The organism is Bradyrhizobium sp. HKCCYLRH1030 (assembly GCF_051168395.1).
Classification (GTDB): Bacteria; Pseudomonadota; Alphaproteobacteria; order Rhizobiales; family Xanthobacteraceae; genus Bradyrhizobium.
In genome coordinates, this window is the sequence record NZ_JBNPUY010000003.1 from 453,184 (window position 1) to 508,547 (window position 55,364).

Consider the following 55,364-nt stretch of genomic DNA (forward strand, 5'->3'; position numbering starts at 1 on the left):
GGCATGGCCAAGAAAGGCGGCGGGCCGGAGAGCAGCTCCTATGTGATCCTGAAGGCGCTGGACTACGCGGTTCTGCACGGCGCGCAGATCGTCAACATGAGCTTCGCCGGCCCGAAGGATGCGGTGATCGAGCGCGCGATCGCGGCCGTCGCTTCCAAGGGCGTCGTGATGGTCGCCGCGGCCGGCAATGCCGGGGCCAAGTCGCCGCCGCTGTATCCTGCGGGCAATCCGAACGTCATCGCCGTCAGTGCGACCGATGACAGCGACCAGTTGCTGCCGGCGTCGAACCGCGGCAATTACATCGCGCTGGCCGCGCCCGGCGCCGAGATCTTCCTGCCGGCGCCGGACGGAAAATATCAGATCATCTCGGGCACCTCGTTTTCCGCGGCCTATGTCAGCGGGCTTGCGGCGCTGGTGCTGGAGCGCAATCCGGCGCTGAAGCCGGAAACGGTGCGGACCGTGCTGACCGGGACCGCGCGCGATCTCGGGACCCCCGGACGCGACGATCTGTTCGGGGCAGGGCAGGCGGATGCCTTGGCGGCGGTCCAGGCCGTGGTCTCGCCGCAGGATGCGCCCGCTGCTGCTGTGCCTTCCGCGGGGCTGCAAACGGAGCCCGCGGCGGCCCGCGAGTTGCGCCCGGCGCCGGCCGCGGTGACCGCGGCGTCTCCAGCCGGCGACGCGCTTCGGCCCGCGCAGCAATGACGCCAACGTTTTCGTGAACGTTCCGAAAATCTCCCGCTCGCCTTGAACGTGCAGCGGGGCGATCACGACAGAAAGCATGTGGGAGCGGTGATCCCCTCCCCAAGGCTATATACGGCGCGAGCGCCCATCCACCCCAAGCGCCCATATGGCTCGACCCGTCCGGTTGTCCCCCCGGACGGGTCTTTCATTTTAGGCGAGGTCGAAGCCCGGCAACGTCGATATCCGGCAGTGTCTCGCGCACCCCGAGTCGAACATCCTTGGGTTGTCTAGGGATCCCGTTGGTCGCGTTCGCGCTCCGCGCCTGGCCAAAGCCCGAAAAAACACGGACAAAATTTCCGCACGACTACGGTTTGGCCGCCAAACAACATGGCATTAGCTAGACTTTGTTAACCTTTTCCACAAAATATTCACGTCACGTTGCGTTGATTCGTGCCGAGTGCGTCCGTCCCCTTATCTCACGGGCTCCCCCATGACACATCGACCGGACGTGGCTTGCAGCCGCGAACTGGCTGCACGCTGGTGCGCGCTTGCCGAAAGGCGCCTGGACCATCTCACCGAGCTGTTCCAGAGCGGCCGCTGGCGCCGCTACTACACCGAGCAGTCTCTCCTGGACGACATCCGCCAGGCCAAGGCCGCGGTGCAGACCTGGCAGGCGCTATCCCGCGCCGAGCCCGAGCAGGTGAGCATCGTGCCCAGCCAGACGCCGGCTGCCGTTGTGGCTGCGCCACCGGCGCCCGCGCGCCCCGCCGAGCCTGAGCCGATCAAACTCCGTCTCCATGAAAATCATCCCATCGAGCGGCGCCCCATTGCGCTGCCGCCTTCGCTCGAAACCATCCTTGCGGAGTCCAAGATCATCGTCGAGCCCGAGATCGAGCTGGCCGCGGATGATCTGGAACCGGACGACGTCATCGAACCCGACTATGTGGCCGAAGACGACATCGCGCCGGAGCCGACCGTCGCGCCGTCCCGCATCGACATGTTCGCCCTGGAGCAGGCCTTGAGCATCGGCATTCAATCCGACGCCGAGTATGACGAGCCGGTGGTCGATCTCGATGCCATCGAGCGCCGCTATCCAGCGCTGGCGGTCGCTTATTAGTCTGTTACCGGCTGACGGCGTTGCCGTTGACAGTCAGATGGGCAAATCGCTGCGCACCGTCCTGCGTCAGGTCCGATGTCACCGGCTTGATGTGATCGAGCCCGATGACCGCGCCACGGGGCGTGCCGGAGATGATGTTGTTGCTGACGAGCGCCGTGCCCGCGCCCGGCACGACCGAGAGGCCGACGCCGGCCAGAGCGTTGCGGACGACGTTGCCGGAGATCACCACGTCGCGCAGATATCGACCCCAGCCGGCGACGATGCCGTAGGACGGGGCATTCTCGACCACGTTCCCGGTCACCGCGGAGTCCGCCTCGACATAGATGCCGATGCCGGCATCGTCGTCGGGTGCTGTGCCGATCGGCCGCTTCGGGATCAGATTGCGGATGATGTTGCCCTGGACCACCGCGATGCGGCCGCCTTCGTTGAAGTTGCAGACGGAGACGCCGAAGGCGGCACCATCCACCGTATTGCCTGAGATGACGGCGCCCTCGAATGCGAACTCAGAGTAGAGCGCGACCTCGCGCACGTCGCTGACGCTGTTGCCGACGATCTGGATGTTCGAGGCCGAGTTGCCCCGCACTGCCGAGTAGTCGCAGTTCCTGATGCGGTTGCCGCGCACGATCACGTTGCCGGCGCGAAAGGCGTTGATGGCGTTGCCGTACTGGCCCGAGCCGCCGGGGCCGGCCTTGATGTCCGTGATGCTGTTGTCGAGCACCATCGTGCCGTCGTCGCCGATCGCGGTGCGCAGGATCTCGATGCCGTTGTCGCGCGTCCCCTTGATGGTATTGCGCGACACGATCAGCCCGAGGGCATCGAACGACACGATCGCGGTGACCGCGATGTCGGTGAGGACGTTGCCGCTGACGTCGCCGGAAACCTGCTCGAGCCAGATGCCGCTGCCGCCGGAGCGGGTGATCTCGCAATCATGGATCCTGACATCGTTGCCGGCTGCAACGTGAAGCAGGCCGCGCCGCTGGGGCAGGGCAATGCCGCCGCCGTCGAGCGCGACGCCGCTGATGCCGAGGCCGTCAGCGCCTTCTGCTGACAGCATCGACGGGCCGCCACCGGTGAACACGAGCTTGGTGGCACCCCGGACGCCGACCATCTGGCTGCCCCTGGCAAGCCGCAGCATCGAGGTCCTGTAGGTGCCCGGCGGCAGCGCCAGCGGCACCTGGGCGCGCGCGGCCTCGTCGATCGCACGCTGCAGCGCGCGGGTCTGGTCGTCGGGACTGTTGGGCTTGACGCCATATTGCGTGGCGTCGCGGCCGAGTGCGGAGATCAGGGGGGCGGCCTGCGCGGCATCCGCCGGCAGGGCCAATGCCCCGGCGGCGCCGGCAGCCGATCCAGCCAGAATGCGGCGGCGATTGACATCCATGGTCAGTGTCTCGCGCAAAAGATAAAAGATGATGTGCGGCCACGACTTAAGCCGAAAGCCTCAATGCTGATGCTGAGGATGAGCGCCTGCGCCCGGGATTGTTGGCGGTAGGGTTAAATCTTCACGTCAGATCGCCCGCCGGCGTGGGTTGCCCGTCGAACCGGTGAGCCTCTCCCGAGGGAACCAATGGGACTCGCGGACATTGTTCCCGCAATGGATCGGCGAGGAGAGGGTCATGCATCTGTCAAATGAGAGTCTACTGGTTATTCTGTTCGTGGGCATTGTCGCGGGCTGGCTCGCGGGCCGCGTCATGGAAGGCGGCGGCTTCGGCCTGATCGGCGACCTGATCGTCGGCCTCCTCGGCGCCTTCATCGGCAATTGGCTGTTGCCGCAGCTCGGCATTCATCTGGGTGTCGGACTGGTCGCCGCGATCATCAACGCCTTCATCGGCGCCGTGGTCCTGTTGCTCCTGCTGCGCTTGATCGGTGGGGGATTTGGCGGTCGGCGCCGCTGGAGCATCTGATATCCCGCGCTGACCGTCAGCGGTCATACCACCATCGGCGTCAGCTCGTGCGACAGGACGCCTGTCGCACGACCTTGACCAGCTCCGTCAGCATCGCTTCGCCGGCATCGACGAGCCCCTCCAGCGTGATGCGCGAACTGCCGTGCGGCAACGCCGTGCCGGCACGCGGCAAGGGAGGAATGTGGATGAAGGCGGCGAGCCGCGGCCCTTCGGCGGCCTTGGTCGCCTCGATCGCGCGCCAGCTCAGATAGTTGCAGAGATAGCTGCCGGCATCGCGCGAGGCCCGGGCATCGATGCCGGTGGCGCGCGCCGCGCGCAGCAGCCGCGCCATGTGCGGGCCGAACGGCATCGGATGTGCACCCGGGACGATCACGCCCTTGCGCGCGACGTGGCGGTCGGCATCCGGGAAGGTCGTGGTGATCGCGTTGCGTGCGCGCGTCTCGATCCGCAGATAGGACGTTCGCCCGGCGAGGCCGAACATCATGAGCGCATGCGGGCGCCGCTCGGCGATCAGCGCGGGCAGCTCGCGATCCACGGTCGCATAGGTCACGTGAAAAATGTGGCTGCTGATGGCGACGTCATCCAGCGCTGGCCGCCGCAGCTCTGACAACCGCTTCACCAGCGGCATGGTCGGATTGGACGGCGCGCCGGGAAACGGGCCGAATCCGGTGATCAGGACGCGCGGCCGCTCGCTCATGTCAGCATCTCCGCGAGCTGCTCGGCGGCGAGCGCCGGCGCGACGCGGCCCTCGGCGACGTCGCTCTCCAGCTTCTTCACCTTCGCGCGGATGGATGGATCGGTGCGCAGCCGCGCCATCAGGCGCTGCTCCAGCATGGTCCACATCCATTTCACCTGCTGGTCGCGCCGCCGCGCGGCGAACTCGCCGGAGGCGATCATCGCCTTGCGATGATCCAGGACCTTCTGCCACAGCTCGGCGATGCCCGTGCCTGATATCGCCGAATAGGTCACGACCGGCGGATGCCAGTGCTCGGAGCGGGGGCTGAGCAGATGCAGCGCGCCGCGATAGTCGGCCGCGGTGATGTTGGCGCGCTTGACGTTGTCGCCATCGGCCTTGTTGATCGCGATCATGTCGGCGAGCTCGACCAGGCCCTTCTTGATGCCCTGCAGCTCGTCGCCGCCGCCGGGCAGCATCAGCGCGAGGAAGAAATCGGTCATGTCGCAGACCGCGGTTTCGGACTGGCCGATGCCGACCGTCTCGACCAGGATCACGTCGAAGCCTGCGGCCTCGCACAGCAGCATCGCCTCGCGCGTCTTGGCGGCGACGCCGCCGAGCGTGCCCGACGAGGGCGAGGGGCGGATGAAGGCGTGCTCGTGATGGGACAATCGCGCCATCCGCGTCTTGTCGCCGAGGATCGAACCGCCGGTGCGCGCCGAGGACGGATCGACCGCGAGCACCGCGACCTTGTGGCCCTGTCCGATCAGGAACATGCCGAGCGCATCGATCGTGGTGGACTTGCCGACGCCGGGCGAGCCGGTGATGCCGACGCGGATCGCGTGCCCCGTCCGTGGCAGCAGCGCCTGCACCAGTTCGCGCGCGGCGGCCTGATGGTCGGCGCGGCGGCTCTCGACCAGCGTGATCGCGCGCGCCAGCGCCGCGCGGCTGCCGGCGCTGATATCGTCGGCCAAGGTCGTGGTATTTGGCGAAGGAGAACGAGAGGACATGCGCCCGTTATAGCGGATGCGAGCGGCCCGGCCAGCTAGTTCTCCTCCGCATCCCCCTTCGGCCTCGCGCCGCCGAAGATCGCCTGCCCCTCCGCGCTGAGATAGGGCTTCAGCGTTTCCCAGGGCACGAAGGCGACATAGTCGCCTTCCGCGTAGGCGCCAACGGCGTAGGGCGGATAGTGGAAGGTGAGGCCCGAGCTCTTGCCGGCCAGCGTCGAGGGCGCGAGCGTGACGGCGCCAATGCCGAGCAGCTTCGGCTCGACGCTCTTCAACCACCACTCGTCAGTGTCGCCGGCGTCGCGCGCCTTCTTCTCTGCTCGCAGCGAGGCGATGATCGCCTTGCTGATCGCGGTCATGGTCGGACCGTTGTCGGCGGTCTCGTTGAAGAACGGGCGGATCGAGATGCGCTTGGCGGCGGCCTTGTCCCAGAGGATGGTGTCGACCGTCCGGTTGGGATGGGCGCCATGCGTGTCCATGTAGTCGTTGCGCAGCACGCTGACATAGCGATCGGCGACCATCGAACGCACCGAATAGTCGCGGCCATAGGTGTAAGGGCCGTCGCGGAACAGTTCCTTGTCCGCCTTGTAGTCCTTGGCGGCGTCCGCGGCCTGCTTGTCCATCCACTTGCGGCCTTCGGCGAGGCAATTCGCGGCGAGCGCCGGATCGGCCTTGATGTCGGCACTCAGCGTGACGCTGGCCTCGGCGGCCTTGGTCTTGATCGACGCATCGGGCTTGGCTTCGGCGGCGATCGCCGGCGAGAGGGTGAGCAGGCCGAACAGGGCGGCGACAAGCAGTTTGGTAGAATACATGAGGCTTGTGATCCGGGTTTGGTTGTCTGTGCGCGCACGTACCGCAAAGGTTCGATCGTGCCCAGATCGAACGCGCGGCGATGGATTACAGCGCGTCAATAGCTCGACGCTCTCGGGAATGGACGCAAGACAATGTCGAGATTCCGGGTTCAAGGCCTTTGGCCTTGCCCCGGAATGACGGTGGGGTGTGACGCAGTCGGACTACTCCGCCGCCTCGCTGTGCCCCAGCCGCGCATTGAGCTTTTGGATCAGCTCCTCGGCGGCGTCGGCGATGACGGTGCCCGGCGGGAAGATCGCCTCGGCACCGGCCTTGTACAGCGCATCGTAATCCTGCGGCGGCACGACACCGCCGACGATGATCATGATGTCCTCGCGGCCCTGCTTCTTGAGCGCGGCCTTCAGCTCCGGCACCGCGGTGAGATGCGCGGCCGCCAGCGATGAGACGCCGAGAATGTGGACGTCGTTCTCCACCGCCTGCCGCGCCGCCTCGTCGGCGGTGGCGAACAAAGGTCCGATGTCGACGTCGAAACCGATGTCGGCGAAGGCCGACGCGATCACCTTCTGGCCGCGGTCGTGGCCGTCCTGGCCGATCTTGGCGACCAGGATGCGTGGCCGGCGGCCCTCGGCCTCCTCGAACGCCTCGATCAGCGCCTGCAGCTTCTCGGCTTTGCCGGACATGGCGGCAATCTCCCGCTTGTAGACGCCGGTGATGGACTTGATCTCGGCGCGATGGCGGCCGAACACCTTCTCCAGCGCGTCGGAGATCTCGCCGACGGTGGCCTTGGCGCGCGCCGCGTCGATCGCGAGCGCCAGCAGGTTGCCGTTGCCGTCACCGGCCGAGCGCGTGAGCGCCGCCAGCGCCGCATCGACCTCGGCCTGCTTGCGCTCGGATTTGAGCCGCGACAGCTTGTCGATCTGCAGCCGGCGCACGGTGGAATTGTCGACCTTGAGCACGTCGAGCGGCGGCTCGTCGGTCGGCTTGTACTTGTTGACGCCGATCACCGACTGGCGGCCCGTGTCGATCCGCGCCTGGGTCTTGGCCGAGGCCTCCTCGATGCGCAGCTTCGGCACGCCGGCCTCGATCGCCTTGGCCATGCCGCCGAGTTCCTCGATCTCCTGGATGTGGCCCCAGGCCTTGGCGGCGAGGTCTCGGGTGAGGCGCTCGACATAATACGAGCCGCCCCAGGGATCGATGATCCGGGTGGTGCCGCTCTCCTGCTGCAGGAACAGTTGGGTGTTGCGGGCAATGCGCGCGGAGAAGTCGGTCGGCAGCGCCAGCGCCTCGTCGAGCGCGTTGGTGTGCAGCGACTGGGTATGGCCTTGCGTGGCTGCCATCGCCTCGACGGCGGTGCGCACCACGTTGTTGTAGACGTCCTGCGCGGTCAGCGACCAGCCCGAGGTCTGGCTGTGGGTGCGCAAGGACAGCGAGCGCGGATCCTTCGGGTTGAACGGCTTCAGCAGCTTCGCCCACAGCAGCCGCGCGGCGCGCAGCTTGGCGACCTCCATGAAGAAGTTCATGCCGATCGCCCAGAAGAACGACAGCCGCGGCGCGAAGCGGTCGACGTCGAGTCCTGCCGCGATGCCGGCGCGCAGATATTCGACGCCGTCGGCGAGCGTATAGGCGAGCTCGAGATCCTGCGTCGCGCCGGCCTCCTGCATGTGATAGCCGGAGATGGAAATGGAATTGAACTTCGGCATCTTCTGCGAGGTGAAGGCGAAAATGTCGGAGATGATCCGCATCGAGGGCGAGGGCGGATAGATGTAGGTGTTGCGCACCATGAACTCTTTCAGAATGTCGTTCTGAATGGTGCCCGACAATTTCTCCGGCGGCACGCCCTGCTCTTCGGCGGCGACGACGAACAGCGCCAGGATCGGCAGCACGGCGCCGTTCATGGTCATCGACACGCTCATCTGGTCGAGCGGAATGCCGGCGAACAAGGTGCGCATGTCGTAGATCGAGTCGATTGCGACGCCGGCCATGCCGACGTCGCCGCCGACGCGCGGATGATCGGAATCATAGCCGCGATGGGTGGCGAGATCGAAGGCGACCGAGAGGCCCTTCTGGCCGGCGGCGAGGTTGCGGCGGTAGAACGCGTTGGAATCCTCCGCCGTGGAGAAGCCGGCATATTGCCGGACCGTCCAAGGCTGGTTGACATACATGGTCGGGTACGGACCGCGCATAAACGGCGCGATGCCCGGCCAGGTGTCGAGGAAGTCAATGCCGGCGAGATCGGCCTCGCCATAGGCGGGCTTCACCGGAATGCCTTCGGGCGTGAGCCACGGCTCGGCTGGGCCTGCGGGAGCCGGCGTGGCCGTGGGCTCGAACGCGATCGCGGTGAAATCGGGAATGCGGCTCATGGCCCGGCGTCCTCGTCTCAATCGTGGTCCGGATGCTGATGGCTGACGATGGTCGCCATCTTCTCCGGTCCATAGTTCTGTTGTGTCGTCTGGCTCGGCAGATTGGCGATCGCGACCACCCAGCCAAGTCGCGACTCCGAGCCATATTGTCGCGTCGGCACCACCCGGTCCGGCCGGTCGAAGCTGCCGGTCATGATCTCGATCCGCGGCCCATCAATACGCCCGAAGCCGAGCGGCGTGCCGCAGGCGGGACAGAAGAAGCGCTCGGCGATCGTGGATGAACGGAACGCGGCGGGCTGACCGCGCGTCCAGGCGAAGTGCTCGCGGTCGATCTCAGCGAACGAGGCGAACGGCGCGCCGGAGGCTTTCTGGCACATCCGGCAATGACAGATGCTGACCTTGTTCGGCGTGGTCTTGAACGCGAAGCGGACGGCACCGCATTGGCAGCCGCCGGTCAGGAGAGGCTTGGTGTCGTCGGTCATGCTCACTCCAGATGCGTATAGGCGTCCTCGAGCGTCTTCAGCGCGTCGCCGCCGGCGAACACGAAGCTGCCGATGCCCGCTTCGCGCAACGCAGCTTCCCGCTCGCCGCCGCGGCCTGCCAGATAGATATGTCGTGCGCCCGCGGCCTGAAGGGCCTTGGCCGCCGGAACCGCGGCCTCGGCATAGACCTTGTCGGACGAGCAGAGGCAGGCGATCGCGGCGCCGGAGGCGCGGTATGCATCTGCGAGCGCGGCCGGATCCGCGCCGCCCTGGCCGTCGATCGCGGCGATGCCGCCGGCCTCGAAGAAGCTGCGGACGAAGGTCGCGCGGGCGGTGAAGTCGGCGGCGGTGCCGATATTGGCGAGGAAGACCGAGGGGCGCTGTCCCTGGCTCTTCAGCAGGCTGTCGGAGCGGTCACGCAGCCGCTCAAATCCTTCAGCGAGGCGGATCGGCGTGAGCGGTGCGAAGCTGAGCGCAGCCTTGGCCGCCAGCGGCGCGGCCAGAGGGGCGACCGCTTCCACGGCGACTTCGGCCTCGTTGAGATTCGGAAACTCACTGGCGCCGGTCAGCACGTCGCGCCGCTTGGCGATGTTCGCATCGCGCGCCTGCTTCACTGCGGCGACCTTGGTCTGGATGAGGCCCGCCTGCAACGCCGCAACGACGCCGCCGGCCTTCTCGATCTCCTGGAACAGTGCCCAGGCGGCGCTGCACAACTCGCTGGTCAGCGCCTCGATGCCGCCGGCACCGGCGGCGGGATCGGCGACGCGGGCGAGATTGCTTTCCTCCAGCAGCACCAATTGCGTGTTGCGGGCGACACGGCGCGCGAACGCGTCGGGCAGGCCGAGTGCGGCTGTGTGCGGCAGCACCGTCACGGCATTGGCGCCGCCCAATCCGGCCGTGAACGTCGCGATGGTGGCGCGCAGCATGTTCACGTAAGGATCGCGCCGGGTGAGCATGCGCCACGCCGTCTCGCCCGAGATGAAGAGCGGCCTTGGCGCCAGGCCGCAGGCCTCCTCGATGCGCGCCCACAGCCGCCGCAGGCTGCGGAATTTCGCCAGCGTGAGAAACTGATCGGTGTCGGCGGCGAGCCGGCCGTAGATCATGCCGCGCGCGGTCTCGAGCGCGATGCCTTCGGCTTCGAGCGCCCGCAGATAGGCGACGGCGGAGGCGAGCACGAAAGCGAGCTCCTGCGCCTCCGATCCGCCGGCGTCGTGCACGACCCGGCCGTCCGCGGCGAAGAACGGGCCCTTGAAGCCGGCCTCGTGCAGTTGCTTGACCAGCGCGCCCGAGTTGCCGCCGAGCGTCGGTGCGTCATGCGAGCTTGCGCCGCGAGCGGCCGCATGCCCGGTCGGATCGAGGCCGAACCGGATGTCGCAGGCCGCGGCCTTGATGCCGCGCTGCTTGACGATGTCGGCGAGAAGCGAGGCGGGCGAGAGCGAGTCGCCGAGGTGCAATTCGATTGCAATCGCAGCATCGAGATGCACGCCGTCGAGCGCGCGCGCCACTGCGTCGGGGCTGGCGGCGAGGCCGAAGCCATGCGCGGCGTTCGAGCCGGCAAACACCAGCGACAACCCGGTCGCGCCATTCTCGAGGTCGATCAGCGCCTGTGCGTTGGCCTTGGCCGGATCGGGATGATCGACGCGCTGCATGACCTGCCATGGCGCCGATGGCGCGCGGCCGGCGACCGGCGCGGCATGCTTGGCGCGCGGATAGATCGGCTGGATTTCTAGCCCGTCATAGGTCTTGCCGACCAGCTTCTCGAAGGCCGCGCCCTTCAGCACGCCATCGACCAGCTTGCGCCAGTCCGCCTCGCCGGCCGGCGCAAAATCGGCGGCCAGTCGCAGATCGTCGGTCTCGGTCGTCATGCGGATCGCGTCTCCCGGGGCGTCTGTTATCGCGATTGTTGTGGCGCAAAATGCCACGTCAGGGCGGCCAAGCCAAACGGTTGTTTGGCCGGAGATGTCAGCTATTCGGCTGACGGCAACGGCCGGATTCCGTCGCGCGAAACGGCGAGCACGGCCTCATCGACGCGGCGGCCGGCAATCCGTCGCGCCGGCACGATCTCGGCCAGCGGTACCAGCACGAAGCCGCGTTCGAACAGCCGAGGGTGCGGCAGCGTGAGATCGGGGGTGTCGATCGCGAAATCGTCATAGGCGATCAGATCGAGGTCGAGCGTCCGCGGACCCCACCGCGTCTCCTGCGCGCGATTGCGGCCGAACATGCGCTCGACCGCGTGCAGAACGCCGAGCAGCGGCCGTGGAGGCATCGCGGTCGCGATCTCGATGCAGGCATTGATGAAGGGCGGCTGCTGCTCCTCGCCCCATGGCGGCGTGATGTAGTCGGACGAGCGCGCGATAAGCGCCGCCGACGCGCGCGCACAGATCTCCGGAATGGCGCGCCGGAACGTCGCCCTGACGTCGCCGACATTGCCGCCGAGAGCAACCAGCGCGCTCGCCATCGCCGTCATGGATGCCGCGAGCGCGTCAGCACCACGCCGACATCCTCGAAGATGGCGGCGATCGGCGCATGCGGCTTGTGCACCGTGACCTTGACGGCGCGAATGCGGGCGAAGGTTGACAGGATCGCATCGGCCACCGCGCCGGCCGCGCGTTCGAGCAGGCGGTAGTTGGAGTCCTTGAACGCCGCCGTCGCCGTCTCCACCACGTCGGAATAGGACACGGTGTCGGCGAGGCGGTCGCTGCGCGAGGAGTCCGAAAGGTCGGTGTAGAGCTCGAGGTCGATCACGAAGCGCTGGCCGACCTCGCTCTCATGCTCCATCACGCCATGACGCGCGTGGATGAGAACGCCCTTGATGAAGATCGTATCGGTCATCGCAGTGCCTCGATTGCCGCGGCCACGCCTACGGCCTGAACCGTTTCGGCGACGTCATGCGCCCGGATGATTGCAGCACCGCGCCGAGCCGCAATCAGATGCGCCGCGATCGAGCCGCCGAGCCGCTCCTGCGGCTCCGACGCCACCACGGTGCTGATGAAACGTTTTCGCGATGCGCCGACCAGCAGCGGCAGCCCGAAGCATGCGAATGCATCGAGCCGGGCCAGCGCAATCATGCTCTGCTCCGCCGTCTTGCCGAAGCCGATGCCTGGATCGAGCACGATGTTCCCACGGGGAATGCCGGCCTTGGCCGCGATGTCGAGCGAGCGCGTGAAGAAGCCGATCATGTCGGCGACGATGTCGATCTCCGGATCGACGGCAGCACGGTTGTGCATCACCACGATCGGCGCGCCATGCGCGGCGACGACATCGGCCATCGCGGGATCGCGCTGCAGACCCCACACATCATTGGCGATCGCAGCACCATGGTCCAGCGCGTAGCCTGCAACTTGAGATTTCATGCTGTCGATCGACACGGGCACGCCGAGTGCGACGACCGCGGGCAGGATCGGCTGCAGGCGCGCCAGTTCCTCCTCGGCCGTGACCGGCACCGCGCCCTTGTAGGGCCGGGTGGACTCGGCACCGATGTCGATGATGTCGGCGCCGGCCGCGATCAAGCGCTCGGCCTGCGCAATGGCGCGTTCCGGTGCATCGAAACGGCCGCCGTCCGAGAACGAATCCGGTGTGACGTTGAGAATGCCCATCACCGCCGGGAATGGACGCGAAAGCCAGCTCCGCAGCAGCGGGTGGCTCGACGCGAGGTCCGGGGCGGAGTGCGGCGAAATGGCGCTCATAGGCGCCGCTTTGCGCGGTTGCCACCCTCAAGTCAAGGTGTCGCACCGCACAAGCACGGTCAATCTAGAGGCTGGTCAATAGCTGATCTTCGGCTCCAGCCGGCGCGCCCTTTCGATGAGCTGGCCGACCGACTTCTCCGACGGCAGGATCCGAACCAGTTTTCGCCGGGTGTTCACTTCCTTGATGTTCTGCGCCAGCCGGGCGGGATTGCGGTGCGCCAGCTCGCGCACGGTGGTCACCCCGGCTGCGCGGACGAGGCAGACCTTGGCCTTGCCCATGCCGGGAATGCGCATGTAATCGGCGGCGTTTGCCCAATCGAGCAGTTGCTGCTCGCTGATGCCGGTCTTGGCGGCGAGCGCCTTACGCCCTTTCACGGTCCGGGCGGCTTCGAGAAATGTGTCGGTGGTCCGGATGCCCAAAGCTTTCAGCTTGGCGGCATAGAAGGTCGTCATGCCTTCGAGTTCGGTGATCGGATATGTCATGATACTCGGCGCGCGCGAAGGTGCTTCAGGTGATATGGCCCGGGCGGTCGGGCTTGGGGCAACCGGGCTCAGGCCGGGTGTGCCTGTCGCGATCGTGCCAACTGATCGGCTTCGATTTGGTCGCGGCCGAACGCAAAAAGTTCACCGGCTGACGGCTGCGGCGCCTGCCATTGCCGTCCATTGCCGCTGAGGAAGTCAGGCCCGATGCCGATGATTTCAGCCACGACTTTACTGATGCCGGCCGTTCTGGCCAGCGGCTCAATCAACTCGTTCATGTGAACCCCGTCTCATCCGGTCCCCCACGACCGGATGTCCTCTCGCTGAATTCATCTTGATCGGACGATCCGTGAATTACAAGCGAGGAGCCGGCTCGGTGCGCGAATCGATTCGCGATCGACGATGAACTGTTGCAGCGATGCAAGACCGGATGTTGAATCCACGGATCAAACGTGCGCATCGCGCAGCACCAATGCTAAGAAGAGTGCGTGCCGTGCGAAGAGGTGAGCACCCTGACGCTGGTTCCAATTCGCGAAACTCAACTATGTTATCGCGCGCGATGCTCCGCACCACGTGTGATGCGAAACATTCTCTCTCGAAAGATGGATCATCATGGCACCATCCGGAAAACCCGTGGCTGATACCGACGACAAGATCTTCGTGGGTGCCGGCGAGCAGCCGGCCTGGTTGACGCTTGCGCTTGCCAATCGCCATGGACTGGTCACCGGCGCGACCGGCACCGGCAAGACAGTCTCGCTACAGGTGATGGCCGAGGGTTTTGCCCGTGCCGGTGTTCCGGTCTTCGCCTCCGACATCAAGGGTGATCTCTCGGGCATCTCGCAGACCGGCGAAGCGAAGGACTTCATCCTCAAGCGCGCCACCGAGCTCGGCCTCACCTATCAGCCCGATCAGTTCTCGACGGTATTTTGGGATGTGTTCGGGGAGCAGGGCCATCCGGTGCGCGCCACCGTTACCGAGATGGGACCGCTGCTGCTGGCGCGGATGCTCGACCTCAACGATGTCCAGGAAGGCGTGCTCAACGTCGCGTTTCGCGTGGCCGACGAGAACGGCCTCGCCCTGATCGACATGAAGGATCTGCGCGCGCTGCTCGACGCGATCATTCCGGAGGCCGGCAAGAAGGGGGCGGATGCGGAGGCCGATCCGCTGGCGCCGATCCGGAAGGCGGCGCAGTCGTTCGGCAATGTCACGCGCGCGACCGTTGGCACGATCCAGCGGCAGTTGCTCGTGCTCGAGAACCAGGGCGGCACGAAGTTCTTCGGCGAGCCGGCGCTGATGCTCACCGACTTCATGAAGACCGACCGCGACGGCCGCGGCATGATCAACATCCTCGTCGCCGACAGGTTGCTGGAGAGCCCGCGACTCTACGCGACGTTCCTGCTGTGGATGCTGTCCGAGCTGTTCGAGGAGCTGCCGGAGGTCGGCGATCTCGCCAAACCCAAGCTGGTGTTCTTCTTCGACGAGGCGCATCTGTTGTTCAACGATGCGCCGAAGGCGCTGATGGACAAGATCGAGCAGGTGGTGCGGCTGATCCGGTCGAAGGGTGTCGGCGTCTATTTCGTCACGCAGAATCCGCTCGATGTTCCGGACCGGGTGCTCGGGCAATTGGGCAATCGCGTGCAGCACGCGCTGCGCGCCTTCACGCCGCGCGATCAGAAGGCGGTGGCCGCGGCCGCCGACACCTTCCGCCCCAATCCTAAGCTGGACACCGCCAAGGTGATCACCGAACTCGGCAAGGGCGAGGCGCTGGTGTCGTTCCTGGAGGGCAACGGCACGCCGGCGATGGTGGAGCGCGTCCTGATCCGGCCGCCGTCGGCGCGCATCGGACCCGTCACGCCGGAGGAGCGCAAGGCGATCATCGCCGCGAGCCCGGTCAAGGGCAAATACGACACCGCGATCGACGCCGAGTCCGCCTACGAGCTGCTGCAGAAGCGGATCAGCGGAACCGCCGCGACGACGGAAGCCTCCTCCGGCAGCGTGCTCGGCAAGATCGGCGACATCGCCGCGACGATCTTCGGCACCAACGTCAAGCGCGGCCAGCTCTCGACCACGCAGGTGATCGCGCGCAACGTCGCCCGCTCGGTCTCCGACAAGGTGGTGGGCGGGATCGCGGCCGATCTCGGCAAGCAGGTCGGCGGCTCCTTGGGCAGTTCGATCGGCCGCTCCCTCGTGCGTGGCGCGCTAGGTGGACTGCTGCGGCGTTGATATGGTGTCGTGTTCCCGGTCGGCGTGATGGCCTTGTCATGTCATCTGCGCCGATTGGGGGGCAGGCGGCATTTGCTGCCTTTGCATGAGGCTGGCCCGGACCGCGCAACGGAGCTACAAGCGGGCCGATAGCCGTTACATGCGAAGGATCCGGTGGCCATGGCCAATGCGCAGCTTCAATCCGTTCTCGACCACATCGACGCCGACTTCGACAACAGCCTGGAGCGGCTGTTTGCGCTGATCCGGATCAAGTCGATCTCGGCCGATCCGGCCTTCGCTGGGGATTGCAAGGCAGCAGCCGACCATCTTGCCAAGGATCTTGCGACGCTCGGTTTCGCCGCCGAAGTGCGGCCGACCGCCGGCCATCCGGCCGTGGTCGGCAAGAGCAACGGCCATGGTGGCAAAGGAGATGGCGCGGCCAAGCCACATGTGCTGTTCTACGGCCATTACGACGTGCAGCCGGTCGATCCGCTCGAGCTGTGGCATCGGCCGCCGTTCGAGCCCGTGGTCGCCGACCATGCCGACGGCCGCAAGATCATCGTCGCGCGCGGCGCCGAGGACGACAAGGGCCAGCTGATGACCTTCGTCGAGGCCTGCCGCGCCTGGAAGAAGGTCACGGGATCGCTGCCGCTCGACATCACGGTGCTGATCGAGGGCGAGGAGGAGGTCGGCTCGAAGAACTTCGTGCCATTCCTCGAAGCGAACAAGGACGAGTTCAAGGCCGACTTCGCGCTGGTCTGCGACACCGGCATGTGGGATCCGAACACGCCGGCGATCACGACCTCGCTGCGCGGTCTCCTCTATGAAGAGGTGAAGATCAAGGCCGCCAATCGCGATCTGCATTCCGGCGTGTTCGGCGGCGGCGCGCGCAATCCGATCCGCGTGCTGACCGAGATCCTCGGCGGCCTGTTCGACGCCGACGGGCGCATCACCATCCCCGGCTTCTATGACGGCGTGAAGGATGTGCCGCCGGAGGTCCTGGAGCAGTGGAAGAAGCTCAACCTGACGCCCGAGAGCTTCCTCAAGCCGATCGGCCTGTCGATCCCCGCCGGCGAGAAGGATCGTCTGCTGATCGAGCAAATCTCGTCGCGGCCGACCTGCGATATCAACGGCATCTGGGGCGGCTATATCGGCGAGGGTTCCAAGACCGTGATTCCGTCGCTGGCGCATGCGAAGGTCTCGTTCCGCCTCGTCGAGGGCCAGGACCCGCTGAAGATCCGCAAGGCCTTCCGCGACTACGTGTCGGCGCGCATCCCCGGCGACTGCTCGGTCGAGTTCGGCGATCATTCGGCGGGCGCTGCGATCGCGCTCGACTGGACCATGAAGCCGTTGGCGGCTGCCAGGCAGGCGTTGACCGAGGAGTGGGGCAAGGAGACCGTCCTGATGGGCTCGGGCGCCTCGATCCCGATCGTCACGGACTTCAAGAAGACGCTCGGTCTCGATTCACTGCTGGTCGGCTTCGGTCTCGACGACGACAACATCCATTCGCCGAATGAGAAATACGACCTCAAGAGCTATCACAAGGGCATCCGCTCCTGGGCCCGCATCCTCGCCGCGCTCGCGGAGATGCCACGGTAGTGCAGGCGCTCGTCCGGGCTACGACCGCGACGGCGCTGATTGTTTGCACGAGGCTGAACTCACGCCGCGCTGGCGACCGACTTCGCCGCAAGATCGCCGCCGGCGATCTTGCGCAGCGCTGCGAGATTGGCTTCGGCCGAAGCCAATCGCCAGCAGGATTTCCCGCTCGACTTGGCTTCATACAATGCGGCGTCCGCCGCGAACAGCAGGGCTTCCGGATCGGTGCCGTGCTCGGGCGCGACGGCGATGCCGATGCTGATGCCGATCTGGACATGCGCGCCGCCCGGCAGGGCCATCGGCGAGGTCATCACCTCGATGATGCGCTCGCCGAGCGCCAGCGCGTGGTCGAGCGCAGGATCGCCGGCGAGCACCACGAACTCGTCGCCGCCGATCCGGGCGATGACGTCGCCGCGAGAGGCGGTCTGCCGCAGCGTCCGGCCGACGATCTTCAGCAGCTCGTCGCCTGCGGCGTGACCGAAGGTGTCGTTGACCGGCTTGAAGCCATCGAGATCGAGATACAGGACGGCGAAGCTGCGATCGCCGCCGGCGTCGAGCCTGCTCTGCAGCGCATCGATCAGGCCGGCGCGGTTGCGCAAGCCCGTGAGTGGATCGAGCCGCGCCCGCTCGTCGCTCTCGCGCTTGGCCTGCATGACCGCCACCAGCATCTTGTTGAGCCGGAACGCCGCGCCGGTCATGGCGAGGAAGTAGACCGGCATCTGCAGATACATCGCGAACAACAACGGCTCATGCGACGTCGCGACGCCGGGGATGACGGGGCCGATGCTGAACAGGATCATCGTGCCGACCAGGCGCGGCGCGCTGAAATTGCGAAAGCAGATGCCGCCCACCATGGCGGCCGAGGAGATGCAGGTCAGTGACGCGGCCACCCAGTCGCCGGACGCGAGGCTGATGCCGACGCCGAAGCCGACGCTGGCGCTCCAGGCCACCGACAGCAGGATGTGGATGTCGGTCGGCGTCGCCAGCCGCTCGCGGGCGCGGCGGTAGGCAATCATCATCACGATCAGCCGCGACAGGCAGATCGCGACTTCGAGCACGAACCAGGTGATGAAGAGCGGGCTCGGCGTACGCAGTGCGAGCGCTGCGGCGACAGCAACGGTGTTGATGGCGCCGCCGGCGAACACCGACCAGCAGCCGTAGAGCTCACGCGTCAACGCGCGGCGGATATCTGATGACACCGGATATCCCGGGTCGGCCAGCCAGCGCGTCACGCGCCAGCGTGGCAAACTGAACGCCAAACCATCACCCCGCATTTCAATACCTCCGCGGGGTTGCAATAAGCGCGATAGCACTTAACAGGCGTTTAGAGAGGTATCGGCGTCTCGCTGCATGCTTGATGCACGGTAAAAATTTACTCCACGTGGTACGCGCAGCTAACAACGAACTGAAGTTGAATTCTCAGCCCGAGGTTCTCGCGCGCGCACGTTCTTCGGTGACCGGCGCGACCTCCACCGTCGCATTGCCGAGCGCGCGGTCGCGCTCGAACACGAGACGGACGCGCTGCCCGACCGGTGTGAGGCCGATCAGGTTGCGCACCTGCGTGGCGCTGCGCACCGGCATGTCGTTCGCCTTCACGATGATGTCGCCCTTGCGCAGTCCCGCGCGTTCGGCCGGCGAGCCCACGGTGACGTCGGCGACGCGCGCGCCCTGAATCCGGCCATCGGCCGGTGCATCCAGGTCGAGCAGGGTCACGCCGATGCGGCCGCGATCGACGCGGCCGTTGGCGACGAGCTGCTCCATCACCCGCCGCGCCATGTTGATCGGGACGGCGAAGCCGATGCCGACATTGCCGCCGCCGGGCGAGATGATCGCGGTGTTGATGCCGACCAGCTCGCCGCGCAGATTGATCAGCGCGCCGCCGGAATTTCCGGGATTGATCGCCGCGTCGGTCTGGATGAAGTCCTCGTAGCCCTGCTTGCCGAGGCCGGTTCGCCCGAGCGCGCTCACGAGACCCGAGGTGACGGTCTGGCCAAGACCGAACGGGTTGCCGACGGCGATCACGAAGTCGCCGACCTCGAGCGCATCACTGTCGCCAAGCGCGATGGCCTTGAGGTCGATGGGGTCCCTGATCTGCAGCAGCGCGATATCAGTGGCGGGATCGCGCCCGACCAGGCGGGCGGCGAATTTGCGGCCATCCTTGGTGCGGATCTGCGCTGTCGTGACGTGCTCGACGACGTGATTGGCGGTCATGACGTAGCCGCGCTGCGCATCGACGATGACGCCCGAGCCGGTGGCGCTGATCTGCTTCTCGACCTGCTTGGGGACGTCGAAAAACTCGCGAAACAGCGGGTCCTGGTAGAGCGGATTGTCCTGGCGGACCTTGCCTTCGACCGAGATGTTGACGACGGCGGGCGTCACTTCCTTGACCAGCGGGGCCAGCGTCGGCACCCGGCCTAGCTTGAGATCGGGAATCTGGGCCAAGGCAGGCCCGGTCATCAGGCAAAGCAGAATGGCAGGCGCCAGGACGGCCCGGAGAAAAGGCGGAAGCTGCATCGTGATCCCCAACAAGCGCGATCAGGATTTTTTGGCGACGACAGAACTGGGAAAGCGGCCGGCCCGGTTCAAGAGCCGCACTGGCAATCGTTCCCCGAGAGTGCCAAAAAATTTACGTGACCCTCTTGAACGAAAAGTTCGGCTTTCCTAGGTCGTTGCTCGCTCGGGGGCCTGATGGGACCCGAGGCTTATGACATCGCTGATCTGTAAAGGAGGATGTGCATGCATTTCCGTCCATTGCACGACCGCGTGCTCGTGCGCCGTATCGATGCCGAGGAGAAGACCAAGGGCGGCATCATCATTCCCGACACCGCCAAGGAGAAGCCGCAGGAGGGCGAGATCGTTGCCGCGGGTCCTGGCGCGCGGAATGAGCAGGGGCAATTGGTGCCGCTCGAGGTCAAGCCCGGCGACCGCGTGCTGTTCGGGAAATGGTCGGGCACCGAGGTCAAGATCGACGGCAAGGATCTCCTGATCGTGAAGGAGAGCGATCTGCTCGGCATCATCGACACGCCCGTCGCGGCCAAGAAGGCTGCGTGATTCCCTCAACTGACAGTCATCGAGAGAAAGGAGACGACGAACATGGCTGCCAAGGACGTGAAGTTTTCGACCGACGCGCGCGATCGCATGCTGCGCGGCGTCGACATCCTCGCCAATGCCGTGAAGGTCACGCTCGGTCCCAAGGGCCGCAACGTCGTGATCGAGAAATCGTTCGGCGCGCCGCGCATCACCAAGGACGGCGTGACGGTCGCCAAGGAGATCGAGCTGGAGGACAAGTTCGAGAACATGGGCGCGCAGATGGTGCGCGAGGTGGCCTCGAAGACCGCCGATCTCGCCGGCGACGGCACCACCACCGCCACCGTGCTCGCCCAGGCCATCGTCAAGGAAGGCGCGAAGTCGGTCGCCGCCGGCATGAACCCGATGGATCTGAAGCGCGGCATTGATCTCGCCGTCGACGCGATCGTCAAGGATCTCAAGTCGCACGCCAAGAAGATCACCAGCAATGACGAGATCGCGCAGGTCGGCACCATCTCGGCCAATGGCGACAACGAGATCGGCCGCTTCCTCGCCGAGGCCATGCAGAAGGTCGGCAATGACGGCGTGATCACGGTCGAGGAGGCCAAGAGCCTCGACACCGAGCTCGAGGTGGTCGAAGGCATGCAGTTCGACCGCGGCTACGTCTCGCCGTACTTCGTCACCAATTCCGAGAAGATGCGGGTCGAGCTCGAGGATCCCTACATCCTGATCCACGAGAAGAAACTGTCGGGTCTGCAGACCATGCTGCCGCTGCTCGAAGCCGTGGTGCAGTCCGGCAAGCCGCTGCTGATCGTCGCCGAGGATGTCGAAGGCGAGGCGCTGGCCACCCTGGTCGTCAACAAGCTGCGCGGCGGCCTGAAGATCGCCGCCGTCAAGGCGCCGGGCTTCGGCGATCGCCGCAAGGCCATGCTGGAGGACATCGCGATCCTCACCGGCGGCACGACCATCTCCGAGGATCTCGGCATCAAGCTGGAGAACGTCACCTTGTCGATGCTCGGCCGCGCCAAGAAGGTCGTGGTCGACAAGGAGAACACCACGATCGTCGACGGCGCCGGCGCCAGGAAGGACATCGAGGCGCGCACCCAGCAGATCAGGCTGCAGATCGAGGAGACCACCTCCGACTACGACCGCGAGAAGCTGCAGGAGCGGCTCGCCAAGCTCGCCGGCGGCGTCGCGGTGATCCGGGTCGGCGGCGCCACCGAGGTCGAGGTCAAGGAGCGCAAGGACCGCGTCGACGATGCGCTGCACGCCACCCGCGCCGCGGTGGAGGAGGGCATCCTGCCCGGCGGCGGCGTCGCGCTGCTGCGCGCCACCAAGGTGCTCGACGGCGTCAAGACTGTTAACGCCGACCAGAAGGCCGGCGTCGACATCGTCCGGCGCGCCATCCAGGTGCCGGTGCGGCAGATCGTGCAGAACGCCGGCGAGGACGGCTCGCTGGTGGTCGGCAAGCTCCTGGAAAAGGATGCCTATGGCTGGGGCTTCAACGCCGCGACCGGCGAGTACCAGGATCTGGTGCAGGCCGGCGTGATCGACCCCGCCAAGGTGGTCCGTACCGCGCTGCAGGATGCGGCCTCGGTCGCCTCGCTGCTGATCACCACCGAGGCGCTGGTGGCCGACAAGCCGAAGAAGGCGGACGCCGCCGCGGCCGCGCCGTCGATGGACTTCTGATCTGGTGAAGCCGGGGCTGGCCGCAGCCAGCCCCGGCTGCCTGAAGGAAATATCTACAAACAACTGATCGCTGCCCTGTGCGGTCGTGGATCGGCCACAACGGGCAGCTATCAATCAGGTTGACGATCGCAGTTCGTCCAGAACCGGCCACAATTGCGTTCAGTGAGCCGGCTGTGATCGGGCCGACGGTCGACGGGAGGTGTGGTTGAGCGCTGTCGCGCCGCCCGGTCTCATCAGCAGCGCGAGCTCGCAGGCCCGATCATGCCAGCCTGGCAATACGATCATCCGCCGCCCAACCCGACCTCCGTCATGAGCATGGGCGATCCCCGTCGCTTGACGCGGTTTTTGATCGAGAGCGAGCAACGCGTGGTGGCGCACTGCCAGGCCGTGTTGTCGCGTGGCGACATCGATCAGCGCGAGCGCGACCGGCTGGTCAGCGTGCTCCGGGAGGCGACGATGCGGCTGCAGCGGCTGTCCGCCGTGGCCGCCTGACGGGTGTTGCGCTGCGAAAAAAAGGCTGCGACAAAAAAATCGATCCGTTCCTCTTGAAATGGATGCCGGCTTTTCTAATTCGTCTGCTGCCGCTTCGGCGGCGCCGGGTGCCATCAGGGCCCGGTCGAAATCTGGGCGCTGACCGGTTGTCTGGTACTCAGAAGTCTCTTGGTACTCGGACATCTCCGGGACTTTGAAGTCCGCATCGGCTCGGCGCTCCTTCGTATCCATCTTGCTCCTAGGAGGACTTGGCTATGAGGACCTACGACTTCTCTCCGCTGTGGCGTTCGACCATCGGCTTCGACCGTCTGTTCGACCTGCTCGACGAGACCCAGCGCGCGGTCGAGGACCACTATCCCCCGTACAACATCGAGCGGATCGGCGACGACCGCTACCAGATTTCGCTGGCGCTGGCGGGCTTCGCTCCGGACGAACTGTCCATCACCGCCGAGCACAACGTGCTCACGGTGGAAGGACGCAAGGGCGACAAGGAGACCCGCGAATACCTCTATCAGGGCATCTCGTCGCGGCCGTTCAAGCGGCAGTTCAATCTCGCCGACTATGTGCAGGTGACCAACGCGGCGTTCGACAACGGCCTGCTGCGGATCGAGCTCGTGCGCGAGATTCCCGAGGCGATGAAGCCGCGCCGCATCGCCATCGGCACGGCGCCGGTCGAGAAGATCGCGCAGCAGAAGGCGGCCTGACGCCTTGTTCGAGCTACGGCGCGGGCGGCGTGTCGCCCGCGCCGTTGCAGCATCTGTCTCTGGTGAAAGGAGTGGAAGAGGAGAGACGCCATGAGCGAGCACCGTTTTTCGATCACCGCGGGCAGTGCCGGATTCCATTCGGTCTCGCACTACGAGTCGCCGGCGGACCTGCTGAATGACCGCAAGCTGTCACTGGCCGAGAAGCGGCTGATCCTATCGTCCTGGGCGTCGGACATGTATGCTGTCGAGTCGCAGCCGGGCCTGCGCAAGATCCCGGGCATCGCCAGGCCGCTTTATCTGGCCGACGTGCTCGGCGCGCTGCGTCAGCTCGACCGCGAGGATCAGCCGCCGCGCCCACGCGGCGGGGCAGCCATGCGCATCGTTCCGCGCGTCGATGTCGAAGCCGATGGCGCCGCGATGGAGAGCGCCGCGAGCGGCAGGATGCGGCCCGCCGCCCGCCTGCGGTTCTCGCGCGAGGCCAATGTGCGGCGCTATCGCAAGCTGCTCGCCACCCGCCTTGCCGAGCACGAGCGGCGCTTCGTCGAGCGGCGGCTGGCCGAGGAATTGCAGCAACTGCACGGCCCGTCCGAGCGGCAGGGCATGGCTCGGGCAGGATGCTGCTGACGGGGCACGTCATCGCACGAATAAAAACGCCGCCCGGAATTGGGCGGCGTTTCATTCCGAAAAGCGTAGAGGGTGATGGGTTCAGACTAACCGATCAGCGGGCGACAATCAATTCCGGTAGCCCGGATTGAGGCGATCGAGCCGGCGCAGCAGCGGCGGCCAGACCAGCTGGGTGGAGCGCAGCTCGACGCGATCCTCGTTGTCGAACAGCTTCGCATTCTTGTCGATGACCTCGTCGCGCACGGGATAGGCCGAGGGACCGAGCGTGCGCGTGCGGACCTGGATCGAGCAGGCACGCTCCAAGTGATACATGCGCTCGAAGGCGGAGGCGACCGAGCGGCCGACCGTCAGGGTGCCGTGATTGCGCAAAAGCATGTTGTTCTTGCTGCCGAGGTCGCGCTGCAGCCGCGGCCGCTCGTCATGGTCCAGCGCCACGCCCTCGTAGTCGTGATAGGCGAGGTCGTGGGTCACGTATTGCGCAATCTGGTTCAGTGGCAGCAGGCCGTCGGCGCAGCTCGACACCGCGACGCCGTCGAGCGTGTGCAGATGGATCACGCAGCCGGCATCCTCGCGGACCTCATGGATCGCGGAATGGATGGTGAAGCCGGCGGGATTGATGCTGTACTCGCTCTCGGACAACTGATTGCCGTAGAGGTCGACCTTGATCAGGCTGGAGGCGGTGATCTCCTCGAACAGCAGGCCGTAGGGGTTGATCAGGAAGTGATGCTCGGGGCCGGGCACGCGGGCCGAGATATGAGTGTCCACCAGGTCGTCCCAGCCGAACAGCGCCACCAGGCGGTAGGCGGCGGCGAGATTGACCCGCTGCGACCATTCGGCCTCGGTCATGTTCGACGGCACTTCCTTGAGGCGCGCTTCGGCGGGCGACATGGCATTCTCCGATTTCCAGGGCTGACCCGAGCCTAGGCGGCCCGCCGCCGCGCGACAAGGCGCGGGGCAGGGGGAGCAGTCATGTCGCGCGGCTGAGCAGGCCGCTCACGGCGCCGGGATCGACAGCAGGCTGGAGATGCTGCGGCCGCGGATGTCGTAGACCCGGGCGAACACGACGTCGTCGCGCTTGATCTCGACCATGACAGGGGCAGTCAGTCCCTTGCAGTAGAACTCGCCGAGCGTCATGGCGAAGTCGGCCGCGTGGCTGTCCCAGCCGATGGTGAAATCGGGGCCGAGCGCGACCTGGGCCGGCCGCTGCGGGCCGCAGACCGCGACCTTCCATTTGTGCCCGATCGGCGGCACCTCCTGGCGCTCGTCGAGCTGCTCCTTCAGCCCGTCGGAGGCCTGCTTCAGCGCCAGCCCCCAATAGTCGAGCATGAATCGGGTGTCGGCCTCGCGCACGGTGCCGGCGATGAAGTTGAAGTGGGTGTACTGATAGGGATGCAGCCGGATCATCTCCGCCAGCGGCAGCAGCAGGCCGAAGCAGAACGCGGCGATTGCCACCGGCTGCCAGCTGCGGCGTTCGTCGGCGTTGAGCCACGACAGCAGCCAGGAGAAGGCGATGCCGCCGAGCAGCGCCATCGGCGGGATCACGAACACGAAGTGGCGGATGCCGTTGTAGAGCGCCGGGCGTTTGACGATCGCGATCAGGATCGGCAGCGTCGCCGCCAGCGTCAGCATCAGCAGGATGCTCTTCCGGCGCGCCGGCACGTCGGGCCGCGACAGCGACATGATCGAGGCCACGACGCCGGCGACGAACAGCGCGATCATCAGTTCGGGCAGTTGCAGCGCGAACAGCGTCGGCAAATACGACCAGGGCATGTCCGGCACCGAGACCAGCGCCCCGTCGAACATCTCCTTCCACGGCTTCTCGAAGAAGTGCGAGAAATAGGTCAGGGCCCGGAACGGGTTGGCCGGTTCGATGATCGACCAGGGCCAGATCAGCCCCATGATCAGGTAGCCCAGGATCAGGCCGGGGATCAGCACATAGAGCACGTGGGCGAAGCGGCGGATCGTCTCGCGCGGCCCTTGCGTGCGGTACTCCTCCAAGAACAGCGGCATGAAGCCGACCATCGCATAGACGACAGCCATGCCGCCCAGGATGCGGGAGCCGATCGAAAAGCCGGAGCCGAGGCCGAGGATCAGGATGGTGCGCGGCGAGGGGTAGGGGTACTCCTCGGCAAGGCGCACGAGACCCATCAGCAGCACCACCATGGCGACCGCGAAGGGGGCGTCCTTCGGGTTCATGAACATGTGGCCGTAGAAGATCGGGCACAGCGCCAGCAGCAGCAGCGCGGCGAGGCCGGCCACCGGACCGCCGATGCGACGCGCCAGGCGCCAGGTCACGCCAAGGCCGATCAGCCCGACGACGGCCCCGACCAGCCGGCGCGTCTCGAACAATTCCAGCGGCAGGATCTTGTGCAGCAGGGCTGCAACCATGTCGAAGCCGCCACCGTACATATACAGGTTGGCGAACGACAGCGCCGCCTGGTCCCTGAAACCGGAGCCGTACATGCGCAGCAACAGATCGGCATATTCGGCATGGGTGTAATCGTCCCAGCCGAGGCCGTAATCCCGGAAGGTCAGTCCGGCCACCACCGCGACCGCGGCAAGCACGAACAGTGCAAGATCGTCATACGTCCGCTCGAGGGACCGCCGCGTCGGGGTCTCAAGAACCGAAGTGGTTATCGTTGTCATGGCTGAGTGTGACCCGGCGTCCCCTGGCGACCCCGCTTCCGCGTTTCAGGCCTGTGTTCCCCGCCTCCGTATAGCGCGTCCCGGCTTCCGAGGTGTCGGAATTATGGGAAGGTATGCTTCTCGCAGCGCAGCGGGGACCCGAATTTCGGCTGCTGAGCGCCATATTGGCACAGTCAAATGAACGCCCGCTGAACCACAGGGGCCGGAAGAGCCCGGGAGGAACCTCAATGAATGCCGAGGGTTGGCCGATGTATATTGTGGCGACATCATGACGATGGCTGCACGGCGGACGAGAACTTCAGCAGGATTGGCCGAACTTCCGCTGCAAATTGTCGCGGATTTGGACTAGAAACCGGATTCAAGGACGCGCGCAACCGCAGCTATCTAATGTGATTTCGGTCGGGACACCGTCCGGAACCGGCGCATTAGGGGATGAGTTCGATGATGAGTGCAATGTTGGCCGCCGGAGCCCTCGCCGTGTTGGCCGGGCTCGGGGCGATCGCCTGGGGAATTCCGGTCAAGGAGTTCAGCGTCGGCAATACGCTGATCCTGTCGGGGACCCTTGGCGTCTGCAGCGGGCTGATCCTGTTCGGACTGGCGGCCGTCCTCAGCGAGCTGAAGGTGATTTCGAGCCGGCTGAGGTCGGGTCCGGGCGCCGAGTCCGAGGCCAAGCCTCTGCAGCTCCCGCTCGGCGCCAGCAAGACCGACTTTGAGACCGCCCCGGTGCCGCCGACGGAGGACGTCTGGCGCGAGGGGGGCTCGCCACGTCCGCGTCCCCGCATGCCGGACCTGTCGTCTCCCCTGTCCTCGGGGTTGTCGTCGTCGCCTCTGTCCTCGTCTCCTTTGTCAGGCTCGCTGCGCGCCTCCGAGCCCTTGCCGGCGCCGGACGAGCCGCCAGCCGAACCCGCCGAGCGGCCCAAGCGCAACCTGCTGTTTGCGTCGTCGTCGCGGCGGGAACGGGAGCGCGCGGAGAAGCGCGGCGCCGAGCCGTTGCCGACGGATTTCCGGTCACCGCCCCTCGGCGCACCGCCGCCCATGCCGCTGGACGAGCCTGCCGCGACCGAGTCGGGCCCGTCGGACGGCTGGTCTCGACCGGAGCGGACGCCGGAGCCTCTGCGCCCGCCGTTCCCGCGGCGCTTGGCGCGGGCCGCGCCGGCCTTCGTCGAACCCGAGCCAACCCCGCCGCTGCCTGAGCCGAAGGACCTGGACGCGCCGGCCGTCAGCATCGTCAAGTCGGGTGTGGTGGATGGGATGGCCTATTCGCTCTATTCCGACGGCTCGATCGAGGCGCAGATGCCCGAAGGGATGATGCGCTTTGCGTCGATCGACGAGCTGCGCACCCATCTCGAAGGCCGGACCTGACGCGGCCGGATCACACGGTCAGGTTGAATTCGGCTGGCGTACGGTACGCAGTACTTGGCGGGTGACAGACTTCTCAAGAAGAAGTCCTCACTATCTTGTTATTTTGCCAGTCATTTGCCCATATTGCTTGCAGAATCGCGAGACAACGCTGCCACTCGGCGCGAGTGATACTTGCGATCGAGGGATACTTTGCGATCGACGGTCGCAGGGCGGAGCGGGATGAGGGTTCGATGACCGAAGCGGTCGGCAAGAGCTTTATCGATCTGACGGCCGACATCGTGTCGGCCTATCTCAGCAACAACCCGACACCGGCGGCGGAGATTCCCTCTCTGATCAGCCAGGTGCATGCGGCGCTGACGCGGGTCGCAGCGGGACGAAGCGAGCCCGCGCCGGAGCCGGCGCGGCCAGCGGTCCCGGTGAAGAAATCGATTCACCCGGACTATCTGGTCTGTCTCGAGGACGGCAAGCGCTTCAAGTCGCTGCGGCGACATCTGCGCACGCAGTACAACATGACGCCGGAACAATATCGCGACAAATGGAACCTGCCGCCGGACTATCCGATGGTGGCACCGAACTACGCGGTCACCCGCTCGCAGCTCGCCAAGAAGATGGGCCTGGGCCAGCAGCGGCCCGAGCGGGAGAAGTAGCCGAACCGATCAGGACGCCGTGGCGAGCGCCTCGCGAGCGTCGGCGCGGATGCGCTCGACCATCGAGCGCAGGCCGTTGGAGCGCTGCGGCGTCAGATGCTCGCGGAACCCGAGTTCGTCGAACACCGCGGGCGCATCGATGGTCATGATCTCCTGCGGAGTCCGCCCGGAATACAGCGTCAGCAGAATTGCGATCAGACCACGAACGATGTGGGCGTCGCTGTCGCCGAGATAGTTCAGCACGGGCACGGCGCCGCTGTGATCGACGTGCTTCGACAGCCAGACCTGGCTGGCGCAGCCCTGCACCTTGTTCGCGGCGGAGTGCTCGTCCTCTGGCATCGGCGCCAGGGTGCGGCCGAGCTCGATCACGTAGCGGTAGCGGTCGTCCCAGTCGTCCAGCAGGGCGAAATTGTCGCGGATGTCGTCGATCGTCATGATGCTCTTCGGTCCCGATGTCGGCCTTCATATAGGCGTTCGGGAGGACGAAAGCGACAGTCGGTTCCGTCGCTTCAGGGCGTCGGCGGCAGATGCCATTCGGCGGCGAGATCGTCGGCCGAGAGCGTATCGGCCGGCGCGTCACCCGGCGGAATCTCCTCGAGCACGGGGGCGTCGATCGAGCCGGTGTGATCGTTGCCGCGCTTGTCGAGACTGGCCGGCTTCACCGGGCCGATGAACTTGTCGGCGCCGGCCGGCTTCTCCGCGGCGTCGGACTTGTCGGTGATGATCTGGTAGATCTTGCGCGCGCCTTCCTGGGCGCGGTGGCCGATTACGGTCGCGGCCTGGCCGCCGACCTCGCAGGCCTGCGGCTGGCGCTTGCAGAACTGGCTCATGTCGGAGACGGCCGCGGTCGCGGCCTGCACGGCTTCGTGCGCATTGATCTGCGGCAGCTTGTCGGCGTCCGGGCTCTTCTCGCGCGGCAGCAGCACCAGCACGAGTCCGAGCCAGAATGCCATCCGAAGCAGAAAGAACATCACGCAACCCCGACCGTGCTGCTGATCTCGCGTGCTCAAGTCGCGCAACGGGATCGCAGCTGATTGTTCTATGTCGCGACTGCTTGCATTGGGCTTAATTGGTTGAGATTTCGCGAAGTCGGGCGCTGGATTTTTTTCGGAGTAAATTTTTCATTGGCGCCGGGCGCACGCGCCGTGCAACCGGCTGTAGATCGCGCCGCTTTCGCAACCGCAGGCCCGGCCGGAAACGATGCATTCACCATCCCGGCCGAATGGCGGGCTCACCGCAGTCTGGCCCTTAGCGTTCGCTTAATGCGAGTCTGACACGGTGACTTCCGACGACAGGGGGCGTCCCGGCGCGTTCTCTTTGTGAGAACCACCGACAGGCCGAGGCGCGAGAGCCGTGAGTGTGTTGAGTATCATCCGCGATTGTCTCGATGCGTTATTGCATCCATCGGCTCGAACTGATGCGATGACGCGCGCGCGCCATCGCGCCTTCATCGCGCCGCGCCTGCTGGGCAGCCTCGCCGCCTTCGCCGTGTTTCCTGCCTTTCTCGCGATGCGCGGTGCGCCGAGCGCGCTCGAGGTCGGCGCGCTGTCCTGGCTGATCGCGCCCATTCTGCTGTCCTGGTATCTGTCGCGCACCGGCCGCTACGAGAGCGCCTGCGCGCTGTCGTCGCTGGCACTGTCGGCGCTGATCATGGCGGTGTCGATCGAGACCGGCGGCATCGAATCCTTTGCCGCGGTGTGGCTGATCGTCGTCCCCCTGGAAGCCTCGTTCTCGGCCTCGCGCCGCGTCGTCGTGTTCTCCGCGGGGCTCGCACTGTGCTGCGCGCTGCTGCTGATCCTCATCGGTCATTTCGGCTGGCTGCCGAAGCCCGAGACCAACCCCGCCTTGCGCACCGGGCTGCTCGCGTTCGGCGTCGCCTCAGCCACGCTCTATGCGGCCGTGCTCGCGTTTGCCGCCGACACGCTCGCGCGCACCAGCGTGACGCTGCTGTCGATGGAGGAGGAGCGCTATCGCCTGCTCGCGCGCAATATGAGCGACGTGATCTCCCGTCACCGCCGCAACGGCGCGGTCATGTTCATCTCGCCGGCGGCCGAGACGCTGCTCGGCGCGCCGGTCGCGCAGCTGCACGGCCACGGCCTGTTCGAACGGGTCCATGTCGCCGACCGGCCGGCCTATCTCACGGCGCTGTCGGAAGCGGCGGGCGGCAGCGAAGCCTCGAGTGTCGAGTTCCGCCTGCGCCGCGATGCGCCGGGCGAGGGCCGCGCCTTTCATCATCCGGTCGATTTCATCTGGGTCGAAATGCGTTGCCGCCCGCTCGACCGCATCGGCGTGGCGCCGGGCGGGTCGGAGCAGGAGGTGGTCGCGGTCATGCGCGACGTCACCGATCGCAAGCTGCAGGAGCAGGCGCTCGAATTGGCGCGCAGCGCCGCCGAGCGCGCCGACGCCGCGAAGACGCGATTCCTCGCCACCATGAGCCACGAGCTGCGCACGCCCTTGAACGCCATCATCGGCTTCTCCGAGATGCTGATGCAGGAGCAGGTGCTGGTGCTGAACGCGGCGCGGCGCCGCGAATATGCGCAGCTCATCAATGATTCCGGCCAGCATCTGCTGTCGGTCGTGAACGGCATCCTCGACATGTCGAAGATGGAGTCCGGCAATTTCGAGCTGACGCCGGAGCCGTTTGCGCCGCGAGTGGCGCTTATCAATTGCTGCAACCTGCTGGCGCTGCGGGCGCGCGAGAACGGTGTCGATCTGTCGGCCGACGTGCCGCAGGACCTGCCGATGGTCACCGGTGATCCGCGCGCCTTCAAGCAGATCGTGCTCAACCTCGTCTCCAATGCCATCAAGTTCACCGAGCGCGGCGGCCATGTCACAGTCTCGGCGGGCGTCGACGGCGCGCGCCTGCTGCTGCGAATCACCGACACCGGCGTCGGCATCGCCGCCGATGATCTCAAGCGCATCGGCGATCCGTTCTTCCAGGCCGGCAAGACCTACCAGCGCCGTCACGAGGGAACCGGCCTCGGGCTCTCGATCGTCAAGAGCCTCGTGACCTTGCACGGCGGCGAAATGTCGATAGAAAGCAAGATCGACGAGGGGACCACGGTCACGATCGCGCTGCCGATCAACTTCGTGGCCGAGGCCGCTGCGGGCGCCACCGTCACGCCGCTGTCACCCTCGCGCTCCGCCCAGCCAGGGCAGGTCATGCAGGTGAAGAAGAGTGCCTAGACGAGCTGCAGAGGATGATCCGGCGCCGCCGCGCCGTCGCAAGCGCGCCGCTGCGGCCGTCGTCGACGTGGCGGAGGGGCGCGGCTGGCTGCTGCGGGCCATGCTGTACAGTCCGAAGGATCTGTTTGCGGGCCTGCTGGCCTGCGCGGCTGGCAGCGCCATCATCGTCAATGCCTTGTTCCTGCAATCGGGACCGCATCCGGCGCCGATGTTCGGGTCGATTGTGACCATTCCGCCCCATCTGACGAGCTCCAATCCGCTGCCGCGGCCCCGGCCGATGGACATCTCGCCGTTGGATCCGAAGGTGATCGAGACGCGGCCCGCCGAAACCAGGGCGGCGGAGCAGAGGGCGGTCGAGCAGCGCGCCACCGAGCCGCGTCCGGATCAGAAATATGCCGATCCTCTGGCCGATCTCGTCCGCTCGGTCAGCGGCGGTCAGGGCAACGTGCCGCGTCCGCAGCCGACGCAGCAGGGCGGCAATGTCCGTCGTGTCGCCGCGGTCCAGCGTGCGCTGACCGAATACGGCTATGGCCAGTTGAAGCCGACGGGGATGGTCGGCTCCGACACCCTGGCCGCGATCCAGAAGTTCGAGCGCGAGCGCAAGCTGCCGGTAACGGGCCAGGTGTCGGACCGCCTGGTGCGCGAGCTTGCGATTGTCATCGGTCACCCGATCGAATAGAGCAGGGGCGGCTGCGACTTGCAGCGCGCTTGCACCTGCATCGAACCATCATGCGATTGAAGAGCAGCATCTGGGTGAGCGCCTATCTGCGGCGTTGCCAGTCGGCCGGCGCGTTCAGCGCGATCCGCCACCGTGGCGCGGAGGAAGCCGGCGCGGTCTTCGTCAAGGTCGCGATGATGGATGGCACGGCCCAGCTCTATGTTCCCGCCCCGCAGACCGTCTATGACGACAGCCAGCCGATCGACCGCTTCTTCGTACCGATATCGCCGCAGCCGGTCGCGGAAGCGCAGATCGAGGAGCGGCTCGTCAAGGAGCTGCGCTTCGATCCCGACGCCTGGATCATCGAGACCGAGGACAGGCAGGGCCGTCATTTTCTCGATCTCGTGCGCGAGCGTCCCTGATCATCGCTAAGATTCGGGACCGCGATCGCGCGTCAGCGCTTGAAGCCATCGGTTCCCGTGCGCACGATCGGCCTCGTCGCGGTGCCGGCCCGCGCCGTGCTGCCACGGACGTGCTGACGTTCGTCGTCATAGAGCGCCGTGCGATGCTTGGCCCTGATCGCGGCCATCCCGGAGCCGCGCCAGGCCGCTAGCATGATCAGCGCCGCGCGCTCGCTGAGCCGCTCGTAGAAGCGTGACAGCCGAAACACGGTCTGGACGGACTGGCCCATCTCGGGCTTGAGGAACAGCAGTACGCGCTCGAACACCGGCGCCGGCATGCCGAGCGCCTTTGCGGCGCAGGCCAGCGGCTCGCCATGGGGATCGTTGACAACCTCGTGGGTCATGCGTGAGGGCAGGATCAGGCTCTCGCCGAGCTCGATCGTGAACGTCTCGACGTCGGCGTTGAACGCGGCCATCTCCAGCGCCTCGATCGCATGCACCGCGCGGTGCAACGGCGTCGGCGCGGCGGGCCTCAGCGGCGTGGTGGCGAGGTTCTGCAGGATGGCGATGCGTTCGTGCGAGGCGGCGCGCATGAACATCTCGCTGAGCTCGGCGGCATCCTTCGGCTGCATCGACAATCCGGACGCCGCGTCGTCGCGCGGCGGGATCGGAGGCGACGAACGAAGCGATGCGGGAATGGGGCCGGCGAGCGGCGGCGTCGGCTCGCTCTGCGCCGGGCGCAAGCCCAGCTTGTTCAGGATCTCGATCGGCGTCGCCGGATAGATCGCCAGCCGCGCACGCACCGCCGCACGGGTCGCATCGTCGACGTCGTCGACCAGACGGGAGGCCAATTCGACGAACTGCCGCTCCTCGTCGGCGGAATGCGCGCTCGCCTGGACATAGAGGTCGGTCAGCACGCGCAGCAGAGTGGGCTTGATGTCGACGCCCTCGCGGCGCGAGAGCGTGAGCAACCCGTCGAAGCCGGGGAACAGCGATGATCTTGTCATGTCGGGGTACGCAACTTCGGCAATCGTTGCGCCGATTAGAGCGGAGTTGTTTTAATACGGCGTTAAGGAAAACAATCGGTGAAGATGGGCCGAAATGACCCGGTGAGACAAAGGCGCAACGCTGGCTTGCCTTCTCTCCCGCCGGTGCACGCGATCCGTGTCGGGCGGCCCGCGCATTAATATCCTCTTAACCACGTCCTGATCTTAATCGATCCGTTCGATGATCTCGCCTTGGCCGCGTCACGCGGCCAGCCTGATCTTCGCCGCGCCGAATGCCAACGTGCAGCTTCATGCGCCGGCATTCGTGATCGTCAGTTCTGCGTGCCCTCTTGCCTGCGAAGTTCGGGCGACGGGGAGTTTTCAGGGGGTAAGAACTTCGGGCACGAAAGAGAGTGGACATGGCGACCATCATTGAATTCCCGGCAGACGTTGCGCGTCGCGCGCGGCCTGCCGTGACCGGCGCGCCGCAGGAGGGCATGGGAACGATCCTGATTCTTCCCGTCGTTCGGATCGAGCGCGAGACCACGACCGACGATAGCGGGCCCCGCGAGGGCACAGCACCAAGCCGCCGTCGCCGTCGCCGCTGACAGGTCGGGGGAAACGGGAATGCCGGCCATCGTGAATCCGGTCCGGCGCGCGCCGCCGGTGTTCGCACTCGTTCTCGTCGGCGGACTGCTCGGCGCCTGCAGCGGCGGCGATTTCGGCCGCACCCGCGCCGACATGCGCAATGACGACATGCACAAATGGATCGGGGCGGAAGCCACCGCCAGCGTCGGCGTCAGGCCGTCGCAGTTCCAACTGACCGACAATGAGCGCCAGCTGCGCGATCTCGCTTATCCGCTGATCGAGCCACCGCATTCGCGCCCTGCCTGGAAGAGCGTGTTCGGCGACTATCAGCCGTCGGCCTCGCCGTGGCGCCAGAAGGTCGTGTTCGACCGCACAGCCTATGGGCGGGCCTTGATCGACGAGCCGCACCGCTCGCACGCCTCGCGCTACACCCAGCTGATCGACGACGTGCGCGACGACATCACCCGCTTCGAGCCGTTCTTCGCGTCGGCCATCCGCGTCATCGATCTCGATCGCAAGCGCGATGCCAGCATGAAATACATGACCGAGCTCTCGCCGCGCGAGCAAGCCGATGCGGTCGCGCGCATGCAGGAGAACTCGCTGATCGTGCAATGGGTGCAGATCAGCCTGGAGCAGCGCGTCTCGTCCTACCGCTGGGCCTTGGAGCGCCTGGTGCTGCAGGCGCCCGACGGCATGGCCGCCGAGGCCGATCGCCTGATCCACGAACTGGCGGCTCAGACCGCCAATCCGCCGGTCGCCGCGCGGCCCCTGATCGAACGGCCGCTGACGACGCGGGGCTAGCCCGGCGCGACCTTGCTCCGGCGCCGGCCTGGCTTGGCCGGTGCTCCCTTTTGCCGCCCTGCTGTCGCACGGAGCTTCTGCGGCGCTGCCGCGCGCAGCGTCGCGATCAAGATCTTCAGCGCCTCGGATGGAGCACGCGCGGCGGAGTAGGCGAGTCCGACCTGGCGCTTCAACGTCATCTCGATCTCGCGGACCGCAACGTCGCTTCGGCCGTGCACGACGCCCTCGGGAACGATCGCGACGCCGACGCCGGCGGCGACCAGCGCCAGGGCCCAATCCTCGGTTTCGGCGATGGCGGCGATCTCGCGCGGCCCGCCGCTGCGTCGCGCCAGCGCGCTGTGCTCGCAATGGCAGCGGTCGATCATGGCGACGTCGGCGAGGTCGGCCGCGCGCAGGCGCGGCTTCAGCGTGAGCGGATGCGCAAGCGGCAAAGCCGCGACATAGCGCTCGCTCCACAGCGGCAGGAAATGCTCGCCGTCGCCGACCAGGCTTTTTGAGACGATGCGTCCGTCGGCCCGCTCGGTCGGACCGACGATGTGAAGCCTGAGATCCTCGCGCGCCGTCAGCGGCTTGAGCAGCGCGGTCACGCGCCGGCCGTCGAGGGTGCGCATGAGCCCGAGCTTGAGCGCCTGCTTCGGCGCGCCGTGCCGGAACAGGTTGCGGGCGGCATCGGCTTCGCCGACGATCCGGCGCGCGATCGGCTGCAGGCGCTCGGCCGCCTCCAGCGGCACGACACCCTTGCGGTGGCGGAGGAACAGCTCGGTGCCGAGCTCGGCCTCGAGGTTGGCGATCGCCAGCGAAATCGATGGCTGCGAGACGAAGCAGCGCGCCGCTGCCCTGGTCAGGCTGCGTTCCTCGAACACGGCGGAGAAATAGCGGAGCTCGCGGATATCCATAGGAGCAGCCTATGATGCGTATCACTGATAAATATTTTACTTATCTCTGACCGGCACGCAAGGATGCGCCCGATATCGGCAATGAAGGAGAAGATCGATGCGCGTCCACCACCTCAACACCGGCACGATGTGCCCACGCGGCGGTCGGCTGGTGAGCGGCAGCGGCGGCCTGTTCGCGCGCGCCCGCCTCGTCTGCCACTGCCTGCTGATCGAAAGCGATGACGGCCTGGTCCTCGTCGACACCGGCATCGGCACCGGTGACATCGCCGCGCCCGCACGATTGGGGGCACGCTGGGTGAGGCAGGCCGCGCCGCTTCTCGATGCGTCGGAGACGGCGCTGCAGCAGGTAAAGGCATTGGGCTTCTCGCCCGACGACGTCAGGCACATCCTGCTCACGCATCTCGACCGGGACCACGCCGGCGGCATCGGCGATTTCCCGAGGGCCAAGGTGCACGTTCATCGCGGGGAGCATGCGATGGCCGTCGAGGGGTCTCCGGCGCCGCCGCGCGGTCGCTATGTCGCCGGCCAATGGCGGCATCGTCCCGACTGGCAGTTCTACGGCGACGACGGCGAGGACTGGTTCGGCTTTCGCGGTGTCCGCGCTGCCGTGGATCGCAGCGGCGACATCCTGATCGTTCCTCTGCCGGGCCATACCCGCGGCCATTGTGGCGTCGCCGTGCGACGCGGCGACAAATGGCTGCTGCACGCCGGCGATGCCTATTTCTTCCACGGCCAGCTCGATCCGCGGCCACGGATGCCGCTGCTGCTCGGGCTGTTCCAGCGCAAGGGCGATCAGGATCGCACGATGCGGATCGCCAACCAGGAGCGGCTGCGGCGCTTGAAATGCGACCATGGCGACCGGGTCACGATCGTGAACAGCCACGATCCCGTCGCCTACGACACGTGCCGCTGCGGTGATCGGGCCGCAGCGCTCATTCCGGCCTGAGCAGGCGGAACGCCTCCTCGAGCAGATGCGGCGTGTGCTTGCCAGTCGAATCGCGGCAGGCGCGTTCGAAATAATCCGCCAGCGCCGGCCGGAATTTTGGATGCGCCGCCTGATCGATGATGGTGCGGGCGCGCTGTTTGGGCGACAGGCCGCGCAGATCGGCGAGGCCGCGCTCGGTCACCAGAACCTGCACGTCGTGCTCGGTGTGGTCGACATGGGTGACCATCGGCACGATGCAGGAGATCGTCCCATTCTTCGCCGTCGAGGGCGTCATGAAGATCGACAGATAGGCGTTGCGGGCGAAGTCCCCGGAGCCGCCGATGCCGTTCATGATGCTGCTGCCGCGCACGTGGGTCGAGTTGACGTTGCCGTAGATGTCGGCTTCGATCATGCCGTTCATGGCGATGACGCCGAGCCGGCGGATCACCTCGGGGTGGTTGGAGATCTCCTGCGGCCGCAGCACGATGCGGTCGCGCAGGAACTCGATCTCGCGATTGAATTCGATCGCAGCTTCCGAGCTCAGCGACAATGCCGTCGCGGAGGCGAGATCCATCCGCCCCGAGCGGATCAGGTTCAGCATGCCGTCCTGCAGCACCTCGGTGTAGGCGGTGAGATGCGGGAACGGCCCGTCGTCGAGCCCGGCCATCACGGCGTTCGCGACGTTGCCGACGCCCGATTGCAGCGGCAGCAGATTGCGCGGCAGGCGGCCCTGCTTCACCTCGTGCGCGAAGAACTCCAGGATGTGCCCGGCGATCGCGCCGGAGACGTCGTCGGGGGCGGCGAAGCTCGTGTTGCGGTCGGGCGCGTGGGTCTCGACGACCGCGATGACCTTGTCCGGATTGCAGCGATAGGTGGTCTCGCCGATGCGGTCGCCGGGCGCCACGATCGGGATCGGCTTGCGATGCGGTGGCAGGCGGGTGCCGTAATAGACGTCGTGCATGCCGAGCAGCGCCGGGTTCATCCACGAATTGACCTCGATGATGACGCGGTCCGCCAGATCGAGCCAAGTCTTGTTGTTGCCGATCGAGGTCGATGGGATCAGCCGCCCGTCGGGCAGGATGCCGGCGCATTCGATCACGGCGACGTCGAGATGGCCGAGAAAACCGAACCACACGAACTGTGCGACATGGCTGAGATGCAGATCGATATAGTCGATGCTGCCGGCGTTGATACGCTGTCGTGTCGCCGGATCGGACTGATAGGGCAGGCGCAGGTCGATGCCATCAGCCCGGGCGAGCGCGCCGTCGAGCTCGGGCGCGGTGCTCGCCCCGGTCCACACGCCGACGCGAAACGGCTCGCCGCGCGCATGCGCGGCTTCGATCCGGCGCGCCAGCGCGAGCGGCACCGCCTTCGGGTAGCCCGACCCGGTGAAGCCGCTCATGCCGACATGGTTGCCGGGCTCGACCAGCGCGGCCGCCTCGTCGGCCGACATGATCTTGGCGCGCAGCGCCTGTGACATCACCTGCGATGAACTCATCGTGCAAACTCCATGCGCGATCGTTCAGACCGCCAAGTCCGCGCTGTTTAAGGTGTGCCCTCGACGGGTGATTTGACAGGGGTCAAGCCGCAACGGCCCGTGCGTGCATCACAGCCCTGCAAGGCGCGCGCGCCGCAGCTCCGGGACTTTCGCCGCCCGCGAGCGCTCCGTCAGCATGTTGGCCTTGCTGTAGCGCGGATCGCCGGTGACCTCGTCGCCGACCCAGTCGGGAAGGGTCACGACGGTCGTTTCGGTCGGCAGCTCGATCTCGGCGATGACGACGCCTTCGAGCGCGTCGTGGTAGACGTCGACTTCCCAGACGCCGCTTTCGGCCGGCACATAGTGACGCGTCTTCTCGAGGATGCGTCCGTCGCAATGCGCGAACAGCATCGCGGCGTGGTCCGCGGGAATATCGTACTCGAATTCATCTCGGGTCAGGCCGCGGCGGCCGCTCTTCACGCACAGCGTCGTCCGGTTGCCATAGCAGCGAACGCGGACCTTGAGGCCGTCCTGACGTGCGACGAGGCCGTCGCGAAGGCGTTCACTGTGCGTCGCCTGATCCCGCCAAGCATCGGACTTGACGAGAAACTTCCGTTCGATTTCGAGAGGCATGACCTGATGTTGAGCGAAGCGCCGCCGTCCTGATCCATCATAGCAGCGGCGCGCGACAACGACTATGCCACCAAGGATGAAGAGAGTGTTGTCGAATTCATCCAGGACGTCGTATTGGCTTATCGCTTGCCGCGCGGCTTCTCGGCCTTGGCCGGTGCCTCGGTCTGTACGCCGCAGCTTGCCGCTGCAAGGGAGGCCTGCGCCTGCGGCATGAGACCGGGCTCGGCAGCCAGGGCCTTCAGCACGATCAACCCGGTCGTCGTCGGCGAATCGATGATCAGCCGGTCGGCGGCCGTGATCTCCTCGTCCTCGGGCAGGTCTTCGTGCTGCGCCTCGGTCATCAGGTTGAGCTCGATCACGCGCTTGCCGGCGGAGCGGTCGTTGATGGCGTAGTAGGCGATCTCGTTGCGCGTGTAGAACGACACCGACGTATAGGCCTGGCTCACCGGAACCGTGAGCTTGAGCGGTCCGTCGGACAGATCGTAGCGGCAGATCGCCATGGCGAACGCCGGATCCATGAACGGCATCGGTGAATTGCCGGGATCGGCCAATGGCAACTGCGTCACGGCGTTCAGCTTGGTCATCGGCGTCAGCCGGGAGTAGGCGTCCTGGGTCGAGATCCGCGGCAGCGCCAGCACGCTGACGAGATGGACCACGCCGCCGAGCAGCACGCCGACCACGACCGTGAACAGCAGCCGGATCATGATGGGCAACCTACTGTCGTGATCGACGGCATCGGCGCGTCGCGCTGCGTGCGGGTCGCGACGCCGACCGGCGTGTCGTAGAGCCGCAGCATCAGCGCGTAGCGCTCGATGCCGCCGGTCGGCAGCCAGTTGCCGGAGCGCGAGCGCGCGGCGACACGAATCTCGAAGGAGCCATCGGCACCTCGTACCAGCTCCTGGCTGGTGAAGCCGTAGCGCTGCAGCGTGTTGGCGACGAGGTGGCCCTTGCGGTCGTAGAGCGTGAGCGTCCAGAACCGGGCGGGTGGCGTGACGCCGCTGACCAGGATGTCGCAGCGCCCGTCGAGCGGCTTCCTCTTGTCGTCCGTGGTGGCGGTGAAGGCCACGCCGTCGCCGGTGCCGATCGGCAATTCGCCATTGCGGGTGATGGTCGCGCGCGCATAGGGGTCGACATCGGCCGTGCCTGTTTTCGGACGCGCCGTCCAGGCGCCGATCGTCAGCGTACCAAACTCGGTGCCGCGGGTCGTCGTCATCCACGTCGCGCCGATGCCGACGCCGGTGGCGATCAGGAGCGTAACCAAGGTGATGAAGAGCAGCCGCACGGGGATCGCTGACGTCAGTTCTTGCGCAGGGCAGGGGTGGTGACGCCGTCGGCCGTTGCCGCGGCGTAGTTCTCAGGGAAGGCCAGCGCGCTCGATGAGACCGGCTTGCCGGGCTTGCGCGGATCGGCAGGCGCGGCCTTCTCGGCGAGGCGCGCCGCATCGTCCAGCATCTTCTCGACCTGAACCAGCACCTCGGCGCCGCGGCGGGTCAGGATCGGCGGCGGACCGGGCTTGATCTCCAGCGTCTTCGGCTGGCCGGCCTGTGCCATCGCGGCGGACGCCGACTGCGGCAGCTTTTCGCCCATGCCGACGCCGGGCAGCTCCTTGACCTCGACGCCCTGATGCGCGGCGACCATGATGTCGTGCCACGTCTGCGCCGGCAGCGAGCCGCCGGTCATACGGTTGGTCGGCGAATAGTCGTCATTGCCGTACCAGACCGCGCAGGTGAAGTTGCCGGTGTAGCCGACGAACCAGGCGTCCCGATAGGCGTTGGTGGTGCCGGTCTTGCCGGCGGTCGGAATGCCGTCGAGTGCGGCGCGGCGTGCGGTGCCTTCGCTGACCACGTGGCTCATCATGCCCGCCATGTCGGCAGCAACCGAGGCCGGGATCGCCTGCTTCGGCTTCGGCCCGTCACGGTCCCAGCGCCAGACCAGATCGCCGGCGCCGGTGCGGACCTCCAGTACGGAATGCGGCGTCACCGCCTTGCCCTTGTTCGGGAAGGTCGCATAGGCGACCGCGTGCTCCAGCACCGTGACCTCGTCGGAGCCGATCGGCATCGACGGGGTGTCGGGCAGCGGCGCCTTGAGGCCGAAGCGCCGCGCGACCTCGATGATCTTGGCGCGGCCGGCCTTCGGACCCTCCTTGCCGCCGAGCGCGATCGACAGTTTGACCGGGACAACGTTGATCGAGCGGGTGATCGCCTGGGTCAGCGTCACCGAGCCGGAATAGGAATGGCCATAATTCTGCGGGCACCAGTTGCCGATGCAGACCGGGCCGTCGACCACGATCGAGGTCGGCTTGAAGCCGTTCAGCAGTGCGGTGGTGTAGACGTAAGGCTTGAACGACGATCCCGGCTGCCGGTAGGCGTCGACTGCGCGGTTGAACTGGCTGGCACCATAGTCGCGGCCGCCGACCATGGCGCGGATGCCGCCGTCGAGGTCGGAGACGACAGTTGCCGCCTGGGTCGCGTGATAGTCGCGGCCGAACTGGCGCAACTGGTTCTCGATCGCCTCGTCGGCCGCATGCTGCACGGTCATGTCGATCGAGGTCCGCACCACGAAGACGCGCTCGGTGTAGGACTTCGGGAACGTGTCGACCAGCTTGCGCATCTCGTCGAAGGCGTAGTCGAGGAAGTAGTTCGGCGAGCTTTCGTCGCGGCGGTCGACCGCGAAGGCCGGGTTGCGGCGGGCGCCGAACACCTGGCCTTCGGTCATGAACCCGGCATCGACCAGATTGTCGAGCACGACGTTGGCGCGGGCGCGGGCGGCCGGCAGGTTGATGTGGGGGGCGAACTTGGTCGGCGCCTTGAACAGCCCGGCCAGCATCGCGGCTTCGGCGAGGTTGATGTCGCGCACCGACTTGTTGAAATAGAAGTGTGCCGCGCCGTCGACGCCGAAGGTGCCGCCGCCCATATAGGCGCGGTCGAGATAGAGCTTGAGGATCTCGTTCTTGGTCAGCCGGGTTTCCAGCCAGATCGCCAGGAACGCCTCGTTGACCTTGCGCTCGATGGTGCGCTCGTTGGACAGGAACAGGTTCTTGGCGAGCTGCTGGCTGATCGAGGAGCCGCCCTGGCGGACGCCGCCGGCCTGGGCGTTGGTGACGAGGGCGCGCGCCGTGCCGGCAATGTCGATGCCGAAATGGTCGTAGAAGCGGCGGTCCTCGGTGGCGAGCGTCGCCTTGATCAGATTGTCCGGGAAGTCCTCCAGCGGAATCGAATCGTTGTGCTTGATGCCGCGGCTGCCGATCGGGTTGCCGTAGCGGTCGAGGAAGGTCACGGCGAGGTCGGACTTCTTCAGCCAGTCCTCATCGGCAGTTTCCCGGAAGGCGGGGATCGCGAGCGCCAGCATCAGCACCAGCCCGCCGAGCCCGATCGTGGCCGCCTCCGAGAACGGCTCGACGAACACCCAGCGCTTCCAGCCGCCGACATAGAAGCGGTCCATGAACGCCGAATAGCGCTCATACAGCTCGCGGGTGCCGCGCAGGGAGGAGAACAGCGCCGAATCGAAGCGGGCGTCGAGATCCAGGCGGAAATTGTTGATCCGCTTCTTCCAATCGTCTGGAATGATCTGCCGCACGGGAACCCTGGTCGTTTCGAAAGCGTGTCAGCTGGCTTCGAAAGCACTCAGCAAGTGGGGCTGGGGGCCATCGAAGGGTCTTGCGCGATTGTTGCGGCAAACCCATGGCACTGCACAGTCAGCCGCCCGAACCCGAGCACCTGACCCCAAGCCGCATTGCCGGCGCCGCCGCCGGAGTGACTCAATCATCTATCTAGCCGAGCGGGGGTCACAAACCAATGGTTCCGCTCATAATTTGATGCACAAAGCTAACGTGCCGCCGTAATCGGCAAAGCCCCTTGCGCGGCTCGGGGCCGGGCACCTAGATGGCGGCCACCTCACGCCCTCTTTGAGAATCGCCCGATGACCGCACCGCTCAAACGTCCCTCGGGCCAGGAGGGAATGTTCTGGAAAACCAAGATCTTGGAAGAGATGTCCGAGGTGGAATGGGAGAGCCTCTGCGATGGCTGCGGGCGCTGCTGCCTGGAGAAGCTGGAAGACGAGGATACCGGCGACATCTACTTCACCCACATTTCCTGCAAGCTCTTGGATGCCGGGCTATGTGCCTGCAAGGACTACCCGAATCGTTCCGAACAGGTGTCGGATTGCGTTCGCCTGACACCTGAGAACGTCCGCACGCTGACCTGGCTGCCACCGAGCTGCGGCTACCGCCTCGTGGCTGAGGGGCGCGATCTCTACTGGTGGCATCCCCTGATCTCGGGCGATCCTCAGACGGTCCATGAAGCCGGCGTCTCGGTGCGCGGCCGGGTCGAGGGCACCGAGGACGACGTTCCGGACGACCAGCTCGAGGACCACATCGTGCAGTGGCCGGTGCTGCTGCCGAAGCGGGCCAAGTTGAAGCGACGGCCGAAATAGCGCGATCACCTCGCACCCGCAGCAAGTCACGATGATGCGACCGTTCCCGTGCTGTCGGAATGCACCCATGCACCCGACCCGCTGCCGCACGGGAAAATTATGCCTTAAGTAGTTCGCCAGACAGCGAATCCGCGCGGCGTCGTCGCGCCCGGGCACGGCATTCATCCCATGAACAAGTTTGATCGGCAGACGCATTACCCTGCCGCGTCCCAATCCCTGCCCGAAGAGATCGCCGCCGAGCTGCCGGCCATTCCGCCGCAGGTTCAGGCGATCGAGGATGCGCCGTCGCTTGCGCCGCCGGTGCCGCTGACCCAGGCCGAGGTGCGCACCATCCTGATGAGCCTGCTGCTGACGATGTTCCTGGCCGCGCTCGACCAGACCATCGTGGCGACCGCGCTGCCGACCATCGGCCGCGAGTTTCAGGACGTCACCAATCTCTCCTGGGTGATCACCGCCTACCTGCTGGCGTCGACCGCGGTGGCGCCGGTGTTCGGCACGCTCTGCGACATCTATGGCCGCCGCTCGATGATCATCACCGCGCTCAGCCTGTTCGTGGTCGGCTCGGTGGTCTGCGCGCTGGCGCCGAACATGCCGGTGCTGATCCTCGCCCGCGGCCTGCAGGGGCTCGGCGGCGGCGGCATCATGCCGGTGGTCCAGACCGTGATCTCCGACGTCGTCAGCCCGCGCGAGCGCGGCCAGTACCAGGCCTATTTCAGCGGGGTCTGGCTGCTCGCCGGCCTGCTCGGGCCGGTGATCGGCGGCTTCTTCGCCGACCATCTGCACTGGTCGATGATCTTCTGGATCAATGTCCCGCTCGCGATCGCGGCGCTCGCATTGCTGCTGCCCAAGATGGGCCGGCTGCCGGTCTACCACCGGCTGCGCAAGGTCGACTGGGCCGGCGGCCTGCTGCTGATGGCCTCGGCCGTCGTGTTCATGCTGGTGCTGACCTGGGGTGGCCACAAGTTGGCCTGGCTGTCGCCGACCCTGCTGGCGATGATCGGCAGCGCGGTGGCGCTCGGCTTGGCCTTCGTCTGGCACGCCAAGCGGGCCGATGAGCCGTTCCTGCCGCTGTCGCTGATGGGCGGAACGGTGGTGCCCTACGGCATGCTGGCGAGCGGCTGCGCACTCGGCGCCCTGATCGGGCTCACGGTCCATCTACCGCTCTATTACGAGCTGGTCTATCATTTGACCCCGAGCCAGGCCGGTCTCGGCCTGATTCCGATCGCGGCGATCTCGACCCTCGGCGCCGCGGTTGCCGGCCGCACCATGGCCCGGGTCAAGCACTACAAGCGCGTCGCCATCGTGGGCACGATCATCGGCACCATCGCCGCCGCGGTCATGACGGTGACGACGCCCTCGCTCTGGGTGCTGATGGCGCTGCTGTCGATCTACGGCATCGGGCTCGGCACGGCGTTCCCGATCTCGGTGGTGTCGCTGCAGAACGCGGTGGACCGCTCCCAGATCGGCACCATCACCGGCGCCATGAACTTCTTCCGCTCGATGATGTCCTCGTTCACGGTCGCGGCCTTCAGCGCCATCCTGCTGATGGCGCTGGGCGCCGACATTTCGCTGGCGGAGGGCGCCCATGGCGCGGTCAGCGGCATCGCGGAAGCCGACATGATCCATGCCTTCCGCTTCGTTTATGCCGCGGCCACCGCGATGCTGGCCTGCGCCTCGGTCTGCATGATGCTGATGGAGGAGCGGCCGCTGGCCGGCCCGTCGCGCAGCGAGGCGGTCGAGCTCGCCGAGTAGGAAAGCAGGGTGGGCACGGCGCCATCACCATCGCGCGTGACGAGAGGGCAAGTCAGCGCCTTTGCATACCCGACGATTCGTTTAGATCATGATGCGATTCCACGGAAGCGCATCATGATCTCATCTCTTTGTTTGAGCATGATCTTTTCGGAAAACCGGTTTCCATTTTTCCGGATCATGCTCCAGTTGGCGCCGCTACTCGCGTGGTTGCACGATCTCGACGTTGTCCTGCCCGCGGGAGCCGTCGTCGGCGGATGACTTGACCAGACCAGCCTCGACGCGGCGGGCGAATTCCGTGGTCGCGCCGCCTGCGAGCTCCTTGGCCTGACTGATCCATTGCTCGCGCTCGATTCGTCCTGCGAACGCCAGATACGAGCCGACCCATTTGGCGTGCTCGGCGGTCCAGGCCGCGATCTGCGCGAAATGCCAGATGCCGAGGCCGTGCAGCCGCGCCTCGTTCTGCTTGCCGATGCCCTTGATCAGCTTGAGATCGTCGGCCTGGCCGCCGCGCGGCGCGACGAGCCCGAGCGGGCGGGCGCCGCCATGGACGTCCTCGTTCTCGACGGGCGGCATCAGCGCCGGCAGGTGGGCCAGGAGGTAGCTCGCCTCGTCCTCGCTCAGCGGCGCGTCGGCATGTTCGTCGATGGTGATCGCGCCGGACTTCACCGCGCTGGAATGCGCGGTGTCGAGGCCGGCCGCGAGCAGCTTGGCCTGCGCGATCCAGTGCTCGCGCTCGATCCGGCCGGGAAAGGCCATGTGATGGCCGACCCAGCTCGCATGGTCAGGCCTCCACGCCGCGATCTGGCTGAAATGATGCACGCCGATGTCATTGAGGACGCGCTCGTTCTTGGGACCGATGCCCTTGATCAGCTTGAGATCGTCGGCGGCGCCCTCGGGGGCGGGCAGGGCCGGCGGTCTGTCGTCGGCCGAGGCCGGGCTCTCCGGGGCCGATGATGCGGCGACCTCGGCGGCAAGCCGTTCCGCCTCGGCGTCGGCGGCCAGGCGATCGGCTTCCGCGCGTGCGGCCGCTTCGGCGGCGAGGCGATCGGCCTCGGCCTTGGCGGTCGCTTCGGCCGCGAGACGCCGGGCTTCCGCCTCGGCTTTCGCAACGGCCTCTGCCGCAAGACGGTCTGCTTCGGCTTTCGCCGCTGCTTCGGCGGCCAAGCGTTCGGCTTCGGCCTTTTCAGCCGCAACACGATCGGCCTCTGCTTTCGCGGCTGCTTCTGCGGCGAGACGATCGGCCTCTGCTTTCGCGGCGGCCTCCGCAGCAAGGCGCTCGGCCTCGGCCTTTGCCGCCGCCTCGGCAGCGAGACGTTCGGCTTCGGCCTTCGCTGCGGCTTCAGCCGCCAGGCGATCAGCCTCGGCCCTTGCCGCGGCTTCCGCGGCGAGCCGCTCAGCCTCGGCCTTTGCGGCCGTTTCGGCGGCGAGACGCTCGGCCTCCGCCCGTGCAGCGGCTTCGGCCGCAACACGTTCGGCTTCAGCTTTCGCGGCAGCTTCAGTGGCAAGGCGATCGGCCTCGACGCTGGCTGCGGCTTGCGCAGCCGGCGATGGGCTGTCCGCCCAAGGACTGGCCGCCGCCGGTGCGCCGGCGAACGCGACGCTGCTTCCAGGCCCGCCCGGCGACATCGCACTGGTGTCACCCAACCCGACATATTCCCTGAGCTGTCCGCCGATCAGGCAGCCGAGCAGATAGGCGCCGACCATCAGCAGGCCGACCTCGAGCCACAGGCCGGCACGTCCGGGCAGCACGGTCAGCAGCGCCATCAGGATCCCGATGACGAGGGCGAGCGTCGCCGGCAGCAGCCAGCTTCTCAGCCAGTCCGGCCGCGGCTCGTCCGACCAGGTGCGCCAGCCGACAAAGCCGCCGATGCCGACGGCGAGGATGATCCAGAACGGAAATGTCGCAAGGTCGTACATCATGATGTCAGCGCCTCACTTGACGACGAATTCGATGCGGCGGTTCTGCGCGCGGCCTTCGGCCGTGTCGTTGGAGGCGACCGGCTTGGTCTGCCCGTAGCCCTCCGAGGTCATGCGCGAGGTGTCGATGCCGGCGTCGCCGATGTAGCCGACCACCGCCGCCGCCCGGCGCTTGGAGAGGTCCATGTTGTTATCTTCGTCGCCGACATTGTCGGTGTGGCCTTCGATCGCGATCTCGGCATCCTTGCAGCGCTGCGCAACCTCGACCAGGTGATCGAGCAGCGCCAGCGAGGCGCGGCTCAGCTCGGCGCTGCCGGTGCTGAAGCGGATGCGGCCCTTGGCGAGCAGTCCGTTGAACGCCGGCTGGCACTCCGCGACCGCGAGTGGCGGGCTTTCCGGCTTGACGCCGATCTTGACGTCGTCGAGCTTGAAGCCGCTGCCGACCGCCTCGGCAAGCTCCTTGCGGACCTGCTCGGCCGACTTGTCGTAGATGGCGAGCCCGTCGACCGTGATCGCCGCGTCCTTCGCCGTCAGCGCGCCCGACCACAGCCGCGCCAGCGCCGGGAACGTCGCCTTCAGCGACTGCACGTAATCCTTTGGCGCACCGTCGCCGATCTTCAGACCGTCCTCGACCGTCTCGGTGATGAAGGTCGTTGTGGCGGCGTCGACGAGATCGCGGCGGGCGGCGTCATCAGGCACGTAGCCGCTCAGCATGACACGGCCGTCCTGCTTCTGCAGTCCGAACGCGTAAGGCGAGACCGGGCCGTCGCGGACGTCGATGGACGCGAGCGCGAACGGCGCGGGCAGGGCGCCGGCCAGTTGCTCGCGCACGGCTGCGCCGGTGACGTTGGCAAGCCCGACGCCCCTGAGCGAGACCTGGGTGTCGCTGATCTCGGCGCGCCCCTGCGACAGCCTGGCGAGCTGCTGCAGCAGGCTCGCGCTCGCTTTGGCAAGGTCGCCATCCGGGGCGCCGCGGGCGATGCCGATCTGGCTCTTGATCGGCTTGCCGTCGAACTGTCCACTGGCGGAGCCCAGCATCGCCTCGCGGGCCGCTCCGCTCGGCGCGAGACCTGTGAGGCTCAAGCCGGTGCCGTCGAACTCCGCCGACCAGCGATAGGGCTTGATCTCCGGCGGCAGAATCTCGGCTTTCGCCAAGCTCAGCCCGGTCGGCAGCTTGCCGATCCCGGCCATCGTTTCATCGTAGGCGGCGGTGGAGGGCGCCTCGCCCGAAATCGCATAGGTGGCGTCGGAGATGACGACGCGGCCCGTGCTCAGCCTGGCAAGCTCCGCCAGCGCATAGGACGTGTAGGCGCCAAAATCGCCAGCAGGCGCGCCACGGGCGATCTGCATGTGATGCATCACCGACGCGCCGGGCCAGGCCTTGATCGCGGCGGCCTCGAGCGCGCGCCTGATATCGTCATTCGGAACGACGCCGGACATCACCAGCGTGTTGTCCTCGCGAACCGCGCTCCAGATGAACGGCTTTGCCTCCGGCGGCAGGATCGCCACCTTGTTGAGCACGGCGCCGCCCGGCAGCTGCCGCGTCGCCGCGACGGCAGCCTCATAGACGTCCGATGAGGCGGCGGCACCTGCGATCGAATAGGCCTTGTCCGCGAGCGCGAACGTGCCGCCATTGAGCTTGGCGGCCTGGACCGATCCATGGCTCGCGATGGCCGCGAAGTCGGCCGGAGCCCCCAGCGCATAGGAGAGGCGATCGACCACTTCACCACCGGACGAACGGACGGCATTGAGCACGGCATTCCGAACGGCGGGCGTCGGCACCGCGCCTTCGAGCACGAGCTGGCCGCCGTTTCGCGTGGCGCGGAAGGCATAGGGCTTCGGTGTCGGCAGCTTGTCGTAGGTGCCTTCGACGAGCCGGACGCCGCTGACCGATGCGGCGTCCTCCAGTTTCGTCGACTGATCGGGACTGAACTCCGGCCCTGCGATGCGAACGTCACGGCCCGCGACCGTGACCTTGAGGGCCGCGGCTGTGTCGGGGACGGCGGCCGCGACGGCGGCGCGTGCCCGCGGCGCAATGTCGTCCTCGACATCAGCCGTCTTGAAGCTCACGGCCGCGAGCCAGAGCACGGCAACAGCGATCAGTCCCGCCCACCATTTCGATGGTTGATGCATGTGAGAGCCCCTCGTTTCCCCACCTGCGCCCGGTTCACCCGGATCGTTCCGTTGTCATGAACCACGTGTCGAGCCTATCAGAACAGCTCTCGGAGACCAGCCGTCGGCACGTTGTGTGTTTCAATATGCACAAGCTGCGAGAGCGTCGCCGTCTGCGAGCTTCGCACCGCACCTGATGGTCCTCAAGGTGCGATCAAAGTGTGACCGTTCGACGACGAACATCGCAGGCGCGGCCTTCGCGGCTACGCCGCTCGCATCACTCTTCCAGCGCCCGGCGCAGGCGGCGGATGATGACGCCGCGGGCACGATCGTCGGCGGCTTGCTCGATCCGCTCGTGGATGTCGAGCAGCAGGCCCGACATGTCGTTGTGCCAGTCCAGCCGGGTGACCGCCTCCGGCGCCAGCCGCCGCCGGCGCGCGACGTCGAGCGGCGTCGGCACCGCGCTCGTCAGCTCGTAGACGTCGTCGAGCAGGGGGGAGAACACTTTCGCGGTCGGCACGATGCGCTCGGCGACGCGCGCTGCCAGCGCCGCGATCGCGGCATCCTCGCCGTGGGACAGAAAAAGGCCGCGCGCGATCGGGCGGCGGGCCGCGATCCAGCGGGCGATCTCGGCGCCGTCGGCGTGGCCGGAATAGTCGTCGATCATGCGGATGCGTGCCGCGACCTTGATCTCCTCGCCCTGGATGCGCACCGCCTTGACGCCGTCCTGCAGGAAGCGCCCCAGCGTGCCGTTGGCCTGATAGCCGACCAGCAGCACGGTGGCGCGGTTGTTCCACAGCCAGCGCTTGAGATGATGGCGGATGCGACCGGCATCGCACATGCCGCTGGCGGCGATGACGATGTGAAATCCGGTCAGCTTGGCGATCGCCTTGCTCTCATCGACCGTCTCGGTGAAGCGCAGATGCGGCGACGACAACAGACGGCCGACATCGCTGCCGCCGTCGAGGCTCTCGGTGTGCGCGCGAAACACCTCGGTGGCGTGGATCGCCAGCGGCGAGTCCAGGAACACCGGCGCGGCCGGAATCTCGCCGCGCTCCATCAGGCCGACCAGATCGACGATCAGCTCCTGCGTCCGTTCCACCGCGAAGGCCGGGATCAATAGCGCCCCCTTGGCCGCCGCCGCGTCGCGCACCTCGCCGGCCAGACGGCCGCGGCGCAGCTCCGGCGTGGTCGGCTCGCGAATCCGGTCGCCATAGGTCGCCTCCGAGATCACGTAGTCGAAACCCTCCGGCGCTTTCGGATCGGGCTGCAAGAGCTTGGCGTCGGGCCCGACATCGCCGGAGGCAAGCAGCCGCAGCGGTCCGCCATCGGCGCCTTGTCCTGCGAATTCGATCTCGATCGAGGCGGAGCCCAGCAGATGGCCGGCATTCCAGTAGCGGGCGCGAACGCCTGGAATGATCTCGGTCCAGGTCTCGTAGGGGACGGCTTGGAAGTATTGCAGCGCCGCGATGGCGTCGGCCTGGGTGTAGATCGGGCTGACCTCGCCGCGGCCGCGCGCGATGTTGCGGCGGTTCAGCGCCAGCACCTCCTGCTCCTGGATGTTGCCGGCATCGGGCAGCATCCATGAGCAGAGATCGATGGTGCCGCGCGTGGCGAAGATCTTGCCGTCGAAGCCCATGCGCACCAGCTTCGGCAGCAGGCCGCTATGGTCGATATGCGCATGCGTCAGCAGCACGGCGTCGATGTCGGCGGGACGGAATGGGAAGTCGCCGTAGTTGAGCTCCTTCAGCGTCTTCTGGCCCTGGAACAGGCCGCAATCGATCAGGAACTGGCTCTTGCCGCTCCGCACCAGATAGCAGGACCCGGTTACGGTATGCGCGGCACCGCAGAAGCGAACGGTCACACTCATGCGGTGGTCTCCCGAGGACGATGGATCGATGCTCGATGACGGTTCATCACGAACGACCATTCGCGCCGTCGGCGAAGCCATAGCCGTGGTTGGCGGCAGCTGCGGCTGCGGCCAGATCATGCTCCGACGGATCGCAGGTGAACACGCGATAGAGTGGTTCACCCTGGTCGACACGATCGCCGATCTTCTTGAACAGCATGATCCCGGAGCCCTTGTTCACCGGCGCGCCGGCGGTACGCGCCAGGCGATTGAGCCGCAGGCAATCGATCGCGGACACGACACCGTCGCGCTCCGCCTTGACGTCGAAGGCGAGATCGCCGAGCTCGCTGCGGCATTCCGGCGGGCCCTGCGCATCGATGATCTTCAGCATCTGCTTGAGCGCCGCGCCGCTGTCGAGCAGCTCGCGCGCCCTGTTGTAGCCGGCGCCGCCGCGCAGCTTCGGATCATATTCGAGCAGATGCGCGGCGAGCCGCAGCGACTTCTCGCGCAGGTCCGCAGGCGCCGACGGCTCGTTGCCCAGCACCGCCATCACGTCGCGGGCCTCCAGCACCGGACCGATGCCGTTGCCGATCGGCTGGCGGCCGTCGGTCGTGATCACCTCGACCTTGAGCCCGAAACGGTCGCCGACGAATTCGAACAGCTTGCGCAGCCGCATCGCCTCCGCGCCGCTGGTGAGCTTGGCGGTCGGCCCGACCGGCAGGTCGAGCAGCAGATGCGTCGAGCCGGCGGCCAGCTTCTTCGACAGGATCGAGGCGACCATCTGCTCGCGGGTGTCGAGGCTGAGCGGGCGCTCGACCGAGATCAGGACGTCGTCGGCCGGCGACAGATTGACGTGGCCGCCCCAGATCACGCAGCCATTGCAGGCCGCGACGATCGACTTCATCTCGTCGGCGCCGACATTCACCCGCGCCAGCACCTCCATCGTATCGGCGGTGCCGGCTGGCGAGGTGATCGCGCGCGAGGAGGTTTTTGGAATGGTCAGGCCGTGGGCGGCGACGATCGGCACCACCACCATCGAGGTGCGGTTGCCGGGAATGCCGCCGATGCAGTGCTTGTCGACCACCACCGGCTCGGGCCATTTCAATTGCGTGCCGGCATTGGCCATCGCGCGCGTCAGCGCCAGCAGCTCGCCGGAGCTCATGAAGCTGGCTGAGCCGATCAGGAAAGCCGCGATCTCCATGTCGGAGTAGCGGTAGTGGGTGAGGTCCTCGATCACGGCAGCGATCGCCTGGTCGCTCAAGGTCTCGCCCCGGATCTTGGCGCGCACCGCTTCCATGCTCTCGGGCGGGGTCGCTGGCGACACCGTCGCCCGCGTGCCGGCCGGCTCGGCGAAGCGCCGCATCGCCGGCTCCGACAGGCCGATCTCGTCGGGGCCGACCAGTGCGTCGTCGTCGGTGATCAGAAGGGTCGCCAGCAGCGTCCGCGAGTTGCAGCGCAGCTCGACGCGGCTGAAGCCGCGGAACACCTCGGGCCGCAACGCCTTCGAGCGGCGGGAGATCACGACCACGTTCTCGCGGCCGGTGTCGAGCGCGACGCTGCGGATCTTGAGCTGGGGACGGGCGGAATCTGTTGTGCTCATAGCGACCAGGATAACCTTTAAGGCGGTCCACGCCATCGCCGTTGACCCAGATCATGACGTGGCATCTGGCGGATAAGCCGAATTTTTTCTGAATGTGTCGGACGAGGATTCAGCGGCTCGGCTTTGCCGCCAACCGGCCGGGGGCCGCGGACTGAGAATAAAGCGAAGCAAGTTCAGTTGCTTGCACCCCGGTTCGGATCTCGGAGGTCGGGCGAGGGCGGGCCTGCGATGGAATGCCGGCTCCGAATCTGGGCCGCGCAGGTACCTCATCGGGTTAACCGATTGTTCAAGCCGATGACGGAGGGTTTCCGGCGGGGCGTCCATCCCGGCCTCGGCGCGCCCTTCCGGCGCGTCAGATGATCGAGCCCGACCGGAGAGGTAGATGCGGCAGTTGATTGCGAGCTTCCTGAAGAATCAGGCTGGCGCGACCTCGATCGAATACGCCATCATTGCCGGCGGATTGAGCATCGTGATCCTGGCGGCCGTCAACGGCCTGGGCTCGGGACTGAGCAGCAAGTTCACCGCGATCAACACCTCGATCAAGTAGCCGGCCGGTCACGCCGCCGCGCGATCATCGCCGTCAGACAAGTCACAGGCGTCGTGATCCGCACGACGCCTGCCGCATTTCGCCCCATCCCTCGCGACGCGCCGCCTGTCTCCACGAACGAAGCTTCCGGCGGGGGCATCGCCGGAAGCTCGTCGAGCAGTCAGAGGTTCAACAGCCCAGCTTCAAAAGTTGCGCTGGGCGCGCAGCAGCATGCTCACCGTGTCCTGGTCCTTGAGCTGGTAGATCGCGGCCGGCTTTGCCGTGCTCGTGACGGCCGGAGCAATCGCCGTGCCCGAATATTTCTGGTCGAGGTGGCTGTAGGTCACGTCGGCCGAGAAGGTGAGGCCCTTGACCGGCGTCCATCGGGTGATGAGGCCGATCTGTCCGAGATTGAAGTCGGGATTGCAGGTCGAGCCCGCGGTCAGCATCCCGGTGGCGGCGATGCCGGCACAGATGAGGCTCGATCCCGTCTGGCCATAGCGCACCTGGGCATAGGCGCCATACAGCGCCGTATTCCAGCGCGGATCCCAATTGTGGGTGAAGGCGCCGCGCATGCCCCAGGTCTGCACGGTCGACAGGCCCGTGCCGGTGCCGAACACCGCGTCGCCGACGCCGGCGAAGCCGATGCTCTGATAGGCGCCGGCTACGCCCGCGCTGCCATACATCGAATAGGTCGTGTTGGCGAGGCTCTGGAAGTTGTAGCGGCTCGCGCCGTCGGTGTAGACCGCCTGCAGGTTGACGACGTCGCCTGGACCGGTCGGGATGTTCTTGATCGACAGCGCCAGTTGCGCGGCCCAGCCCCACTTGTCGGAGGGATGACCCGAGGTCTCGGACGCGCCGTAATAGGCGGCATGATTGTCATGCGCGGCGAACGACGCCTGGAAGATGCCCCACGCCTGGTCGACGCGAACCATGCCGATGATGTCGGGAGACACCGTCCCGCCGAAGCTGCTCGAGCCATAATTGCCGCCGAGCACGCCGGCCGCGGTGATGCCCGAGGTGTTCCAGATGTTGGTGGTGAAGAACTGCGTCTGGTCTTCCAGCGAGACCGCGGCGGTGATGCCCTGGCCGAAATCGGCGGTGTAGGTGAACTGGTTGACGCCGTTGTTGGAGCCGCTGCCGCCGACCAGGCCGTCGAAATTGTTGCCAGGATAGTTGGTCCAGGGCGCGTCGAAGGTCGACACGGCCTTGCCCATCGTGAATCCGGCGAACTGGATGAAGGCGTAGTAGACGCCGACGATGCCGCCCGAGATGGCGTCGCCGGTGTAGGACGTCGCGCCGGCGCCCGCACCGCCATAGGAGCCCGAGGTCCAGTTCAGCACGGTCTCGAAATAGGTACGCACCACGCCATATTCGGTCGCGGTGCGCGTATCGATGTTCAGATCCTGGCGCGAACGGGTCTGATAGCGGTTGCTCAGGCGGTTATCGGCGCCGGCCTGGCCTGAATAGGCGCCACCATAGTTGCTGTTGGTCCACAGCGCGGTCTCGGCGCGCAGATAGCCGCCGAGCTTGATGCAGGTGTCGGTACCGGGAATGTAGTAGAAGCCCGTGCCGTACAGCGAGCACACCTTCACATATTCGACGGCTTTGGCCTTCAGTGGAAGATCCGCAGCCTGCGCCGCCGCGGCGGACAATATCACTGCTCCCGCTCCGAGTAGCAGGCCCCTCAACGTCTTCATTTCCCGTTTCTCCGGTTGATGGCGATGCACACGGCCCCCCGCGTGTCGCCCCTGGCTTCGCCAGATTGCCGCTCCCACACCTCTGATTCCGACGACGGCTCGATCAGCGCGGCCGGCGGAATGGTTGAATGAAGTGTGCATGAGCCAATTTCAATTTGATGAATGCGCTCTGCTTTGTTCGAAGCCCACTCGATCGTCGTTAACACGCTGCTCGCACGCACCAGCATCGACGCAGTCACGCCGCGGTTTTGGCCTCGCGGTGTCGATTTGTTAATGGTGATAATCGTGAATAGGTTAGATGGGAATCCCGAACAATCCCGGTGCACATCGCAAGCTGCGTACATCATGGCGCGTTCGCAGCGCCGCTGCCGACGCGCGATTGACCTCTCCAGCCTCGCAACGCGATCTCAGCGACGGTTGGGCTCGACGTGAATCGACGTTCGATGTGACGTCGCTGCTACCAACCCGCGTGCGTCGTAATCCGCCGCGCGCGACATTGCGTCCAGCGTGACGCCGCTGCGCCAGCGCTTGACGAAGTCGAGAAAGACCTGCAGCGGCATCGGCGGTTGCCGGCGGCTCGGATGGTACAGGAACAGTCCGGGCGTCGCGTAGCGCCAGCCGGGCAGCAGCCGCATTAGCCGTCCGTCGGCCAGATGCGACTCGATCATCGGCTCGACGAGATACGCGACGCCGATGCCGTCGAGCGCGGCATTCAGCGCCAGATCGAAGTCGTTGACGAT

53 protein-coding genes (2 of these 53 only partly in view) are annotated in these 55,364 nt (G+C 66.5%); 21 read left to right on the top strand and 32 right to left on the bottom strand.

Going from position 1 to position 55,364, the window contains the following annotated elements; all coding sequences use genetic code 11:
* Window positions 1–702 carry the end of a S8 family serine peptidase gene (locus ACQR1E_RS12285; RefSeq protein ID WP_434897140.1) on the top strand. The gene continues 900 nt to the left of window position 1, outside the view, so the window shows 702 of its 1,602 coding nt (coding positions 901–1,602); its start codon lies beyond the left edge, outside the window; it ends in the stop codon at window positions 700–702.
* Window positions 703–1,171: 469 nt separating this feature from the next.
* On the top strand, window positions 1,172–1,798 hold the full coding sequence (locus tag ACQR1E_RS12290; RefSeq protein ID WP_316202790.1) for a TIGR03809 family protein: 627 nt from the start codon (window positions 1,172–1,174) through the stop codon (window positions 1,796–1,798).
* A 4-nt stretch (window positions 1,799–1,802) separates the two neighbouring features.
* Here the strand turns inward: ACQR1E_RS12290 and ACQR1E_RS12295 are convergent, their stop codons facing one another.
* Complete coding sequence (locus tag ACQR1E_RS12295; RefSeq protein ID WP_434897086.1) at window positions 1,803–3,176, bottom strand: TIGR03808 family TAT-translocated repetitive protein; 1,374 nt, start codon at window positions 3,174–3,176, stop codon at window positions 1,803–1,805.
* 235 nt (window positions 3,177–3,411) lie between these two features.
* On the opposite strand from ACQR1E_RS12295, the gene ACQR1E_RS12300 reads away from it, so the two are divergent.
* A complete protein-coding gene (locus tag ACQR1E_RS12300; protein WP_315716090.1) occupies window positions 3,412–3,699 on the top strand; it encodes a GlsB/YeaQ/YmgE family stress response membrane protein in 288 nt (95 codons plus the stop codon).
* A 40-nt stretch (window positions 3,700–3,739) separates the two neighbouring features.
* Here the strand turns inward: ACQR1E_RS12300 and ACQR1E_RS12305 are convergent, their stop codons facing one another.
* From ACQR1E_RS12305 to ACQR1E_RS12355, 11 genes are all read right to left on the bottom strand, one after another.
* Window positions 3,740–4,396 carry a pyroglutamyl-peptidase I gene (locus tag ACQR1E_RS12305; RefSeq protein WP_434897087.1) on the bottom strand — a complete coding sequence of 219 codons (657 nt, stop codon included), beginning with the start codon at window positions 4,394–4,396 and terminating at the stop codon, window positions 3,740–3,742.
* Window positions 4,393–5,382 (bottom strand): methylmalonyl Co-A mutase-associated GTPase MeaB, encoded by a 990-nt coding sequence (meaB, locus tag ACQR1E_RS12310; RefSeq protein WP_315753091.1) that lies wholly within the window; start codon window positions 5,380–5,382, stop codon window positions 4,393–4,395. The genes ACQR1E_RS12305 and meaB overlap by 4 nt, the downstream gene beginning before the upstream one ends.
* Window positions 5,383–5,417: 35 nt before the next feature.
* Window positions 5,418–6,191 (bottom strand): RsiV family protein, encoded by a 774-nt coding sequence (locus ACQR1E_RS12315; RefSeq protein ID WP_315828247.1) that lies wholly within the window; start codon window positions 6,189–6,191, stop codon window positions 5,418–5,420.
* 201 nt (window positions 6,192–6,392) lie between these two features.
* Window positions 6,393–8,549, bottom strand: coding sequence for a methylmalonyl-CoA mutase (scpA, locus tag ACQR1E_RS12320; protein ID WP_316171157.1), 2,157 nt, complete (start codon window positions 8,547–8,549; stop codon window positions 6,393–6,395).
* A gap of 17 nt (window positions 8,550–8,566) precedes the next feature.
* Window positions 8,567–9,031 (bottom strand): GFA family protein, encoded by a 465-nt coding sequence (locus ACQR1E_RS12325; RefSeq protein ID WP_315716096.1) that lies wholly within the window; start codon window positions 9,029–9,031, stop codon window positions 8,567–8,569.
* A 2-nt stretch (window positions 9,032–9,033) separates the two neighbouring features.
* Complete coding sequence (locus ACQR1E_RS12330) at window positions 9,034–10,896, bottom strand: methylmalonyl-CoA mutase family protein (protein ID WP_434897088.1); 1,863 nt, start codon at window positions 10,894–10,896, stop codon at window positions 9,034–9,036.
* Window positions 10,897–10,997: 101 nt separating this feature from the next.
* Window positions 10,998–11,489: a 2-amino-4-hydroxy-6-hydroxymethyldihydropteridine diphosphokinase gene (folK, locus tag ACQR1E_RS12335; protein ID WP_316172933.1), complete on the bottom strand. Its 492-nt coding sequence runs from the start codon at window positions 11,487–11,489 to the stop codon at window positions 10,998–11,000.
* A 5-nt stretch (window positions 11,490–11,494) separates the two neighbouring features.
* The gene (gene folB / locus ACQR1E_RS12340; RefSeq protein ID WP_315716098.1) at window positions 11,495–11,863 is read right to left on the bottom strand and encodes a dihydroneopterin aldolase; all 369 of its coding nucleotides are present in this window, start codon (window positions 11,861–11,863) and stop codon (window positions 11,495–11,497) included.
* Window positions 11,860–12,717 (bottom strand): dihydropteroate synthase, encoded by an 858-nt coding sequence (folP, locus tag ACQR1E_RS12345; RefSeq protein WP_434897089.1) that lies wholly within the window; start codon window positions 12,715–12,717, stop codon window positions 11,860–11,862. Before folP ends, folB begins: the two co-directional genes overlap by 4 nt.
* A gap of 75 nt (window positions 12,718–12,792) precedes the next feature.
* On the bottom strand, window positions 12,793–13,200 hold the full coding sequence (locus ACQR1E_RS12350) for a DUF4332 domain-containing protein (protein WP_315716100.1): 408 nt from the start codon (window positions 13,198–13,200) through the stop codon (window positions 12,793–12,795).
* Between the two features lie 68 nt (window positions 13,201–13,268).
* Window positions 13,269–13,475 (bottom strand): hypothetical protein, encoded by a 207-nt coding sequence (locus tag ACQR1E_RS12355; RefSeq protein ID WP_316167043.1) that lies wholly within the window; start codon window positions 13,473–13,475, stop codon window positions 13,269–13,271.
* A 334-nt stretch (window positions 13,476–13,809) separates the two neighbouring features.
* Here ACQR1E_RS12355 and ACQR1E_RS12360 point away from each other — a divergent pair, with 334 nt between their 5' ends.
* Both ACQR1E_RS12360 and ACQR1E_RS12365 read left to right on the top strand, forming a co-directional pair.
* Window positions 13,810–15,420, top strand: coding sequence for a helicase HerA-like domain-containing protein (locus ACQR1E_RS12360; protein ID WP_315828251.1), 1,611 nt, complete (start codon window positions 13,810–13,812; stop codon window positions 15,418–15,420).
* Window positions 15,421–15,579: 159 nt separating this feature from the next.
* Window positions 15,580–16,998 (top strand): M20/M25/M40 family metallo-hydrolase, encoded by a 1,419-nt coding sequence (locus tag ACQR1E_RS12365; RefSeq protein WP_434897090.1) that lies wholly within the window; start codon window positions 15,580–15,582, stop codon window positions 16,996–16,998.
* A gap of 59 nt (window positions 16,999–17,057) precedes the next feature.
* Here ACQR1E_RS12365 and ACQR1E_RS12370 read toward each other — a convergent pair whose 3' ends face one another.
* Both ACQR1E_RS12370 and ACQR1E_RS12375 read right to left on the bottom strand, forming a co-directional pair.
* Window positions 17,058–18,269 carry a GGDEF domain-containing protein gene (locus ACQR1E_RS12370; RefSeq protein WP_315768141.1) on the bottom strand — a complete coding sequence of 404 codons (1,212 nt, stop codon included), beginning with the start codon at window positions 18,267–18,269 and terminating at the stop codon, window positions 17,058–17,060.
* Window positions 18,270–18,414: 145 nt separating this feature from the next.
* Entirely contained in the window at window positions 18,415–19,509 is a 1,095-nt protein-coding gene (locus tag ACQR1E_RS12375) for a trypsin-like peptidase domain-containing protein (protein WP_315753079.1), read from the bottom strand.
* A gap of 222 nt (window positions 19,510–19,731) precedes the next feature.
* On the opposite strand from ACQR1E_RS12375, the gene groES reads away from it, so the two are divergent.
* The 5 genes from groES to ACQR1E_RS12400 all read left to right on the top strand — a co-directional run bounded on the left by groES (window position 19,732) and on the right by ACQR1E_RS12400 (window position 23,531).
* On the top strand, window positions 19,732–20,046 hold the full coding sequence (gene groES, locus ACQR1E_RS12380; protein WP_315753078.1) for a co-chaperone GroES: 315 nt from the start codon (window positions 19,732–19,734) through the stop codon (window positions 20,044–20,046).
* Between the two features lie 42 nt (window positions 20,047–20,088).
* The gene (groL, locus tag ACQR1E_RS12385) at window positions 20,089–21,711 is read left to right on the top strand and encodes a chaperonin GroEL (protein ID WP_434897091.1); all 1,623 of its coding nucleotides are present in this window, start codon (window positions 20,089–20,091) and stop codon (window positions 21,709–21,711) included.
* Window positions 21,712–21,972: 261 nt separating this feature from the next.
* On the top strand, window positions 21,973–22,203 hold the full coding sequence (locus ACQR1E_RS12390) for a hypothetical protein (protein WP_315716108.1): 231 nt from the start codon (window positions 21,973–21,975) through the stop codon (window positions 22,201–22,203).
* Between the two features lie 254 nt (window positions 22,204–22,457).
* Window positions 22,458–22,907, top strand: coding sequence for an Hsp20 family protein (locus tag ACQR1E_RS12395; RefSeq protein WP_315716109.1), 450 nt, complete (start codon window positions 22,458–22,460; stop codon window positions 22,905–22,907).
* A 90-nt stretch (window positions 22,908–22,997) separates the two neighbouring features.
* Window positions 22,998–23,531, top strand: coding sequence for a hypothetical protein (locus ACQR1E_RS12400; protein WP_316225736.1), 534 nt, complete (start codon window positions 22,998–23,000; stop codon window positions 23,529–23,531).
* 108 nt (window positions 23,532–23,639) lie between these two features.
* Here ACQR1E_RS12400 and ACQR1E_RS12405 read toward each other — a convergent pair whose 3' ends face one another.
* Entirely contained in the window at window positions 23,640–24,419 is a 780-nt protein-coding gene (locus ACQR1E_RS12405) for a class II aldolase/adducin family protein (protein ID WP_315768135.1), read from the bottom strand.
* Window positions 24,420–24,524: 105 nt separating this feature from the next.
* Window positions 24,525–26,177, bottom strand: coding sequence for a glycosyltransferase family 39 protein (locus ACQR1E_RS12410; protein WP_315716112.1), 1,653 nt, complete (start codon window positions 26,175–26,177; stop codon window positions 24,525–24,527).
* Between the two features lie 441 nt (window positions 26,178–26,618).
* Here ACQR1E_RS12410 and ACQR1E_RS12415 point away from each other — a divergent pair, with 441 nt between their 5' ends.
* Window positions 26,619–27,539 carry a hypothetical protein gene (locus tag ACQR1E_RS12415; protein WP_315716113.1) on the top strand — a complete coding sequence of 307 codons (921 nt, stop codon included), beginning with the start codon at window positions 26,619–26,621 and terminating at the stop codon, window positions 27,537–27,539.
* 230 nt (window positions 27,540–27,769) lie between these two features.
* On the top strand, window positions 27,770–28,186 hold the full coding sequence (locus ACQR1E_RS12420; protein WP_315716114.1) for a MucR family transcriptional regulator: 417 nt from the start codon (window positions 27,770–27,772) through the stop codon (window positions 28,184–28,186).
* A gap of 9 nt (window positions 28,187–28,195) precedes the next feature.
* On the opposite strand, the gene ACQR1E_RS12425 is transcribed toward ACQR1E_RS12420, so the two are convergent.
* Together ACQR1E_RS12425 and ACQR1E_RS12430 are read right to left on the bottom strand one after the other, a co-directional pair.
* Window positions 28,196–28,621, bottom strand: coding sequence for a SufE family protein (locus ACQR1E_RS12425; RefSeq protein ID WP_315753075.1), 426 nt, complete (start codon window positions 28,619–28,621; stop codon window positions 28,196–28,198).
* A gap of 74 nt (window positions 28,622–28,695) precedes the next feature.
* On the bottom strand, window positions 28,696–29,157 hold the full coding sequence (locus ACQR1E_RS12430; RefSeq protein ID WP_315753074.1) for a DUF5330 domain-containing protein: 462 nt from the start codon (window positions 29,155–29,157) through the stop codon (window positions 28,696–28,698).
* Window positions 29,158–29,608: 451 nt separating this feature from the next.
* On the opposite strand from ACQR1E_RS12430, the gene ACQR1E_RS12435 reads away from it, so the two are divergent.
* Genes ACQR1E_RS12435 through ACQR1E_RS12445 form a run of 3 tightly spaced genes read left to right on the top strand, consistent with a single transcriptional unit; the run spans window position 29,609 to window position 32,452 of the window.
* Window positions 29,609–31,372, top strand: coding sequence for a PAS domain-containing sensor histidine kinase (locus tag ACQR1E_RS12435; RefSeq protein ID WP_315768132.1), 1,764 nt, complete (start codon window positions 29,609–29,611; stop codon window positions 31,370–31,372).
* Window positions 31,365–32,051 carry a peptidoglycan-binding domain-containing protein gene (locus ACQR1E_RS12440; RefSeq protein ID WP_315716118.1) on the top strand — a complete coding sequence of 229 codons (687 nt, stop codon included), beginning with the start codon at window positions 31,365–31,367 and terminating at the stop codon, window positions 32,049–32,051. The genes ACQR1E_RS12435 and ACQR1E_RS12440 overlap by 8 nt, the downstream gene beginning before the upstream one ends.
* 50 nt (window positions 32,052–32,101) lie before the next feature.
* Complete coding sequence (locus ACQR1E_RS12445) at window positions 32,102–32,452, top strand: DUF1491 family protein (RefSeq protein ID WP_316194722.1); 351 nt, start codon at window positions 32,102–32,104, stop codon at window positions 32,450–32,452.
* 32 nt (window positions 32,453–32,484) lie between these two features.
* On the opposite strand, the gene ACQR1E_RS12450 is transcribed toward ACQR1E_RS12445, so the two are convergent.
* Window positions 32,485–33,438, bottom strand: coding sequence for a DUF2336 domain-containing protein (locus ACQR1E_RS12450; protein ID WP_434862492.1), 954 nt, complete (start codon window positions 33,436–33,438; stop codon window positions 32,485–32,487).
* Window positions 33,439–33,836: 398 nt separating this feature from the next.
* Here ACQR1E_RS12450 and ACQR1E_RS12455 point away from each other — a divergent pair, with 398 nt between their 5' ends.
* Window positions 33,837–34,025: a hypothetical protein gene (locus ACQR1E_RS12455; protein ID WP_315716121.1), complete on the top strand. Its 189-nt coding sequence runs from the start codon at window positions 33,837–33,839 to the stop codon at window positions 34,023–34,025.
* 19 nt (window positions 34,026–34,044) lie between these two features.
* A complete protein-coding gene (locus ACQR1E_RS12460) occupies window positions 34,045–34,806 on the top strand; it encodes a hypothetical protein (protein ID WP_315768130.1) in 762 nt (253 codons plus the stop codon).
* Here ACQR1E_RS12460 and ACQR1E_RS12465 read toward each other — a convergent pair.
* A complete protein-coding gene (locus ACQR1E_RS12465) occupies window positions 34,803–35,702 on the bottom strand; it encodes a LysR family transcriptional regulator (RefSeq protein ID WP_315828261.1) in 900 nt (299 codons plus the stop codon). The two genes, ACQR1E_RS12460 and ACQR1E_RS12465, sit on opposite strands and share 4 nt — an antisense overlap.
* A 97-nt stretch (window positions 35,703–35,799) precedes the next feature.
* Between ACQR1E_RS12465 and ACQR1E_RS12470 the strand changes: the two genes are divergently transcribed.
* The gene (locus ACQR1E_RS12470; RefSeq protein WP_434897092.1) at window positions 35,800–36,648 is read left to right on the top strand and encodes an MBL fold metallo-hydrolase; all 849 of its coding nucleotides are present in this window, start codon (window positions 35,800–35,802) and stop codon (window positions 36,646–36,648) included.
* Here ACQR1E_RS12470 and ACQR1E_RS12475 read toward each other — a convergent pair.
* From ACQR1E_RS12475 to ACQR1E_RS12495, 5 genes are all read right to left on the bottom strand, one after another.
* Window positions 36,635–38,125 (bottom strand): acetyl-CoA hydrolase/transferase family protein, encoded by a 1,491-nt coding sequence (locus ACQR1E_RS12475; protein WP_316171144.1) that lies wholly within the window; start codon window positions 38,123–38,125, stop codon window positions 36,635–36,637. The genes ACQR1E_RS12470 and ACQR1E_RS12475 overlap by 14 nt on opposite strands.
* Before the next feature lie 108 nt (window positions 38,126–38,233).
* Window positions 38,234–38,737 (bottom strand): CYTH domain-containing protein, encoded by a 504-nt coding sequence (locus ACQR1E_RS12480; RefSeq protein WP_434845170.1) that lies wholly within the window; start codon window positions 38,735–38,737, stop codon window positions 38,234–38,236.
* A gap of 119 nt (window positions 38,738–38,856) precedes the next feature.
* Complete coding sequence (locus tag ACQR1E_RS12485) at window positions 38,857–39,441, bottom strand: DUF1254 domain-containing protein (protein ID WP_315716127.1); 585 nt, start codon at window positions 39,439–39,441, stop codon at window positions 38,857–38,859.
* Window positions 39,438–40,019 carry a DUF1214 domain-containing protein gene (locus ACQR1E_RS12490; RefSeq protein WP_315716128.1) on the bottom strand — a complete coding sequence of 194 codons (582 nt, stop codon included), beginning with the start codon at window positions 40,017–40,019 and terminating at the stop codon, window positions 39,438–39,440. Before ACQR1E_RS12490 ends, ACQR1E_RS12485 begins: the two co-directional genes overlap by 4 nt.
* A gap of 14 nt (window positions 40,020–40,033) precedes the next feature.
* Window positions 40,034–42,313, bottom strand: a complete 2,280-nt coding sequence (locus tag ACQR1E_RS12495) for a transglycosylase domain-containing protein (RefSeq protein ID WP_315716129.1) — start codon at window positions 42,311–42,313, stop codon at window positions 40,034–40,036.
* A gap of 342 nt (window positions 42,314–42,655) precedes the next feature.
* Between ACQR1E_RS12495 and ACQR1E_RS12500 the strand changes: the two genes are divergently transcribed.
* Together ACQR1E_RS12500 and ACQR1E_RS12505 are read left to right on the top strand one after the other, a co-directional pair.
* On the top strand, window positions 42,656–43,168 hold the full coding sequence (locus tag ACQR1E_RS12500) for a YcgN family cysteine cluster protein (protein ID WP_315753066.1): 513 nt from the start codon (window positions 42,656–42,658) through the stop codon (window positions 43,166–43,168).
* 168 nt (window positions 43,169–43,336) lie between these two features.
* Complete coding sequence (locus ACQR1E_RS12505; protein WP_315753065.1) at window positions 43,337–44,920, top strand: MDR family MFS transporter; 1,584 nt, start codon at window positions 43,337–43,339, stop codon at window positions 44,918–44,920.
* A gap of 195 nt (window positions 44,921–45,115) precedes the next feature.
* Here ACQR1E_RS12505 and ACQR1E_RS12510 read toward each other — a convergent pair whose 3' ends face one another.
* The 4 genes from ACQR1E_RS12510 to ACQR1E_RS12525 all read right to left on the bottom strand — a co-directional run bounded on the left by ACQR1E_RS12510 (window position 45,116) and on the right by ACQR1E_RS12525 (window position 52,398).
* Entirely contained in the window at window positions 45,116–46,840 is a 1,725-nt protein-coding gene (locus tag ACQR1E_RS12510) for a cell envelope biogenesis protein TolA (RefSeq protein WP_434897093.1), read from the bottom strand.
* A 12-nt stretch (window positions 46,841–46,852) separates the two neighbouring features.
* Entirely contained in the window at window positions 46,853–48,970 is a 2,118-nt protein-coding gene (locus ACQR1E_RS12515) for an OmpA family protein (protein ID WP_434897094.1), read from the bottom strand.
* 256 nt (window positions 48,971–49,226) lie between these two features.
* Window positions 49,227–50,819 carry an MBL fold metallo-hydrolase gene (locus ACQR1E_RS12520; RefSeq protein ID WP_316171141.1) on the bottom strand — a complete coding sequence of 531 codons (1,593 nt, stop codon included), beginning with the start codon at window positions 50,817–50,819 and terminating at the stop codon, window positions 49,227–49,229.
* Window positions 50,820–50,865: 46 nt separating this feature from the next.
* The gene (locus ACQR1E_RS12525) at window positions 50,866–52,398 is read right to left on the bottom strand and encodes a thymidine phosphorylase family protein (protein WP_315753061.1); all 1,533 of its coding nucleotides are present in this window, start codon (window positions 52,396–52,398) and stop codon (window positions 50,866–50,868) included.
* Between the two features lie 382 nt (window positions 52,399–52,780).
* Between ACQR1E_RS12525 and ACQR1E_RS12530 the strand changes: the two genes are divergently transcribed.
* Complete coding sequence (locus ACQR1E_RS12530) at window positions 52,781–52,945, top strand: Flp family type IVb pilin (RefSeq protein ID WP_315716136.1); 165 nt, start codon at window positions 52,781–52,783, stop codon at window positions 52,943–52,945.
* Between the two features lie 182 nt (window positions 52,946–53,127).
* Here ACQR1E_RS12530 and ACQR1E_RS12535 read toward each other — a convergent pair whose 3' ends face one another.
* The 3 genes in view from ACQR1E_RS12535 to ACQR1E_RS12545 are tightly spaced (at most 60 nt apart) and all read right to left on the bottom strand, a layout consistent with a single transcriptional unit that may run on beyond the window.
* A complete protein-coding gene (locus ACQR1E_RS12535) occupies window positions 53,128–54,624 on the bottom strand; it encodes a porin (protein ID WP_434872343.1) in 1,497 nt (498 codons plus the stop codon).
* On the bottom strand, window positions 54,621–54,971 hold the full coding sequence (locus ACQR1E_RS12540) for a hypothetical protein (protein ID WP_315753058.1): 351 nt from the start codon (window positions 54,969–54,971) through the stop codon (window positions 54,621–54,623). Before ACQR1E_RS12540 ends, ACQR1E_RS12535 begins: the two co-directional genes overlap by 4 nt.
* A gap of 60 nt (window positions 54,972–55,031) precedes the next feature.
* On the bottom strand, window positions 55,032–55,364 hold the end of the coding sequence (locus tag ACQR1E_RS12545) for a LysR family transcriptional regulator (protein WP_315753057.1). It continues 669 nt past the right edge of the window; the window shows 333 of its 1,002 coding nt (coding positions 670–1,002); the start codon falls outside the window, past its right edge; it ends in the stop codon at window positions 55,032–55,034.

Excerpts from the sequence above, each read along its gene's own strand:
- ACQR1E_RS12370 (WP_315768141.1), bottom strand. The coding sequence starts at position 18,269 with ATGCGGGGTGATGGTTTGGCGTTCAGTTTGCCACGCTGGCGCGTGACG.
- ACQR1E_RS12400 (WP_316225736.1), top strand. The coding sequence starts at position 22,998 with ATGAGCGAGCACCGTTTTTCGATCACCGCGGGCAGTGCCGGATTCCAT.
- ACQR1E_RS12395 (WP_315716109.1), top strand. The coding sequence starts at position 22,458 with ATGAGGACCTACGACTTCTCTCCGCTGTGGCGTTCGACCATCGGCTTC.
- ACQR1E_RS12410 (WP_315716112.1), bottom strand. The coding sequence starts at position 26,177 with ATGACAACGATAACCACTTCGGTTCTTGAGACCCCGACGCGGCGGTCC.
- ACQR1E_RS12505 (WP_315753065.1), top strand. The coding sequence starts at position 43,337 with ATGAACAAGTTTGATCGGCAGACGCATTACCCTGCCGCGTCCCAATCC.
- ACQR1E_RS12485 (WP_315716127.1), bottom strand. The coding sequence starts at position 39,441 with ATGATCCGGCTGCTGTTCACGGTCGTGGTCGGCGTGCTGCTCGGCGGC.
- ACQR1E_RS12390 (WP_315716108.1), top strand. The coding sequence starts at position 21,973 with ATGCCAGCCTGGCAATACGATCATCCGCCGCCCAACCCGACCTCCGTC.
- ACQR1E_RS12520 (WP_316171141.1), bottom strand. The coding sequence starts at position 50,819 with ATGAGTGTGACCGTTCGCTTCTGCGGTGCCGCGCATACCGTAACCGGG.
- ACQR1E_RS12290 (WP_316202790.1), top strand. The coding sequence starts at position 1,172 with ATGACACATCGACCGGACGTGGCTTGCAGCCGCGAACTGGCTGCACGC.
- ACQR1E_RS12460 (WP_315768130.1), top strand. The coding sequence starts at position 34,045 with ATGCCGGCCATCGTGAATCCGGTCCGGCGCGCGCCGCCGGTGTTCGCA.
- ACQR1E_RS12445 (WP_316194722.1), top strand. The coding sequence starts at position 32,102 with ATGCGATTGAAGAGCAGCATCTGGGTGAGCGCCTATCTGCGGCGTTGC.
- ACQR1E_RS12470 (WP_434897092.1), top strand. The coding sequence starts at position 35,800 with ATGCGCGTCCACCACCTCAACACCGGCACGATGTGCCCACGCGGCGGT.
- ACQR1E_RS12415 (WP_315716113.1), top strand. The coding sequence starts at position 26,619 with ATGATGAGTGCAATGTTGGCCGCCGGAGCCCTCGCCGTGTTGGCCGGG.
- folP (WP_434897089.1), bottom strand. The coding sequence starts at position 12,717 with ATGAGCGCCATTTCGCCGCACTCCGCCCCGGACCTCGCGTCGAGCCAC.
- folK (WP_316172933.1), bottom strand. The coding sequence starts at position 11,489 with ATGGCGAGCGCGCTGGTTGCTCTCGGCGGCAATGTCGGCGACGTCAGG.
- ACQR1E_RS12475 (WP_316171144.1), bottom strand. The coding sequence starts at position 38,125 with ATGAGTTCATCGCAGGTGATGTCACAGGCGCTGCGCGCCAAGATCATG.
- ACQR1E_RS12430 (WP_315753074.1), bottom strand. The coding sequence starts at position 29,157 with ATGTTCTTTCTGCTTCGGATGGCATTCTGGCTCGGACTCGTGCTGGTG.
- ACQR1E_RS12435 (WP_315768132.1), top strand. The coding sequence starts at position 29,609 with ATGACGCGCGCGCGCCATCGCGCCTTCATCGCGCCGCGCCTGCTGGGC.
- ACQR1E_RS12540 (WP_315753058.1), bottom strand. The coding sequence starts at position 54,971 with ATGATGTACGCAGCTTGCGATGTGCACCGGGATTGTTCGGGATTCCCA.
- meaB (WP_315753091.1), bottom strand. The coding sequence starts at position 5,382 with ATGTCCTCTCGTTCTCCTTCGCCAAATACCACGACCTTGGCCGACGAT.
- scpA (WP_316171157.1), bottom strand. The coding sequence starts at position 8,549 with ATGAGCCGCATTCCCGATTTCACCGCGATCGCGTTCGAGCCCACGGCC.
- ACQR1E_RS12375 (WP_315753079.1), bottom strand. The coding sequence starts at position 19,509 with ATGCAGCTTCCGCCTTTTCTCCGGGCCGTCCTGGCGCCTGCCATTCTG.
- ACQR1E_RS12325 (WP_315716096.1), bottom strand. The coding sequence starts at position 9,031 with ATGACCGACGACACCAAGCCTCTCCTGACCGGCGGCTGCCAATGCGGT.
- ACQR1E_RS12510 (WP_434897093.1), bottom strand. The coding sequence starts at position 46,840 with ATGATGTACGACCTTGCGACATTTCCGTTCTGGATCATCCTCGCCGTC.
- ACQR1E_RS12420 (WP_315716114.1), top strand. The coding sequence starts at position 27,770 with ATGACCGAAGCGGTCGGCAAGAGCTTTATCGATCTGACGGCCGACATC.
- ACQR1E_RS12305 (WP_434897087.1), bottom strand. The coding sequence starts at position 4,396 with ATGAGCGAGCGGCCGCGCGTCCTGATCACCGGATTCGGCCCGTTTCCC.
- ACQR1E_RS12405 (WP_315768135.1), bottom strand. The coding sequence starts at position 24,419 with ATGTCGCCCGCCGAAGCGCGCCTCAAGGAAGTGCCGTCGAACATGACC.
- ACQR1E_RS12365 (WP_434897090.1), top strand. The coding sequence starts at position 15,580 with ATGGCCAATGCGCAGCTTCAATCCGTTCTCGACCACATCGACGCCGAC.
- groES (WP_315753078.1), top strand. The coding sequence starts at position 19,732 with ATGCATTTCCGTCCATTGCACGACCGCGTGCTCGTGCGCCGTATCGAT.
- ACQR1E_RS12525 (WP_315753061.1), bottom strand. The coding sequence starts at position 52,398 with ATGAGCACAACAGATTCCGCCCGTCCCCAGCTCAAGATCCGCAGCGTC.
- ACQR1E_RS12535 (WP_434872343.1), bottom strand. The coding sequence starts at position 54,624 with ATGAAGACGTTGAGGGGCCTGCTACTCGGAGCGGGAGCAGTGATATTG.
- ACQR1E_RS12360 (WP_315828251.1), top strand. The coding sequence starts at position 13,810 with ATGGCACCATCCGGAAAACCCGTGGCTGATACCGACGACAAGATCTTC.
- ACQR1E_RS12530 (WP_315716136.1), top strand. The coding sequence starts at position 52,781 with ATGCGGCAGTTGATTGCGAGCTTCCTGAAGAATCAGGCTGGCGCGACC.
- ACQR1E_RS12355 (WP_316167043.1), bottom strand. The coding sequence starts at position 13,475 with ATGAACGAGTTGATTGAGCCGCTGGCCAGAACGGCCGGCATCAGTAAA.
- folB (WP_315716098.1), bottom strand. The coding sequence starts at position 11,863 with ATGACCGATACGATCTTCATCAAGGGCGTTCTCATCCACGCGCGTCAT.
- ACQR1E_RS12455 (WP_315716121.1), top strand. The coding sequence starts at position 33,837 with ATGGCGACCATCATTGAATTCCCGGCAGACGTTGCGCGTCGCGCGCGG.
- ACQR1E_RS12480 (WP_434845170.1), bottom strand. The coding sequence starts at position 38,737 with ATGCCTCTCGAAATCGAACGGAAGTTTCTCGTCAAGTCCGATGCTTGG.
- ACQR1E_RS12300 (WP_315716090.1), top strand. The coding sequence starts at position 3,412 with ATGCATCTGTCAAATGAGAGTCTACTGGTTATTCTGTTCGTGGGCATT.
- ACQR1E_RS12295 (WP_434897086.1), bottom strand. The coding sequence starts at position 3,176 with ATGGATGTCAATCGCCGCCGCATTCTGGCTGGATCGGCTGCCGGCGCC.
- groL (WP_434897091.1), top strand. The coding sequence starts at position 20,089 with ATGGCTGCCAAGGACGTGAAGTTTTCGACCGACGCGCGCGATCGCATG.
- ACQR1E_RS12350 (WP_315716100.1), bottom strand. The coding sequence starts at position 13,200 with ATGACATATCCGATCACCGAACTCGAAGGCATGACGACCTTCTATGCC.
- ACQR1E_RS12515 (WP_434897094.1), bottom strand. The coding sequence starts at position 48,970 with ATGCATCAACCATCGAAATGGTGGGCGGGACTGATCGCTGTTGCCGTG.
- ACQR1E_RS12500 (WP_315753066.1), top strand. The coding sequence starts at position 42,656 with ATGACCGCACCGCTCAAACGTCCCTCGGGCCAGGAGGGAATGTTCTGG.
- ACQR1E_RS12450 (WP_434862492.1), bottom strand. The coding sequence starts at position 33,438 with ATGACAAGATCATCGCTGTTCCCCGGCTTCGACGGGTTGCTCACGCTC.
- ACQR1E_RS12315 (WP_315828247.1), bottom strand. The coding sequence starts at position 6,191 with ATGTATTCTACCAAACTGCTTGTCGCCGCCCTGTTCGGCCTGCTCACC.
- ACQR1E_RS12425 (WP_315753075.1), bottom strand. The coding sequence starts at position 28,621 with ATGACGATCGACGACATCCGCGACAATTTCGCCCTGCTGGACGACTGG.
- ACQR1E_RS12465 (WP_315828261.1), bottom strand. The coding sequence starts at position 35,702 with ATGGATATCCGCGAGCTCCGCTATTTCTCCGCCGTGTTCGAGGAACGC.
- ACQR1E_RS12330 (WP_434897088.1), bottom strand. The coding sequence starts at position 10,896 with ATGACGACCGAGACCGACGATCTGCGACTGGCCGCCGATTTTGCGCCG.